This is a genomic window from Cellulomonas marina (genome assembly GCF_900111925.1).
GTDB lineage: Bacteria > Actinomycetota > Actinomycetes > Actinomycetales > Cellulomonadaceae > Cellulomonas > Cellulomonas marina.
Genome location: NZ_FOKA01000002.1, coordinates 285559 through 337876 on the forward strand (window position 1 = coordinate 285559; position 52318 = coordinate 337876).

Below are 52318 nucleotides of genomic sequence, written 5' to 3' on the forward strand. Positions count from 1 at the left end.
CACGGCGGCCGCCGACGCCCTCACCCGCGACGTCCTCGCGCGCGCCAAGCGGCACGGCCTGTCCGACGCGCAGATCGCCCAGCTCCGCGGCACCACGGAGGACTCCGTGCGGGCCGCGCGGCACGGCGTCGGGCTCCTGCCGGTGTACAAGACGGTCGACACGTGCGCGGCGGAGTTCGCCGCCCGCACGCCGTACCACTACTCCACGTACGACGAGGAGACGGAGGTCGTCCCGCGCGAGCGGCCGGCGGTCCTCATCCTCGGGTCCGGCCCGAACCGCATCGGCCAGGGCATCGAGTTCGACTACTCCTGCGTCCACGCGGCGCTGGCGCTCAAGGGCGAGTACGAGACCGTGATGGTCAACTGCAACCCCGAGACGGTGTCCACCGACTACGACACGGCCGACCGGCTCTACTTCGAGCCGCTCACCTTCGAGGACGTCCTCGAGGTCTACACGGCCGAGCTCGCCGCCGGACCGGTGGCCGGGCTCATCGTCACGCTCGGCGGGCAGACGCCGCTGTCCCTGGCGCACCGCCTGGCCGACGCGGGGCTGCCGATCCTCGGCACCCCACCCGCCGCGATCGACGCCGCCGAGGACCGCGGCGCCTTCGGCCGGGTCCTGGCCGCGGCGGGCCTGCCCGCGCCGGCCTTCGGGACGGCGACGACCCTGGCCGGGGCGCGGGAGACCGCGCGCGGCATCGGCTACCCCGTGCTCGTGCGGCCCAGCTACGTGCTGGGCGGCCGCGGCATGGAGATCGTCTACGACGAGCAGCAGCTGTCGGAGTACGTGCAGCGCGCGCTGGACGAGCTGGCCGACGGCGGCCGCGCCGGGACGCTCCCGCCGCTGCTCATCGACCGGTTCCTCGACGACGCCATCGAGATCGACGTCGACGCCCTGTTCGACGGGGAGGAGCTCTTCCTCGGCGGCGTCATGGAGCACATCGAGGAGGCCGGCATCCACTCCGGCGACTCCGCGTGCACGCTGCCGCCCGTCACGATCTCGGCGGGGGAGATCGAGCGCATCCGCCTGTCGACGGAGGCCATCGCCCGCGGCGTGGGCGTGCGGGGCCTGCTCAACATCCAGTTCGCGCTGGTCTCGGACGTGCTCTACGTGCTCGAGGCGAACCCGCGCGCCTCAAGGACCGTGCCCTTCGTCGCCAAGGCGACGGGGGTGCCGCTCGCCCGGGCCGCCGCGCTCGTCATGGCCGGCCACACGATCGCCGACCTGCGGGCCGCGGGCGTGCTGCCGGCGACCGACGCGCGCGTGCTCGACCTCGGTGCGCCGATCGCGGTGAAGGAGGCCGTGCTGCCCTTCAAGCGGTTCCGCACCGCGGACGGCACGGTGGTCGACACCGTGCTCGGCCCCGAGATGCGCTCGACGGGCGAGGTCATGGGCTTCGACGTCGACTTCCCGACGGCCTTCGCCAAGTCGCAGGAGGCCGCCTTCGGGGGGCTGCCCCGCGGCGGGCGGGCCTTCATCTCCGTCGCCGACCGGGACAAGCGCTCCATCGTCTTCCCGGCGGCGAAGCTGGCGGAGCTCGGGTTCGAGATCCTCGCGACCGAGGGCACGGCGACCGTGCTGTCCCGCAGCGGCATCCGGTCCACCGTGGTGCGCAAGCACTCGTCGGGCCGTGGGCCGGCGGGGGAGCCGACCATCGTCGACCTCGTCGTGTCCGGCGAGGTGGACCTCGTCGTCAACACGCCCTCCGGCCAGGGCGCGCGCGCCGACGGCTACGAGATCCGCGCCGCGACGACCGCTGCCGACACCTGCATCATCACGACCGTGCAGCAGCTCGGCGCCGCGGTGCAGGCCATCTCGGCGCGGCGCTCCGGGCCGCCCGCGGTGCGCAGCCTCCAGGAGCACGCCGCCGACGCCCGCGCACGCCGCGAGGGCCGTGCCGACGCCGGCCAGGCGGGTGCCGGTCGGCACCACGACGGCACCGGTCCGGCGGCGGAGCTGGCGGAGGTGAGCCGCTCGTGACCCCGACGCGCCCGCGCTTCGGCGCCCGCCTCGCGGCGGCGATGTCGGCGCACGGGCCGCTGTGCGTCGGCATCGACCCGCACCCCGCGCTGCTGGCGGCGTGGGGGCTGCCCGACGACGCCGACGGCCTGCGGCGGTTCGCGCTGACGACGCTCGAGGCCGTCGCGGGCCGGGTCGCGGCGGTCAAGCCGCAGTCGGCGCTGTTCGAGCGGCACGGCTCGCGGGGCGTGGCGGTGCTCGAGGAGGTCGTCGCGGCCGGCCGCGGCACGGGCACGCTCGTCGTCGTGGACGCCAAGCGCGGGGACATCGGCTCCACGATGGCGGCGTACGCGGACGCGTACCTGCGGGACGGGTCGCCGCTGGCCGGCGACGCGCTCACCGTCTCCCCGTTCCTCGGCGTCGGGTCGCTGGCGCCGGCGGTGGAGGCGGCGGCCGCGACGGGGCGGGGGCTGTTCGTCCTCGCCCTCACGTCGAACCCGGAGGGCGCCTCCGTGCAGCACGCCGTCGCACCCGACGGGCGCAGCGTCGCTGCGGGGGTGGCGGCGTACGCGGCCACCCGGAACGCCGCCGAGCTCGCCGCGGCGACGGCCGACGACGGGCGCGCCGGCGCGCCGCGGGTGGACGGTCGGGACGGCGTCGTCGCGCTCGGGTCCGTGGGGCTCGTCGTGGGCGCGACGGTCGGCGACGCGGCGGCCCGGACCGGCGTCGACCTCGCCGCGGTGCGGGGGCCGCTCCTCGCCCCGGGCGTCGGGGCGCAGGGCGCCGGTCCGGCCGAGCTGGCGGCGGTGTTCGCGGGTGCCCGCGGGGCCGTGCTGGCCTCGTCGTCGCGGGGGGTGCTGGCCGCGGGCCCGGCGGTGCCGGCGCTGCGGGAGGCCGCCGCGCGGGCCGCGGGGGAGGCGGCAGCCGCGCTGGCCTAGGCGGCACGCGGTGGGCCCGTCGGGGGACGGGCACCCACCGTCCGGGTGGTGCATGCGCCATGACCTGCGGTTGCGTTGTGCTGGGCAGTCCGGATCGCTACGTTCGTCCCACACGACCCGCAGCACCCCCGCGGATCGCCGGCCCGACGACGAGAAGGTGACGCGAGTGGCTCTCCCTCCGCTGACTCCCGAGCAGCGCGCCGATGCGCTGAAGAAGGCTGCCGCCGCCCGGCAGCAGCGAGCCGAGGTCAAGAACCGGCTGAAGTACTCCCAGGGCGCCCTCTCCGAGGTCATCGCCCAGGGGCAGCAGGACGAGACGATCGGCAAGATCAAGGTCCTCGCGCTCCTCGAGTCCCTGCCGGGTGTCGGCAAGGTCAAGGCGCGTGCGATCATCTCCGAGATCGGCATCTCCGAGACCCGGCGCGTCCGCGGCCTCGGCCCGCACCAGGTGAAGGCGCTCGTCGACCGCTTCGGCTGACGGAGGGCCGGCGCCCCGGCGCCACCCGACCGGGCACGCGGCGGGGCGGTCGGCACCGGTGCCGACCGCCCCGCCGGTCCGTCCGGCCACGACCCCGAGAGGCAGCACAGCGTGCACAGCGACACCCCGGCCCCGACGACGACGGCCGGGGAGACGGGCGCCGGCGGTCCCGCCCGCCTCACCGTGCTGGCCGGCCCGACCGCCGTCGGCAAGGGCACGGTCTCGGCCGACGTGCGCGAGCGCTACCCCGACGTGTGGCTCTCGGTCTCCGCGACGACGCGGCAGCCGCGTCCGGGTGAGGTCGACGGCGTGCACTACCACTTCGTCGGGCCCGAGCGGTTCGACGACATGGTCGCCGCGGGGGAGCTCCTCGAGTGGGCGGTCGTGCACGGGCGCAACCGGTACGGCACGCCCCGCCGGGCCGTCGAGGAGCAGCTCGCGGCCGGGCGGCCCGCGCTCCTCGAGATCGACCTGCAGGGCGCGCGCCAGGTCCGGGCGACGATGCCGGGCGCGCGCTTCGTGTTCCTCGCCCCGCCGTCGTGGGAGGAGCTCGAGCGACGCCTCGTCGGACGCGGGACGGAGGGTCCCGAGGAGCGCGAGCGCCGGCTGGCGACGGCCCGGGTGGAGCTCGCCGCGGAGCCCGAGTTCGACGTCGTCATCGTCAACGACGACGTGCACCGCGCGACCGACGAGCTCGTGCGGGTCATGGGCATCGAGCCGGCGCCGGCCGACCGGTAGGATCAGCGGGAACCCCTCCGTCGATCACCGGGAGACCACCGTGTCCGGAACCGTCGCCGCCCCCACGGGCATCACCGACCCCCCCATCGACCGCCTGCTCGAGCGTGCGGACTCCAAGTACGCCCTCGTCCTGTACGCGGCCCAGCGCGCGCGGCAGATCAACGCCTACTACGCCCAGCTCAACGAGGGCCTGCTGGAGTACGTCGGCCCGCTCGTCGACGTGCGTCCCCAGGAGAAGCCGCTGTCCATCGCCATGCGCGAGATCGACGGCGGCCTGCTGAGCATCGAGCCCACCGAGGGCACCCCCGTGGAGCCGGCCCCGGAGCAGGACCGGTTCTGACGCGACGCCGACGCAGGTCGAGGAGCAGGGAGAGGGGTCCGGGGCGCCCGTGCACGTCGTCCTCGGCGTCGGCGGCGGCATCGCCGCCTACAAGGCCGTCCTGCTGCTGCGCCTCCTGAAGGAGGCGGGCCACGACGTCCGCGTCGTGCCCACCCGCACGGCGCTGGAGTTCGTCGGGCGGCCGACGTGGGAGGCGTTGTCCGGCCGGCCCGTGACGGCCGACCTCCTCGACGACGTCGACCAGGTGGCGCACGTGGCGGTCGGCCGCGACGCGGAGCTCGTCGTCGTGGCGCCGGCGACGGCCGACCTGCTCTCCCGCGCCGCCACCGGCCGCGCGGACGACCTGCTCACCGCGACGCTGCTCGTCGCGCGGTGCCCGGTGCTCCTCGCCCCGGCCATGCACACGGAGATGTGGGAGCACCCCTCGGTCGTCGCCAACGTGGCCACCCTGCGGGCCCGCGGCGTGCACGTCCTCGATCCCGCCTCCGGGCGGCTGACGGGCGCCGACACCGGTCCGGGCCGTCTGCCGGAGCCCGCTGACATCGCGGCGGCTGCCCTGGCACTCGTCGCGCCGCCGGACCTCGCCGGCCGGCACGTCGTCGTGTCCGCGGGCGGCACGCGGGAGCCCGTCGACCCCGTGCGCTTCCTCGGCAACCGGTCGTCGGGCAAGCAGGGCGTCGCCCTGGCGCGCCGGGCGGCCGCCCGCGGCGCGCGCGTCACGCTCGTGGCGGCGCACCTGCAGGTCGCGCCGCCGACGGGCGTGGAGGTCGTGCCCGTCGGGACGGCGGAGGAGCTGCGCGCGGCCGTGCGTTCCGCCGCGGCGGACGCGGACGCCGTCGTCATGGCGGCCGCGGTCGCCGACTTCCGGCCCGTCGCGCCCGCCGCGGCGAAGATCAAGAAGGACCCGGCGGCGACCGCGGCCCCGGTCATCCCCCTCGAGCAGACCGTCGACGTCCTCGCCGAGCTCGTCACCGACCCGCCGCGGCCGGGGCAGCGCGTGGTCGGCTTCGCGGCGGAGACCGGCGACGAGCGCGGGTCCGTCCTCGAGCACGGCCGGGCGAAGGCCCGCCGCAAGGGGGCCGACCTCCTGGTGCTCAACGCCGTCGGCGCCGGCGTCGGGTTCGGCACCGACGACAACGCCGTCACGCTCCTGGACCGGGCGGGCGAGGTGGTGGGCACGGCCGCGGGCAGCAAGGACGCCGTGGCCGACGCCGTGTGGGACGCGGTCGTCCCGCTGCTGCGCGAGGGGCCCGCCGCCCGCGGCTAGGGTGGCCCCCATGCCCGCCGTCACGCGCCTGTTCACCTCGGAGTCCGTCACCGAGGGGCACCCCGACAAGATCTGCGACCAGATCTCGGACGCGATCCTCGACGCGATGCTCGAGCAGGACCCGGCGGCCCGCGTCGCCGTCGAGACGATGGTGACGACCGGCCTCGTGCACGTCGCCGGCGAGGTCACCACGAGCGCCTACGTCGAGATCCCGCAGGTGGTCCGCGAGGTCGTCACCGGCATCGGCTACACGTCCTCGGACATCGGCTTCGACGGCAAGAGCTGCGGGGTCTCGGTCTCCATCGGCCAGCAGTCGCCGGACATCGCGGCGGGCGTGGACAAGGCGATCGAGCTGCGCGAGGACGCCTCCGACGACGACCCGCTCGACCAGCAGGGCGCCGGCGACCAGGGCCTCATGTTCGGGTTCGCCTGCGACGACACGCCCTCCCTCATGCCCCTGCCGGTCTGGCTCGCGCACCGGCTGTCGGAGCGGCTGGCGGCGGTGCGCAAGGAGGGCGTCGTGCCCGGCCTGCGCCCCGACGGCAAGACCCAGGTGACCATCGGCTACGAGGGCGACCGTGCGGTCAGCCTCGACACGGTCGTCGTGTCGACCCAGCACGAGCCCGGCGTCCGCCTCGACGACGAGCTGCGGCCGGCGGTGCGGGACCTCGTCCTCGCCCCGGTCCTCGAGGCGGCCGGCCTGGACCTCGACACCGCCGGGCTGCGGCTGCTCGTCAACCCGACCGGGCAGTTCGTCGTCGGCGGGCCGCAGGGCGACGCCGGCCTGACCGGGCGCAAGATCATCGTCGACACCTACGGCGGGTACGCGCGCCACGGCGGTGGCGCCTTCTCGGGCAAGGACCCCTCGAAGGTGGACCGGTCCGCCGCGTACGCCATGCGCTGGGTCGCCAAGAACGTCGTCGCCGCGGGGCTGGCTCGGCGTTGCGAGGTGCAGGTCGCGTACGCCATCGGCAAGGCGCACCCGGTGGGGCTGTACGTGGAGACCTTCGGCACGGGCACGGTCCCCGACGAGGTCCTCACCGGCGCCATCCGCGAGGTCTTCGACCTGCGCCCGGCCGCGATCGTCCGGGACCTGGACCTGCTGCGCCCCGTCTACCGCCGCACGGCCGCCTACGGCCACTTCGGTCGGGAGCACGCCGACTTCACGTGGGAGCGCACGGACCGGGTCGACGACCTGCGCGCCGCGGTCGGCTGACCGTCCGCGCCGGCGTGTCGGCGCCGCGTGGTGGGATCACGCGGTGAACCAGCCGGTCCCGGAGCCCGCCACGGCCGAGCGGCGCACCCCGGCCGGGCAGCCGGCCGTGGTCGAGCAGCCGGCCCTGCCCGGCCTGCCCGCCGCGCGCCGCCGGCGGCGCCCCTCGGCCGGTCCCGTGCCCGTCGCCGAGGTCCTGCCGGTGGCGCGCGTGGTCGTGGACCTCGCTCCGGCGCACCTCGACCGCGCGTTCGAGTACGCGGTGCCGGCCGCGCTCGACGACGTCGCCGGCCCTGGCGTGCGCGTGCGCGTGCGGTTCGGCGGGCAGGACGTCGACGGGTTCCTGCTCGAGCGTGTCGGCGAGGCCGAGCACGCGGGGGAGCTGGCTCCGCTGCGGCGCGTCGTGTCCGCCGAGCCCGTGCTGACGCCGGAGGTGCTGCGCCTGGCCCGGGCGGTCGCCGACCGGTACGCCGGCACGCTCCCGGACGTTCTCCGGCTGGCCGTCCCGGCGCGGCACGCGCGCACCGAGGGGGAGGTGCCCGACGAGGACGGCCCGACGGCAGACGGACCCGGCGACCCCGCGCCGACCGCCGGGCCCCTGCCGCCCCTGCCGCCCCTGCCGGCCTGGGAGGCGTACCGCGGCGGGCCCGCGTTCTGCCGTCACGTGCACGCCGGGGGCGCGCCGCGCGCCGTGTGGACAGCGCTGCCCGGCGGCCCGGGCGAGGACTGGCCCTCGGCCGTCGCGCAGGCCGTCGCCGCGTGCCGGGCGGGTGGCCGCACGGCCCTCGTCGTCGTCCCCGACGCCCGCGACGTCGACCGCGTGCTGGCCGCGCTCGACCATGAGCGCCCCGACGCCGCGGGCGACGTCGTCCGGCTGGTCGCCGACGACGGTCCGGCCGCCCGCTACCGGGCGTTCCTCGCCGCCCGGCGCGGTCGGGCCGGCGTCGTCGTGGGGACGCGGGCGTCGGCGTTCGCGCCGCTGCCCGACCTGGGCCTCGCCGTCGTGTGGGACGACGGCGACGGCCTGCACGCCGAACCCCGCGCGCCCTACCCGCACGTCCGCGAGGTGCTCGCCCTGCGCAGCGAGCTCGAGGGCGCCGCCCTGCTCGTCGGGTCGATGGGCCGCAGCGTCGAGGCGCAGGCCCTCGTCGCCGCGGGCTGGGCCCACGAGGTCGCGGCCGACCGGCCGACCGTCCGCCGCCGCACGCCACGGGTGCAGGCGCTGACGTCCGCCGAGCTGGCCCGGGAAGGGCCTGCCGCCGCCGCTCGCCTGCCGACGCCGGCCTGGCGCACGCTGCGCGACGCCCTCGCGCGCGGTCCGGTGCTGGTGGGCGTGCCGCGCGCCGGCTACGTCCCGGCCGTCGCGTGCGCCCGCTGCCGCGCGCTGGCCCGGTGCACGGCCTGCCACGGCCCGCTCGGGCTCGACGGCCCCGACGGCACCCCCGCGTGCCGGTGGTGCGGCCGCCTGGCCACGGACTGGCGCTGCGGCACGTGCGGGCACGACGTCCTGCGCTCGGTCCGCGTGGGCTCGGAGCGCACCGCGGAGGAGCTCGGCCGGGCGTTCCCCGGCGTGCCCGTGCGCGTCTCCGGGGCGCGGTCCGCGGGCGGGGTGCTCGCCCGCGTGCCCGACCGGCCGGCCCTCGTCGTCAGCACCCCCGGCGCGGAGCCCGTCGCCGACGGCGGGTACGCGGCGGCGGTGCTCCTCGACGCGGCCGTGCTCACCTCGTGGCCCGGGCTGCGGTCCGCGGAGGAGGCGGTCCGCCGCTGGCTCTCGGCGGCCGCGCTGGTCCGGCCGGCGTCGGCCGGCGGGGTCGTGCAGCTCGTGGGCGACGCCGCCGAGCGCCCGACGCAGGCGCTCGTGCGCTGGGACCCGGCCGGTCTGGCGGCGCGTGAGCTCGACGAGCGCAGCGCCCTCGCGCTGCCCCCGGCCGTGCGGACCGCGCTCGTGGAGGGCTCGCGCGACGCCGTCGCGGCGGTGCTCGCGCGGCTGGCGCTCCCCGCCTCGGCGGAGGTGCTGGGCCCGGTGCCGGTGACGCCCGCGGAGGACCGGCACCCCGACGTGCGCGCGGGCGGCGCGTCCGCCACGGCCGCGGGCGGGCTCCTGGACGACTGGGTCGACGGGTCCGTCCGCGCGCTCGTGCGCGTCCCGCGCGGTGACGGCCCCGCGCTGACGCGGACCGTGGCCGCGTCGCTCGCCGTGCGCAGCGCCCGGCGCGAGAGCGGCACGGTCCGCGTGCAGGTGGACGCAGCGGAGGTGCTCTGAGGCCGGCCGCGCGCACGCACGGCGCCGCCCGGACCACGCCCCCGCCCGCGGACGCTCCGGCCGCGGCACCTAGGATCGGGTCCCATGCGCCTGCTCTTCGCCGGGACCCCGGAGCCCGCGGTCCCGTCCCTGCGGGCGCTGCTCGCCTCGCACCACGAGGTGGTGGCGGTGCTCACCCGGCCCGACGCCCCGGCCGGCCGCGGCCGCACCCTGCGGCCCAGCCCGGTCCGCGAGGTCGCGGACGAGGCGGGCGTGCCCGTGCTGACCCCGCGCCGCCTGCGCGACCCGGGGGTGGCGGAGGAGCTCGCGGCGCTGGCCGTCGACGCGGCGCCCGTCGTCGCGTACGGCGCCCTCGTCCCGCCGGACCTGCTGGACGTGCCCCGCTACGGCTGGGTCAACCTGCACTTCTCCGTCCTGCCCGCCTGGCGCGGCGCCGCCCCCGTGCAGCGCGCGGTGCTGGCGGGCGACGAGGTCACCGGCGCGACCACCTTCCGCCTCGACGAGGGGCTCGACACCGGCCCCGTGCTCGGGACCCTGACGGAGACGGTGCGGCCGCGGGACACCAGTGGCGACCTGCTGGAGCGCCTCGCCGTGGCGGGGGCCGACCTCCTGGTCCGCACCCTCGACGCCCTCGAGGCCGGCGTGCTCGTCCCGCAGCCCCAGCCGGGCGAGGGCGTCAGCCACGCGCCCAAGCTCGAGGTGGCCGACGCCGCGGTGCGGTGGGACCGACCCGCCCTCGCGGTGGACCGCCAGGTGCGGGCGTGCACCCCGGCACCCGGCGCGTGGACGGTGCTGCCCGACGGCACCCGGCTCCGTCTCGGCCCGGTGCGGCCGCGGCCGGAGGTGACCGACCTGGCGCCGGGCGAGCTGCGCTCGGGGCGGCGCGAGGTCCTCGTCGGGACCGCCGCCGGCGCCGTGGAGCTGGGCACGGTCGCCCCGGCCGGACGTAGGCCCATGGCCGCCGCGGACTGGGCCCGCGGGGCGCGCCTCGGCGCGGACGGCCCCGTCCGGCTCGGTGCCGGTACGGCCGTCGGGGCCGACGCGTGAGCCCCGCCGACGACCGCCGGCGCCCTCCGCGCCGCGAGCCGGGTGGCGGCCACGGCGACGCCCGTCGCGACGACGGACGACGCGACGACACTCGTCGCGACGCCCCGCGACGCGACGACGCACGCCGCGACGCGGCCGGACGTCAGCGCGGCGCCGCCCGCGCCGAGGGCCGGGGCCACCGCTCCGCCGCCGCCCCCGGTGAGCGCCGCCGCACCACCGACCCCGCCCGCGACGCGGCGTTCGACGTCCTGCGCGCGGTGGACGGCTCGGACTCCTACGCCAACCTCGTGCTCCCGCCGCTGCTCGCCGAGCGCGGCCTGCACGGGCGGGACGCCGCGTTCGCCACCGAGCTCGCCTACGGCACCCTGCGCCTGCGCGGGCGGTACGACGCGGTGCTGGCGCTGGCGTCGGGGCGCGACCCCGGCGCCCTGGACGCGCCGCTGCTCGACGTCCTGCGGCTGGGCGCCCACCAGGTGCTCGGGATGCGGGTGCCCCCGCACGCCGCGGTGTCCGAGACCGTCGGCCTCGCCCGCGCACGGGTCGGGGCCGGTCCCGCGCAGCTCGTGAACGCGGTGCTGCGGCGCGTGACCGAGGCCGGGCCCGAGGAGTGGACCACGCGCGTCGCGCAGGCCGCCGACCCCACCGGTGACGACACCGTCGCCCGGCTCGCCGTCACCGAGAGCCACCCCGCGTGGGTCGTGCGGGCGCTGCGCGAGGCGCTCGTCGGGCACGGCCGCCGTGCGGAGGAGCTGCCCGACCTGCTGGCGGCGGACAACGTCGCGCCGCGCGTGACCCTCGTCGCGCGGCCCGGCCTCGTCGCACGTCAGGAGCTGCTCGACGAGCTGCCGCACGCACGCGCCGCCGCCCTCACCCCGTCGGCCGTCGTGCTCGACGGCGGGGACCCCGCGGACGTCCGGGCCGTGGCCGACGGCCGCGCCGGGGTGCAGGACGAGGGCAGCCAGCTCGTCGCGCTGGCCCTCCTCGCGGCAGGTGTCGAGGGGACCGACGCGCGCTGGCTCGACCTGTGCGCGGGACCCGGCGGCAAGGCGGCGCTGCTGGCCGCCGCGGCGGCCGGACGCGGCGCGCGGCTCGTCGCCACCGAGGTCCAGCCCCACCGCACCCGGCTGGTGGAGCGGGCGCTGCGGGCCGTGCCGCGTCGGGCCGTCGAGGCGGTGCGGACCGGTGACGGCCGCGCGGTCGGGGCCGACGAGCCGGGCGCGTTCGACCGCGTCCTGGTCGACGCCCCGTGCACGGGCCTCGGGGCGCTGCGGCGGCGGCCGGAGTCGCGCTGGCGCCGCACGCCCGCCGACGTCGCGGGCCTCGGCACGCTGCAGCGCGAGCTCCTGTCGTCCGCGCTGGACGCCGTGCGACCCGGCGGCGTCGTGGCCTACGTGACGTGCTCGCCGCACCTGGCCGAGACATCCCTCGTCGTGCGCGACGTCGTCCGCGCCCGGGCGCGCGCCGGGGTGGTCGTCACCCCGCTCGACGCGCGCGCCGTGGTCCGCGGCCTGGCGCCGGACGTGGACCTCGGCGACGACCGGACGCCCGGCGGGGAGCCGCGGCTCGACGTCCAGCTCTGGCCGCACGTGCACGGCACGGACGCGATGTACCTGGCGCTGCTGCGCCGGGACTAACGCCCTAGCCTGGTCGGGTGCCCGCCCCGCAGATCCACCCCAGCATCCTGTCCGCCGACTTCGCGAACCTCGAGCGCGACCTGCAGGCGATCGCGACCGCCGACGCCGCGCACGTCGACGTCATGGACCTGCACTTCGTGCCCAACCTGACGCTCGGGCTGCCCGTCGTGCAGCGCCTCGCCGAGGTCTCGCCGGTGCCGCTGGACGTGCACCTCATGATCGAGGACGCCGACCGGTGGGCGCCGACGTACGCCGAGGCCGGGGCGGCGTCGGTGACGTTCCACGCGGAGGCGACGCAGGCGCCCGTGCGGCTGGCGCGCGAGCTGCGCTCCGGCGGCACGCGGGCGTGCGTGGCGCTGCGGCCGGCGAGCCCGGTCGAGCCGTTCCTCGACCTCCTCGGCGAGGTGGACATGGTCCTCGTCATGACCGTCGAGCCCGGGTTCGGGGGCCAGTCCTTCATCGAGGGCACGCTGCCGAAGATCCGACGGCTGCGCGCGGCCGTCGACGCGGCGGGCACGGGCACGCGGATCCAGGTCGACGGCGGGGTGTCCCGCACGACGATCGCGCGGATCGCCGAGGCCGGGGCGGACGTCTTCGTCGCCGGGTCCGCCGTCTACGGCGCCGACGACGTGGCCGCGGAGATCGCCGAGCTGCGCCGGCTCGCCGCCGGCTGAGGGCTCGCCGGGCGGCGGGTCGACCGAGGGGCCCCACACGGCCGCTGTGGCATGATGCCGGTCAAGCACACGTGCTCCGGGGTCGGTGCAAGTCCGAGCCGGCGGTGACAGTCCGCGACCCGCACGGTCCTCGTGACCGGGCGGTTGACCTGGTGGAACTCCAGGACCGACGGTGAGAGTCCGGATGGGAGGAGCCGTGGCGGTGCGCGGGACCCCTGGGTCCCGGGTGCCGTGGCTGCGTGCACCCTGCCCGCGGCCGTCCCCGGAGCCCACTCGAGGCGAGGGGAGCGGGACGCATGACCGCCAGTGAGGCCGGGTCCGGCACGACCGGCGCCGGCGCGCCGCGCACGGGCGCCCTGCCCGTGGTGCCCGCACCCGAGCGGCTCGTGCAGCCCGCCGAGCTGGTCGCGATGCGCCGCGCCTTCGCCCTGGCGCGCGGCGGCCCCGCCGGCGGGCCGAACCCGCAGGTCGGATGCGTGCTGCTGGCCCCCGACGGCAGGACGCTGGGGGAGGGGCGGCACGAGGGCGCCGGGACCGCGCACGCCGAGGTCGCCGCGCTGGCCGACGCCGCCGCGCGCGGGGCCGACGTCCGCGGCGCCACCGCCGTCGTCTCCCTCGAGCCCTGCGACCACACCGGGCGCACGGGCCCCTGCTCCCTCGCCCTGCTGACCGCCGGGATCGGCCGGGTCGTCTTCGCGGTGAGCGACCCGAACCCCGTCGCGGCCGGCGGCGCGGCGCGCCTGCGCGCGGCCGGCGTGGACGTCGTCGGGGACGTGCTGCACGACGAGGGCGTCGCCGTGCTGGGCGACTGGTGGCCGGGCACGGCGCGCCAGCGGCCCGTCGTCACCCTCAAGCTCGCCACCACGCTCGACGGCCGCGTCGCGGCGGCCGACGGCACGAGCCGCTGGATCACCTCCGACGTCGCGCGGGCCCACGCCCACGAGCTGCGCGGACGCGTCGGCGCGGTGGTCGTCGGGACGGGCACGGCGCTCACCGACGACCCGTCGCTGACCGCCCGCAGCGCCGACGGGACCCTGCACCGCGCCCAGCCGCTGCGCGTGGTCGTCGGGCACCGGGAGGTACCGGCCGACGCGCGCCTGCGCGGCCCGGGCGGCGAGCTCGTGCACCTGCGCACCCACGACCCGCACGCGGTCCTCGACGCGCTGGCGGCCCGCGGCGTCACGCACGTCCTCGTCGAGGGGGGACCGACGCTCGCCGCCGCGTTCCTCGTCGCGGGCGTCGTCGACGAGGTGCAGGCCTACGTCGCCCCCGTCCTGCTGGGCGCCGGTCGGCAGGCGCTCGCCGACGTGGGCATCACCACGATCGCCGACGCGTTACGCCTCGAGCCGGTGAGCGTGCGCCCGCTCGGGTCCGACGTCCTCGTCGTGGCCGTGCCGCGCGCAGCCGCACCGGCACCCGCACCCGCGCGAGCGCCGGACGCGTCCGGCGCCCCCTCGTCCCGCACCACCCAGGAGGTCTGATGTTCACCGGCATCATCGAGGAGGTCGGCCGCGTCGTCGCCCTCGAGCACCCGGGCGCCGACGCAGACGCACGCACGGCGGGCACGACGACGGGCACGACGACGGGCACCGCCGAGCCCGACGCCCGCCTGCGGGTGCACGGCCCGCTCGTCGTCTCCGACGCCCACCTCGGCGACTCCATCGCCGTGTCGGGGGTGTGCCTGACCGTCACGGAGCTGCCGGGCGACGGCACCTTCGTCGCCGACGTCATGCCCGAGACGCTGCGGCGCAGCGCGCTGGGCGGGCTCACGCCCGGCGCGCCCGTCAACCTCGAGCGGGCCCTGGCCGCCGGGGGCCGGTACGGCGGGCACGTCGTGCAGGGCCACGTCGACGGCGTGGGCCGCATCCTGTCGCGCACGCCCGGACCGCGCTGGGACGAGGTCGAGATCGGCCTGCCGGACGGCCTGTCCCGGTACGTCGCCGAGAAGGGCTCCATCGCCGTCTCGGGGGTCAGCCTCACCGTCACCCACGTGCGCGACGACGCCTTCGGCGTCTCGCTCATCCCGACGACGCTCGCCGGCACGACGCTGGGCGGGCTCGCGCCGGGGGACGCCGTCAACCTCGAGGTCGACGCCCTGGCCAAGTACGTGGAGCGGCTGCTGGCCGCGACGGGGGCGCTGCGGTGAGCGCCCGCACGGAGCACGTCGCCGTGCCGACCACCGAGCCGGCCACCGAGCTCGACGGGCAGCTCGGCACGGTCGAGGAGGCCCTGGAGGCGCTGCGGGCGGGGCGGCCGGTGCTCGTCGCCGACTCCCACGACCGCGAGGACGAGGTCGACGTCGTCCTGGCGGCGCAGTCCGCCGCGACGGACTGGGTCGCGTGGACGATCCGGCACTCGTCGGGCTACCTGTGCGCGCCCATGACCGCCGGACGGGCGGACGCCCTGGACCTGCCGCTCATGGTCCCGCACAGCCAGGACCCGCGCCGCACCGCCTACACGGTCACGGTGGACGCGGCGACGGGCGTCGGCACCGGCATCTCCGCCGCGGACCGGGCCCGCACGCTGCACGTCCTCGCCGACCGGGCCTCGGGCCCCGCCGACCTCATCCGCCCCGGGCACGTCCTGCCGCTGCGTGCGGTGCCCGGCGGTGTCCTGCACCGCCCCGGCCACACCGAGGCCGCCGTCGACCTCTGCCGCCTCGCGGGCCTGGAGCCCGTCGGCGCCATCGCCGAGCTCGTCAACGACGACGGGTCGATGATGCGCCTGGGCGACGCGACCGGGCTGGCCGCGCACGAGGGCCTCGTCGTCGTGACGATCGAGGCGCTCGTGCGGTGGCGCCGGGAGCAGGGCGACGAACCGACGGCCGACCTCGGGGGCCCGAGCCCGCTGCAGCCGCGCGTGCACGCCACGCACACCGCCTGGCTGCCCACCCGGCACGGCGAGTTCCGCATCCACGGCTACCGCGACCTGCGCACGGGCGACGAGCACGTCGCCCTCGTGCCCGTCACCGGGCTGGCCGACGAGCCGGTCGTGCGCGTGCACTCGGAGTGCCTCACCGGCGACGCGTTCGGCTCGGCCCGGTGCGACTGCGGCCCCCAGCTGCAGGCGGCGCTGGAGCTGGCCGCCCGCGACGGCGGGGCGGTCGTCTACCTGCGCGGTCACGAGGGCCGCGGCATCGGCCTGCTGGCCAAGGTCGCGGCGTACGCCCTCCAGGACGCGGGCCGCGACACCGTCGAGGCGAACCTCGACCTCGGCTTCCCGGCCGACCGGCGCGAGTACGGCGCGGCGGCCGCGATCCTGGCGGACCTCGGCGTCTCCCGGCTCACGCTGCTGACCAACAACCCCGCCAAGGTGGCGGGGCTGCGCGCCCACGGGCTGGACGTCGCGCAGGTGCGTGGCCTCGAGGTCGGCCGCACCCCCCAGAACGCGGCCTACCTGGCGACGAAGGCCCACCAGATGGGCCACCTCCTGCACCTCGACGACCTGGCGCCCGACGGCGGGGCCCTGCACGTCGAGCCCGTGCGCGCCGCCGCCACCCACCCCGGTGCCGACACCACCGACCACCCGATCGACCCCCTGGAGGAGCTGGCATGAGCGGCGCGGGAGCACCGGACCTGACCGTCGACGGGAGCGGGCTGCGCGTCGCCGTGCTCGCCTCGAGCTGGCACACCGTCGTCATGGACGGCCTCGTCGGGGGAGCGCAGCGCGCGCTCGACGAGGCGGGCGTGACGGACGTGACCCTCGTGCGCGTGCCCGGCTCGTTCGAGCTGTCCGTGGCCGCGTCGCACGCGGCGGATCAGGGCTTCGACGCGATCGTCGCGCTCGGCGTCATCATCCGCGGCGGGACGCCGCACTTCGACTACGTCTGCCAGGCCGCGACCGTCGGGCTCACCGACGTCGCCGTGCGGACGCGGGTGCCCGTCGGGTTCGGCGTGCTGACCTGCGACATCGAGGCACAGGCGCTCGCCCGCGCGGGCCTGCCGGGCTCGCACGAGGACAAGGGGCACGAGGCCGCCACGGCGGCGGTGGCGACGGCGGTCGCGCTGCGGCAGCTCACGCCCCGTCCCGCCTGAGGCCGCCGGCCCGACCGGGCGCGAGGAGGGCGCGGGCAGGGCGCGCGTGGGCGTCCACGCCCAGCACCCCGCGTCAGGGCGCGTCGCCCGCCCGTCTAGAGTCGCCGCGTGAAGACGTTCGAGGAGCTGTTCGCGGAGCTGGCCGAGAAGGCCGCGACCCGGCCGGAGGGGTCCGGCACGGTCGCCGAGCTGGACCGCGGCGTGCACGCCATCGGCAAGAAGATCGTCGAGGAGGCGGCCGAGGTCTGGATGGCCGCCGAGCACGAGTCGGGGGAGCGCACGGCCGAGGAGGTCTCGCAGCTGCTCTACCACCTGCAGGTCCTGCTGCTGGCGCGCGGGCTGACGCTCGACGACGTCTACGCCCACCTCTGACCCACCCTCCGGCGCCGGGTCGACCGCTCGCCGCCGGGACCACCCGCCGCACCACCCCACGACCAGGAAGTCCCGTGCTGAGGATCGCCGTCCCGAACAAGGGCTCGCTCTCCGAGCCCGCCGTCGAGCTGCTCCGCGAGGCGGGCTACCGCCAGCGCCGCGACAGCCGCGAGCTCGTCCTGCCCGACCCCGACAACGACGTGGAGTTCTTCTTCCTGCGCCCGCGCGACATCGCGGTGTACGTGGGGTCGGGCACCGTCGACGCCGGCATCACCGGTCGCGACCTCCTGCTGGACTCCGGCTCGCCCGCGGTCGAGCACCTGCCGCTGGGGTTCGCACGCTCCACCTTCCGGTTCGCGACGACGGCCGGGCAGGCGACGTCCGTGCAGGACGTCGAGGGCCGGCGCGTGGCCACGTCCTACCCCGTCCTCGTCGCCGCGCACCTGCGCGAGCAGGGCGTGACCCCGGCGGGCGTGGTCCGCCTGGACGGTGCGGTGGAGACCGCCATCCGGCTCGGCGTCGCGGACGTCATCGCGGACGTCGTCGAGACGGGGTCCACGTTGCGTGCCGCCGGCCTCGAGGTGTTCGCCGACCCGATCCTGCGCTCGGAGGCCGTCCTCGTCCGCCGCGGCGACGAGGGCGCCGGCGTCCCGGCCGGGCTCGACGTCCTCACGCGCCGCATCCAGGGCGTCCTGACCGCGCGCGAGTACGTCCTCATGGACTACGACGTGCCGCAGGACCTGGTGGACGCGGCCGTCGCCGTGACGCCCGGGTTCGAGTCGCCGACGGTCTCGCCCCTGCACGACGGGGGCTGGGCCGCGGTGCGCGTGATGGTCCCGCGCCGCGAGACGAACCGGATCATGGACGCCCTGTACGACATCGGCGCCCGCGCCATCCTCGTCACGTCCATCCACGCCTGCCGGGTCTGAGGACCGGTGCGCGAGCCGGGGGAGCGGGCGGGTGACGGCACAGGCCGGGCGCCCGACGCGCTGCACGCCCCGTTCCGCCCGTGGCTCGCGCGGTACGTGGCGACGGGTCTGGCGGTGCTCGTGCTCGTCGCGACGGCCGCGCTGACGTTCCTCACGCCGGGCGACGGGACGCTGGAGATCTCGCTCGCCGACCGCGTCGGGTTCGCCCTCGTCGGGCTGGCGATCGTCTGGTTCTGCTGGCGGCAGGCCTCCGTGCGCGCCGTGCCCGACGACGAGGGCGTGACCGTGCGCAACCTCGTCATCACCACACGGGTGCCGTGGGCGCAGGTCGTCTCGGTGCGCTTCGGCCAGGGCCGGCCGTGGGTGCAGCTCGACCTCGCCGACGGCGACACCCTGGCCGTCATGGGGATCCAGCGCGCCGACGGCGAGCGGGCCACCGCGGAGGCGCGCCGGCTGGCGACCCTCGTCGCCCGGCACACCGCCACCGCGCGGGACGACTGACCGGGGCCTCAGCGCAGGAGCGAGGCCGCGTGCAGCCCGGCCGCGGCCGAGGCGAGGAACGCCGCCGGGTCCGCGTCCAGCCCGCGGCCCATGGTCGACAGGCCGACCGGCACCTCGCGCAGCACCGCGAGCTCGGCGTCCCCGACCGGCACCTCCACCGCGCGGTGCCGGCCCGCCGGCGCCACGAGGCGGCCCGCCTGCTCGCGGACCCGTGCCCCGAGCGCGGCCAGGGCGTGCTCGGCCCCGTCGTCGAGCACGGGTACGACGACGTCGCACGGGACGAGCGCGACCCGGCCGTAGGCGGTCAGCGAGTGGTGCGAGACGCCGAGGTGGCGCTCGCGCGCGTCGGCACCGGACACGCGCAGCGCGGCGACGGGACGCCCGCCCAGGACCCCGGCGGCGTTGAGCGCCTCCCCGGCCGCGACGCCGGAGAACCCCCATCGCGTACCGGTCCCGAGGTTGCCGGGTCCCTGCGCGACGACGACGACGTCCGCCCCGACCACCTCCTGCGCCGCGAGCAGGGCCGTGTGCACGGTGACCGCCTCGAGGTCGCCGCCGAAGGACTGCCCGGCGGTCACGCTGGCCGCCACCCACCCCGCCTCCCGCAGGCCCGCGACCGTGCGGGAGAACCACGCCGGCAACGCGCCGCCGTCGGTCATCACGTAGGCCACGCGCGGCTCGTGCCGCCCGGCCCGCCGAGCTCCCAGTCGCAGCCCGGCGACGACCGCCGGCAGCGCCGAGTGCAGGTCCGCGACGACCACCGGCATCCCGGCGAGGTCGTCGGCGTCCGCGAGCGCGGCGTGGTGCTCCGACTCCTGGTCGTCGACCCCGAGCACGGTGGCCTGCAGCGGCGTGTAGCGCGCCTTGACCAGGTGCCCGGGCCCGGCGGCCGGGTCCGGCACGGCGTCGTCCGTCCGGGCGACGACGAGCGCGTACCCGCCGGTCCCCAGTCCCTTGGCGAGCGCCGTGACGTTGAGCAGGACCCGCGCCCCGACGGGCGTCGGCCCGACGAGCGCCGGGTAGGCCAGGGCCCGGACGGTGCCCTCGGGCCCGGCCACGCCGTCCGACTCGCCGAGCGCCACCGCGAGCTCCTGCGCCCCGGGCCAGCCGCGCCCGGTCCCCACCACCGTCCCGGCCCGCCACGTGATCACGCCCGTCACGGTACCGGCGCGGATCCCGGTCTACTGTCGACGGGCCGCGGCGGGCCCTCGCCGCGCCGACTTGAGGAGATGCCCGTGCGCGCAGCGCGCTACCACCGCTACGGCGAGCCCGACGTGCTCGTCGTCGAGGAGGCGCCCGAGCCCCACGCCGGGCCGGGCGCGGTCCGCATCGCGGTGCACGCCGTCAGCGTCAACCCCATCGACGTGCTGCTGCGGGCCGGCCGCCTGGCGCAGGTGCTGCCCCTGCCGCTGCCGGCGGTCCCCGGCCGGGACGCCGTCGGCGTGGTCGACGAGGTCGGCCACGGCGTCGAGGGCGTCGGCGTCGGGGACCGGGTGTTCGGCCTGGGCGGGATCAGCGACACCACAGCCGACCGCGCGGTGCTGACCGCCTGGGCGGCGGTCCCCTCCGTCTGGACGACGGAGCAGGCGGCCGCCGCCGGGCTGGCCTCCGCGACCGCGGCCCGCGCGGTCGCCGCCCTCGGCGAGCTGGAGGGCCGGACGCTGCTCGTCGAGGGCGCCTCGGGTGCGGTCGGCGGCGCCGTCGCCGCCCTCGCCCTCGCCGCGGGTGCGCGGGTCATCGGCACCGCGCGACCGGCGAACCACGCGCACCTCGTCGCGTCGGGGGTCGACGCCACGACCTACGGCGACGGGTTGGCCGAACGGGTCGCCGCGCTGGCCCCGGGAGGCGTCGACGCCGCCGTCCACGCGGCGCCCTCGCCGTCGCTGGCGGAGCTGGTCGCGATCGTCGGCGACCCGGACCGCGTCGTCACGGTCATCGACACCGCGGGGGCTGCACGGCTGGGCGCACGCAAGGTGGACGCGGCCAACGACTCGGCCCTGCTCCGACGGGCCGCTGACCTCGGCGAACGGGGGCTGTATGTCCCCCGCGTCGAGCACGTCCTGCCGCTCGACGCGATCGTGGAGGCGCACGCCCGCGCCGAGAGGGAGAGCGGCAAGGTCGTCGTCACCCTCTCCTGAGCCCGGGCCCGGTGTCGGGCGCCGGAGCGGGGCAGGACGTGAAGGCGGGTGCTCGATGGGGGACAGTGGCGCCATGGCGACGGGGTGCGTGTGATCGGGCGGCTGGTGGTGCTGGGGGCGACGGGGGACCTCGCGGGGCGGTTCCTGCTGCCCGCACTGGCCCGGCTGCTCGCGGCCAGCGGGGTCCCGGCGGACCTGCGGGTCGTGGGGGGCGGGCACCAGGGCTGGACCGAGGCCGAGTTCCAGGCGCACGTGGACGCGCGCCTGCGTGCCCACGCGGGGGACCTGGCCGACGCGGCGCGCGAGGACCTCGTCGCCCGGCTCGGGTACGGGCAGGTGGACGTGTCCGACGAGGACGGGGTGGCCCGGCTCGTCGACCGCGTCCGTGGCGAGGACACGCCGATCGACCCCGCCGTGGCGGTCTACCTCGCGCTGCCGGCCGTCGCGTTCCCGCCGGCGCTGAGGTCGTTGGTCGCGGTGGGGCTGCCGGCCGGCAGCCGGGTCGCCGTGGAGAAGCCGTTCGGCGACGACCGCGCCGGTGCCGTCGCCCTCGACCGCCTGCTCGCGGCGGCTGCGGGTGACGGCGAGGCGTCGCGGTTCCGCGTGGACCACATCCTCGCGATGCCGCAGGTGGAGGAGCTCGTGCGGCTGCGCGCCCCCGGCGGCCCGCTCGCGCCGATCTGGGACGCGGAGCACGTCGCGCGCATCGAGGTCGTGTGGGAGGAGACGCTCGGCCTGGAGACGCGCGGCGCGTTCTACGACGGGACCGGCGCCGTGCGCGACGTCATGCAGAACCACCTGCTGCAGGTCCTCGTGCTCGCGCTGATGGAGCCGCCGCAGGGGGACGGCGACGAGGCCCTGCACGCCGCGAAGCTCGCGTTGCTGCGGGCGGTGCGCGAGCCGGATGCCCCGCAGATGGCCGACCGCACGCGTCGGGCACGGTACGGCGCCGGCGTGCTCGTCGACGCGGCCGAGCCGCAGGGCCGGCCGGTCCCGGGGTACGCCGCGGTGAGCGGGGTCGACCCCGCGCGGGGGACGGAGACCTGGGCGGAGGTCACGCTCGAGGTCGCGACCCCGCGATGGACGGGCGTGCCGGTCGTGCTACGGACGGGCAAGGGGATGGGGGCGCCGCGCAAGGGCGTGCTGGTGCACCTGCGGCACGACGTCGACGTCCCGCTGCCCGCCGAGGTCCGCACGCCCACGCCGCGCACGCTGTGGGTGGAGCTCGACAGCCCCGGCGGCGCGGTGCACGCGCCGGGCGAGCTGGTCGCGTACGCGGCGGTGCTCACCGACGTGCTGGGCGGCGGGAGCCGGACCTCGGTGACCGGCGCCGAGGCCGTCGAGGCATGGCGGGTGTTCGAGCCCGTGCTCCGGGCGTGGGCCGACGGGGTCGTGCCTCTGGAGGAGTACGCGGCCGGGTCGACCGGGCCGTCGGCCGACTACGGGCGTCGGCCCGGCGCGGAGGGAGGCCGCGTGGGGGAGCAGCCGGACGTCCGCACCACGCGTGCGCGCCCGACTGATGGCCGCGCGGTCGGCGGCCTCCCTGGGCACCCGTGACGTGGCTGCGGGACGATGGACGCGTGCGGGCGTCGATGGTGCCCGCCCCGCCGAGGGACCAGATCGCGAGGAGGACCGTGGCCCGTACCCCGCTCGCACTGTTCAGCGGTGTCGCGATCGCCGAGGCGGTGTCGTGGACGCTGCTGCTCGCCGGGCTCGTGCTGCGCGGGACACTCGAACTCGCCATCGCCGTGACCATCGGCGGCGCGGTGCACGGACTCGTGTTCCTCGCCTTCGTCACCAGCACGATCGTCGTCGCCTTGAACCAACGCTGGGGCGCCGGCACGACCGCCGTCGCGGTCACGAGCGCTGTGATCCCGTACGCGACCATCCCGGTCGAGCTGTGGCTGCGCCGCAACGGGCGGTTGCACGGGAGCTGGCGGCGCGAGGAGAGCCGCCACCCGCGGGATCGCACGTGGCACGACCGGGCGCTGAGGGCGCTCCTGCGCCACCCGGTGGCCTCAACCGCCGTGCTCGCGGTCGTCGTGGTCGGGATGTTCGTGGTCCTGATCGCCGTCGGCCCGTCCGGCGGTCGTGGGTGACAGCTCCACGTGGTGGCCATCCTGAGGATGCGTCGTGAGAGCCGACAGCAGCACGACCGCGCGTCCGACGGACGCGCGGTCAGCGCACCAGACGCACGATCGGTGCTGGACCCCACGGCTGGTGCACGCGGCGGGCACCGTCGGGGGCGAAGCCGTTGCGGGCGTAGAAGGCGTGAGCTCGCGGGTTGTCCTGCCACACCCACAAGGAGGCCGGGGCGTCGTGAAGAGCAGCGTCCAGGAGAGCCTGGCCAGCACCGGTGCCGTGCGCGGCGGCCAGGACGTAGATCGCCCACAGCTCGACCTCCCTCACCGGAGGCTGGTCCTGGCTGGGGCGGGCGACGGCGAAGCCGACGAGCTCGCCGGCGCTCTCGGCGACCACCGCCGCGGTGGGTGTGATCGCGGAGGTGCCACCGAGCATGGCCACGAAGCCAGCCGCGGCGCGCTCGACGTCCATGGCGGCGAGCACCTCAGGGCGCACGACGTGGCTGTAGCTCTCGTGCCAGGAGGCGACGTTGACCCGCGCGACGCCTGTGGCGTCGTCGACGGTCATGGGACGGACAACCACGTCTCCAGCGTGGCACCTGGCACACCCGAGTGCTCACGTCCCGCCGCGCGCCTCCGCCGGGTCGGCCACCACGGCCGTCGCGCGAGCACGAGTGCGTAGGCCGGCACGCCGACGCCCGACCTGCGGCATGAGCGTGCATTGCAACTGGCCCCTCAGCGAGACGATGCTCACCTGCGAGGGCGTCAGCGAGTTCGCCCATGGCTCGGCTCGTCTGCTCTCCGGACTCGGTGGACGTGATGACCGCTGACCGGTCGGACCGAGGCTCTCCCTGCTACCCGGCCCCGGCTGTCCGCCGCGCCCGCCGAGCACGTCTCAAGTGAAGTAGAGCAGCCGCGCCGTCGGGAGCCGGCGCTCGAGTTCACGCTCGAACCAGGCGCGCACCTCGGCCATGACGGGCGGGGTGTACACGTGCTTGATGCTCGCGTACTTCCCGCGCTTCGTGGCGCGCTGAGCGGGGTCCATCTCGAGCTGCGTCCGTGGGTACCAGCCCAGCAGCACCTCCCGGCTCTTCGGCGTGAACCGGTGCGTGATGACCTCGGCGGTCAGGTCCGGGTCGGGGACGTCGCGCAAGGCGGACGCCACGTCGTCGAGCAGCGCACCGTAGGCGTCCTGCCAGCCCGGTCCGGGGATGACCGGGGCGATCGTCAGGCCGACCGGGTAGCCCGCGAGCGCGAGCCGCCGCAGCGCGCCGAGCCGCTCGCGCACGCGGGCCGTGCCGCCCTCGAACCGCTCCGCGCCGGCGGGCCCGGCGGAGTTCACGCTGAATCGCACCCGGGTGCGCCCGGCGTGCGGCAGGTCCAGCAGCGGGGCGACGTCGTCGAACTTGGTCGTGAAGCGCAGGCCCACGGGGCTCGGCCAGTCGCGCGTGCCGACGTGCGCGATCGTCGCCGCGAGGGACCCCGTGAGGTGCTCGATCCCGAGCGGGTCGGTGTAGCACGACACCTCGAAGGTCGTGCCCTCGCCGGCACGGTGGCGCGAGGTGGAGGTGACGCCACCGCGGCCGACGTGCGTGTCCATGGCCGAGAGCACGTCGGGCAGGTCGGCGAAGACCCGCGTCACGGGCGGCCCGGCCAGCGAGCCCGCCAGGTAGCAGTACTGGCAGTGCGCGGGGCAGCCGACGGCCAGGTCCAGGCGCCAGTCGGCGCTCGGCGGGATGGGCGCGAGCCTCCGGGCCGAGGGGGCGGAGGTCACGACGGCCAACGTGGCCTTCGCCAGCGCGTACGTCGCGCGCTCGTCGCCCCCGCGCAGCGGGGGCAGCCGGTCGGCCCGCAGCAGCTCGATGCGGTCGATGCCGGCGGCCTCGCACCGCGCCACGATCGCCCGCCCGTGCGGGGTGTCGGCGGCGGAGGCCGTCACGAGCACCTGCTTCGGCTGCCACCGCCGTGGTGAGCGCAGCGAGTCCTCGATCGCCTCGACCGCACCGGCGGCCGGCGCCGATGCGGGGAGGCCGGGGGCGGACGGGCCGTCCAGGAGGGGGGCGAAGGGGGCGAGCGACCCGGCGGCCGACGCGGCGGGGAGCGTGGGAGTCATCAGGAACATCAACACCGCTCGACGGCCCTGCCGTCCCGCGGATGGCCGTCGACAGGACGCGTGCACTCAGCCGCTCCTCAAGCGACGGCGGTCGGGCATGGCACGCACGTCCGAGAGGCGTCGCGGCGGACCTCGCGGGAGCCGCCCGGGTCGACGTCGACGAGCGCTGGATCTCGTAGCAGCCCTGCTGGCGTGAGGACCTCGCTCCTCGTCGTGCGTCCCTCACCTCTCCGGCACGACGAGCCTCGTCACCCGACCGCCGCCGGTGACGAGGACGGAGCCGTCCGCCAGGACGGACGTGGTCAGGGGCGCGGCCGGCGCATCGGACGGGGGAGGGGCGGCCGTCCACACGACCGTGCCGTCGCGGACGTCGCGGGCGACGAGCAGCGGGCGGCCGCCCGGGTCCGGCTCGACCTGCAGCACGCGACGGCCGTCGGTGGCCATCCCGTCGACCTGCCCGGGGCCGGCCGTCGTCGGGAGCGCCCACGCCGTCGCACCGGTCGCCGCGTCGAGGGCGACGACACCGCGCAGCGTCGGGACGAGCACGCGGCCGTCCAGCACCGCCGGTGGCGACGGCGTCATCGCCGGCGGGGCGGCGGTCCACCGCACGTCACCGGTGCCGGCGTCGACCGTGGTGAGGACGAGGCCGTCGGAGTCCGGGGACCGGCGGACGGTGTGCAGCACATGGCCGCCCGTGCCGTCGTCGACGGTGACCGCCAGCACCGTGCCCGGGACGGTGAACCTCGGGTCGCCCTCGTCGTCGAGCACCGTCGTCGTCATCGCGGCGCCGTCCTGGTCGGGCCGGGCGAGACCGCCGGCGGGCAGCGGCCGCGCGCCGCGCAGGCCCGGGACCGGGCGCCCCGTCCGGACGTCCAGGGACACCGTGCCCGTCGGCGTCAGGAGCGGGATCGTGGACCCCGCGGCGGGCCCGACCCCCGCCGACCCCGGCGTCGTGGTGCCGGCCAGCACGAAGGACCACCGGGGCTCACCCGTGCGGACCGAGGAGGCCGTCACCGTGGTCTGGCCCGCGGGCTCGGGGAGCACGGCGACGAGCAGGCCGGCGGTGGCCACGACGGGGGAGCGGGCGTCCCAGGCGACGTCCCTGACGAGCGCGCCCGTGCGGGCCTCCCGGACGGTGACGGTCGTCCCTCCGACCCGTGACGTCGGGCCCTGCACGCAGACGACGAGCGCAGGCCCGCCTGCCGCGTCGTCCTCCACGGCTGCAGCCTCCTCGCCGTCGGGGAACCGGCAGCGCGCCCTCTCGGTGAACAGCACCTCACCGGTGCGGAGGTCGACGGCCGTCGTCGCGCCGTCGGTCCGGGCTGCGAGCAGCACCACCCCGTCGCCCGACCCCGCCACCACGTCGCCCGGCACCTGCCACGCCGGGACCAGCGGCGCCGCCAGCGTCACCGACAACCCGTCGACGGCCGCCAGCCGCGCAGCCTCCCGGCGCTCCTCGACGCGGTCGACGACGGCCCAGGTGCCCACCGCCAGCACCGTCGCGACGACCAGAAGCCGACGTCCCCACGTGCCGGGCCACCGCCGGCGGGCCCCGCGGGCCGCCGTCCCCGTCGCCGCCTCGTCGTCCGGCCCGAGGTCCTCGTCCTCCCACACCACCTCGTGGTGGACCCGTCGGTCGCGCGCGCTCACCCGGGCCGGTCCCCGTCGGGCGTCGACGCCCGCCGCAGCCCGACGAGCGCCGCCCGCGCGCCGAGCGGGGCCGCGGCGGTGGCGCCGACGAGCCCGGCCGTCCCGCCTCCGACCACGAGCAGGTCCCAGGGGCGGTGCCGCGTGCTCATCGGTCCTCCGTCGTCGTGTCGTCGTCCCGGTGTCGTCGACCGCGCCCGAGCGGTCGACCGTCGGGTGCGACCCTCGCACGGGACGGCTGTGGGCACCGCGCGACGAGCGCGACGGACCGTCCCCGTCGGCCCCGCACCGCCCCGGACCTGCCCGCCCGCTACGGTGAGCGCGATGGCCGACCCCACCCCCGCCGCGGAGCGCCTGCTCAACCTCGTCATCGCCCTGGTCAACACCTCGCGGCGGATGACGAAGGAGCAGGTGCGTCGCAGTGTCGCCGGGTACGCGGACGCGGCCTCCGACGAGGCCTTCGAGCGGATGTTCGAGCGCGACAAGGACACGCTGCGCGAGCTCGGCGTCCCCCTGGTCACCGTCACGGGCCAGGCGCACGGCGACGACGTCGGCTACCGGGTCGACACCGACGCCTGGTCGCTGCCCCCGGTGGAGCTGACGTCGGCCGAGCTCGGCGTGCTCGGCCTGGCCGCGGGGCTGTGGCAGGACCGCGCGCTGCGGGCCGACACGGACCGCGCCCTCACGAAGCTGCGCGCAGTGGGGGAGGGACCGGGGTCCGCCGACCTCCTCCAGGGGCTGGCCCCGCGGGTCCGTGCTGGTGGAGCCGCCCTCGCCCCGCTCGTCGACGCGGTGCAGGAGCGCCAGGCCGTCCAGTTCGCCTACCGCGCGGCCAGCACCGGCGAGCGCCGGACGCGCACCGTCGAGCCGTGGCAGCTGCTCACCCGCACGGGCGGTTGGGTGCTCATCGGCCACGACCGCGATCGCGGGGCCACCCGCTCGTTCCGGCTCAGCCGCGTGGAGGGCGGGGTGCGCCGGGTGGGGGAGCCGGGCGCGTTCCCGCCGCCCTCCCGCGCCGCGCTCGACGAGGCGCTGGCCGCATGGGGCGAGGGGGAGGAGCGGCGCGCCCGCCTGGCCGTGCTGCCCGAGCGCGCCGCCGTGCTGCGCGCTCGCGCGGTCCCGGAAGCGGCCGCGGGCCAGGTCGAGGGCCAGGTCGAGGGCCACGTCGAGGGCCGGGTCGCAGGCCAGGGGACGGGCCGGCCCACCGCCGCCCCCGACGGCCGCGACGTCGTCGTCGTCCCCTACCGCAGCCCCTGGGAGCTCGCGGAGGAGGTCGTCGGGCAGGGGGACGCCGTCCTGGTGCTGGACCCGCCGGAGCTGCGGCGCGCCGTCCTGCGTCTCCTCGGCGCCGCCGCGCGCCTCGACGAGCTCCCGGCGTCGGTGCCGGCCGGGCCCGCGACGAGCACCGACGCGTCGGCCGGGGAAGACCGTGGCTGAGCGCGCGAGCGACCGGCTGCTGCGGCTACTCGGGCTCGTCGCCTACCTCGAGGGGCGCGGCGCCGTCCCGGTCGAGGACGTGGCGCGCCAGTTCGACGTGAGCACCCGGCAGGTGCTCGCCGACATCGACACCCTGTGGGTGACGGGCACGCCCGGCTACTTCCCGTACGACCTCATCGACTTCGACGCCGACTCCTACGAGCACGGGCTGGTGCGGCTGACGGAGGGCCGCAGCATCACGCGGCCGCTGCGCCTCGGTCCTCGGGAGGCGTCCGTGCTGCTCACGGCCCTGCGGGCGCTGCGGGACGCGCTGGGCCCCGGCCTCGACGACGAGCGCGCCGCCGTCCTGGCGTCGGCCACGGAGAAGCTCGCCGCCGCCACGGGCGGCGCGCAGCAGGACGCCCTCGACGTCCGCCTCGCGGTCCCCGGCCGCCCCGAGGTCCTCGCGACGGTGGAGCGGGCGCTCCGGGAGCGACGCCGCCTGCACCTGCGCTACGTCGACGCGGCGGACGTCGTCACCGAGCGCGACGTCGACCCGCTGCGGCTCGAGGCGGGCGAGGCGCGCAGCTACCTGCTGGCGTGGTGCCGGCTGGTCGAGGGGGAGCGGCTGTTCCGGCTCGACCGCGTGCTGGCGGTGACGCCGCTCGACGAGCCCGCGGAGGACCACGCCGTCGCCGACCGCACCGACTTCCGCCCGTCGGAGGGGGACGTCGTCACGCTGCACCTGCGCAGCCGGGGACGGTGGGTGGCCGAGAGCAGCCCGACCGAGGACGTCCGCACGCTGCCCGACGGGACGCTCGAGCTCGACGTGCGCGTCCAGCACCCCGCGTGGCTCACCCGGGTGCTCCTCGCCGCGGCCGCCGACGTCCTCGCCGTCCGGCCCGCGGGCGCCGCGCGCGAGGCCGCCGCCGCCGCCCGTGCCGCCCTCGCGGCGTACGCGGCTGCGGGCCTCGTCGACGACGACGAGGGGCGCACAAACGCGGCGCCCACCAGCGGGGCGCCCACCGACGGGCAGCCGGCCGACGGACGTGCCGACGCCGGGCGCGACTAGGGTGTCCGGCGTGCTGTGGGCCGTGGTGTGGACCGTCCTGGTGCTGGCGGCCGTCTCCGGCGCCGTCGTCCTGGGGCGGCGCCTGTGGCGCTCGGTGCGCGCGCTGCTCGACGAGCTGCGCCGCGCGTCGGAGGTCGCGGCCCGGCTCGGGGAGCAGGCCGAGCGGCTCGAGGCCGCGGCGCGGGCGTCCGCCGCGCCGACCCGCCCGACGCTGTTCGACGACCCCGCCGAGGTGCACGGCCGCTGGCAGGCGGTGCGTGCCGCGGCAGCGACCCGGCGCGAGGCCCGGGCGGAGCGTCACCGCCGCACCTACGCCGCCTGGCAGCGCGACTGGACCTGAGGACCACCGCGCCGACGGGGCGAGTGGACACCTGTCGTTTCCCTCCCGGTCGCCCGGGTGCGCCGTACCATGGACGCGTCCACCGACGACGTCCCACGGCGACCCGCCCGCGGTCCGGCAGCCCTGCCGGCGCCGTCCGGAAGACCAAGGAGCCCCGCATGCGCCCCACGGCAACCCACCTGATCATCCTGCTGCTGGTGGTCGTGCTCCTGTTCGGGGCCAACCGGCTGCCGGGCCTGGCCCGCAGCGTCGGCCAGAGCCTCAAGATCTTCAAGAGCGAGGTCAAGGACCTGCGCACCGACGACGAGGCCACCCCGCCCGCGCAGCACGGCGCGACGTCGACGACCGCGGCCCCCGCACCCACCGCCTACACCGGCCCGGTGAACCCCGGCCCGACGGCCGGCACGTCCCCGGTCCCGCCGCAGGGCACCACCACCGCCCCCGCGCCGGGCGGCCACGCGCCCCAGGCCTGACCCGTGGCCCTGCGTCGGGCGCGCGCCTCGGTCCCCGCGTCCGACGACGGGCGCATGCCGCTGCGCGCCCACCTGCGCGAGCTGCGGCGCCGCGTCGTGCTGGCGGCGCTCGGCCTCGTCGTCGGGGCGGTCGTGGGCTGGTTCCTCTACGAGCCGGTCATCCAGCTGCTGTCGGCGCCGTTGAACCAGGCCGCCGAGGCGCGGGGCGGGCTCGTCATCCTCAACTACGCCGGCGTCGCGACGTCCGTCGACGTCGCGGTGAAGGTGTCCCTCTTCCTCGGCGTGCTGCTGTCCAGCCCCTGGTGGATCTACCAGCTCTGGGCGTTCGTCACGCCGGGCCTGACCCGGACCGAGAAGCGCTACGCCATCGGGTTCGTCGCCGCCGCCGTCCCGCTCTTCCTGGCCGGCGCGGCGACCGCGGCGTGGGCGCTGCCCAACGCGGTGCGGATCCTCACGGACTTCACGCCCGACGGTGCGGGCAACGTCATCGACGCGCAGCTGTACCTCAGCTTCGTCATGCGCCTCATCCTCGCGTTCGGGCTGGCCTTCCTGCTGCCCGTGGTGCTCACGGGGCTCAACCTCGCGAACCTCCTGCAGGGTCGCTCCATGCTCAAGGGCTGGCGGTGGGCGATCATGCTCGCCTTCACGTTCTCGGCGGTCATGACCCCGACGCCGGACGCCATCACGATGATCGTGCTGGCGCTGCCGATCTGCGGCCTGTACTTCGCGGCCGTGGGCCTGGCGCTGCTGCACGACCGCCGCGTCGACCGGCGCCGCCTCGCCGAGGGACTGCCCCGCCTGGACGGCACGGTGCCCGACGAGGTGCCGGCCGGCCGCTGAGCCCGCGCGCGCAGGCGGACCGATCCGCATGAGCCGTCTCGTGCTCGTCGTCAACGGCGCTGCCGGCAGCGGCCGCGCACGCCATGCCGGCCGGCACGTGGAGGACGCCCTCGTCGCCGCGGGGCACGAGGTCATCGACGCCTCGGGCGGCACCGCGCCCGACGGCACGCCCGACGAGACGCCCCACGACGCGCGCGGTCGCGCACGGGCCGCGCTCGACGACACGCGCGCCGACGCGCTCGTCGTGGTCGGCGGCGACGGCGCCGTCCACCTCGGCGTCGGGCTCGTCGCCGGCACGGACGTCGCGCTCGGGGTCGTCGCGCACGGGTCCGGCGACGACGTCGCGCGCGCGCTCGGCCTGCCGCGCCACGACACCGCGGCCGCCGTGGCACGCATCGACGCCGGCCTGCGCACCGGTGCCCGCCGCGTGGACGCGACCCTCCTCGACCGTGCCGACGGCGGCCACGAGTGGGCGGTCGGGGTCGTGTCCTGCGGCCTGGACGCCGCCGTCAACGCGCGGGCCAACGCGCAGCGCTGGCCACCGGGGCCGGCCCGCTGCCTGCGCGCCCTGGCCGGCGAGCTGCGGAGGTTCCGGCCCTACGGGTACCGCCTCACCGGGCTCGACGAGGCCGACCGTCCGACGGAAGTCCTCCACGAGGGACCCGCGACCCTCGTCGCCCTCGCCGGGACGCCGTGGTTCGGCGGCGGGCTGCACGTCGCGCCGGGCGCGGACCTCACCGACGGCCTCGTCGACGTCCTCGTGGCCGGGCCGCTGACACGGCGGCAGGTCGTCGCCGTCTTCCCACGCCTCTACCGCGGCAGCCACCTGGGGCACCCGGCCGTCCGGGTGCACCGGGTCGCCGGCGTCCTCGTCGAGCCCCTGCCCGGGCCGGGCACGCCGGCGCCGCCCCCGGCGTTCGCCGACGGGGAGCCGGTCGGGCCGCTGCCCCTGCGGGCGCGGGTCGTGCCGGGCGCCCTCCACGTCCTCGCGTGACCTCCGCCTGACGCCCCCGCGTCCCCGGCGGCGCGTCCGGGCCCCCGCCCACGCGCGGGTCGGGCGCACGCCTGCCTAGGGTGGGCGGGTGCCCTCCCAGAAGCGTCGGACGGCGGGTCGCACCGTCGTCACCACCGAACCCTCGCCCGCGGAGCGGTACGCCGCGGCACGCCGCCGCAGCGTGGGCACCCGCCTCGACGCGTTCCGCGCGGGCCTGGACTTCCCGCTCGACGACTTCCAGCTCGAGGCGTGCGCGGCCCTCGAGCGGGGCGCGGGCGTCCTCGTCGCCGCGCCGACCGGCGCCGGGAAGACGGTCGTCGGGGAGTTCGCCGTGCACCTGGCGGTCGAGGGCGGTTTCAAGGCGTTCTACACGACGCCCATCAAGGCGCTGTCGAACCAGAAGTACACCGACCTCGTGCGCCGCTACGGGCCCGAGAGGGTCGGCCTGCTCACGGGTGACACGACGGTCAACGGCGAGGCGCCGGTCGTCGTCATGACCACCGAGGTCCTGCGCAACATGCTCTACGCCGGCTCCGCGACGCTCGAGGGCCTGCGCTACGTCGTCATGGACGAGGTGCACTACCTGGCCGACCGCTTCCGGGGACCCGTGTGGGAGGAGGTGATCATCCACCTGCCCGACGACGTGCAGCTCGTCTCGCTGTCCGCGACGGTGTCCAACGCGGAGGAGTTCGGCGACTGGCTGGCCACCGTCCGCGGCGACACGGAGGTGGTGGTCAGCGAGCACCGCCCGGTCCCGCTCGGCCAGCACGTCCTCGTCCAGCGCCAGCTGCTCGACCTGTACGCCGGGCACGTCGACCCGACGGACCCCGGTGTCGACCCGCCCATCAACCCCGACCTCGTCCGGCTCCTGCGCGGGCGCCGCGACGACGGCTCCCGGCAGCGACCGGGCGGCGGCCCGGGACGTGGTCGCGGGCGGCGCGACGACGACAGCCCCCGCGGTGCCGGCGCGTTCCGCCGGCCGACCCCGCGCCCGGCGGTCGTCGAGCTGCTCGACGAGGAGGGCCTCCTGCCCGCCATCGTCTTCATCTTCTCGCGGGCCGGCTGCGAGGGAGCCGTCGCGCAGTGCCTCACCTCGGGCGTGCGGCTCACCCGCCCCGCGGAGCAGGCCGAGATCCGGCAGGTCGTCGAGCAGCGCTGCGCCGGCATCCCGCCGGAGGACCTCGACGTCCTGGGCTACTGGGCCTTCGTCGACGCCGCCAGCCGCGGCGTCGCCGCGCACCACGCCGGCATGCTGCCGCTGTTCAAGGAGACGGTCGAGCACCTGTTCGCCCGCGGGCTCATCAAGGTCGTCTTCGCCACGGAGACCCTCGCGCTCGGCATCAACATGCCGGCGCGGTCGGTCGTGCTGGAGAAGCTCGTCAAGTGGGACGGGTCGAGCCACGTCGACGTGACGCCGGGGGAGTACACGCAGCTCACCGGCCGGGCCGGCCGCCGCGGCATCGACACGGAGGGCCACGCGGTCGTCGTCGACCACCAGGGACTCGACCCCGTGGCGCTGGCCGGTCTCGCGTCCCGGCGGCTGTACCCGCTGCGCTCGAGCTTCCGTCCCACGTACAACATGGCGGTCAACCTCGTGGCGCAGGTCGGCCGCGAGCGGGCGCGCGAGGTGCTGGAGACGTCGTTCGCGCAGTTCCAGGCGGACCGCGGCGTCGTCGGGCTGGCGCGGCAGGCGCAGGGCCACGCGGAGGCGCTCGAGGGGTACGCGGAGGCGATGCGGTGCCACCTCGGCGACTTCGCGGAGTACCAGCGCCTGCGGGACGCGATCTCCTCCCGCGAGAAGGAGCTGGCCCGCGCCGAGGCCGGCGCCCGCCGTGCCGACGTGGCCCGGACCCTCGAGGGGCTGCGCGTCGGCGACGTGCTCGCCGTGCCGTCGGGGCGGCGGCGCACGCTGCACGCGGTCGTCGTCGACCCCGGCGGCGCACCCGGCTTCGACGGGCCGCAGCCCACCGTGCTGCTGCCCGACCGGCAGGTGCGGCGCCTGTCCGTCGCGGACGTCGGCAGCGGTGCCCGCACCGTGGGCCACCTGGCCGTCCCCCGGTCCTTCAGCGTCCGCGCCCCGGCCGCCCGTCGGGACCTCGCCGCCGCGCTGCGCCGGTTCGCCGACGCGGAGCCGCCCGCCGAGGCGGAGGCGCCGCGGGGCCGCGGTCGCCGGGGTCGCGGCGGCCCCGACGTGACGGCGGGCGACGAGGACCTGGCGGCCCTGCGCCGGCAGCTGCGCGCGCACCCGTGCCACGGCTGCCCCGACCGCGAGGAGCACGCGCGCTGGGCGCAGCGCTGGAGCCGGCTGCGCGCCGAGCACGCGGCGCTCGTGCAGCGCATCGCCGGCCGGACCGGGTCGATCGCCGCCGTGTTCGACCGGATCTGCGACGTCCTCGTCCGGCTCGGCTACCTCGCCGACCCCGCGGACCTCCCCGTGGACCTCCCGGCGGACGGCACGGAGGACGGCACGGAGGACGGCACCGGGTCGGACGAGAGGGCGCGCCACGACGACGCGGGCCGCCCCGCCGTCGGCGGCCGCCGCGACCTCGTCGTCACCGCCGACGGCCGGTGGCTGCGGCGGCTGTACGCCGAGAACGACCTGCTCCTCGCCGAGTGCCTGCGCCGCGGCCTGTGGGAGGACCTCGACGCCCCCGCGCTGGCCGCCGCGGTGTCCACGCTCGTGTACCGCTCGCGGCGCGACGACGCCGCCGAGCCGCACGTGCCGGGAGGGCCCACGGGCCGGCTCGGCACCGCGCTGGAGGAGACCGTGCGGGCGTGGTCGGAGCTCGAGGACCTCGAGGCCGCGCACCGGCTCGAGACGGTGCAGCCCCTCGACCTCGGCCTCGTCCAGGCCGTGCACCGCTGGGCCTCCGGGCGCAGCCTCGACGTGGTGCTGCGGGGGTCGGACCTGGCCGCCGGCGACTTCGTGCGCTGGTGCAAGCAGGTCGTCGACGTGCTGGACCAGCTCGCCCAGGCGGCGCCGGAGCCGACGACGCGCCGGACGGCGGTCAAGGCGATCGACGCGGTGCGACGCGGGGTCGTCGCCTACTCCTCGGTGTGAGCGCGTCCCCGCGGTCGGCTCCCGGCGGACCTCCTAGGGTGACCGCGTGAGCGCCACCCTGTACCGCAACGGCACCGTCCACTCCTCGGCCGACCCCTTCGCCGAGGCCCTGCTCGAGGTCGACGGCGTGGTGGCATGGCTGGGCGCCGACGACACGGCCGCCGGCATGGCGGCGTCCGCGGACAGCGTGGTCGACCTCGACGGCGCGCTGCTGACCGCGGCGTTCGTCGACGCGCACGTGCACGTCCTGGAGACGGCGCTGGCGGCCGAGGGCCTGGACCTGTCGGCCCGCGCCTGCCCGACGATGGCCGACGCGCTGGCCTCCGTCGCCGCGGCCCACGCCGCCCTGCCGCCGGACGCGGTGCTGCTGGGCAGCGGCTGGGACGAGCGCACCTGGCCCGAGGGCCGGCCGCCCACCGCCGCCGAGCTCGACGCCGCCGCCGGCGGACGTCCCGTGTACCTCGCGCGGGTGGACGTCCACTCGGCCGTCGTCTCGACGACGTTGGCGACGACGAGCGGGGCGGACCGGCTGCCGGGCTGGCACCCCGACGGCCGTGTCGAGCTGGGCGCGCACCTCGCCGCCCGCGCGGCGGCCCGGGCCGTCGACGCCGCGCGCCACGACCGGCTGTGCCGCGCCGCCCTCCGCGACGCCGCCGCCCACGGGATCGTCGCGGTGCACGAGCACAGCGCCCCCGGCGTCGACGCCCGCGAGGGCCTCGCCGCGCTGCTGGCCGCCACCGCGGACCCGGCCTCCGGGCTCCCGCTCGTCGTCGGGTACCGGGCCGAGCGCTGCCGCACGCAGGCGGAGGTGGCCGCCCTCGTCGAGGCCCTGCCCGGCCTGACCGGGGTCGGCGGGGACCTCAACGTCGACGGGTCGCTCGGCTCGCGCACCGCCGCCCTGCGCGAGCCCTACGCGGACCTGCCTCCGGACGCCCCGCACCCGCGCGGGACGCTCCAGCTCACGGCGGACGAGGTCGCCGAGCACCTCGTCGCCGCCACCCTGGCCGGCGTGCAGGCCGCCTTCCACGTCATCGGCGACGCCGGCGCCGACACGGTGCTCGCCGGCTTGCAGGCGGCCGCCGCGGAGGTCGGGGCGCCCGCCCTCGCGCGCCTGGGCCACCGGCTCGAGCACGCGGAGATGGTCGACGACGCGACCCTGGCCGCCCTGCTGCCGCTCGGCGTGCGGCTGAGCGTCCAGCCGGCGTTCGACGCCGTCTGGGGCGGCGACGCCGGCATGTACGCGGCCCGGCTCGGCGCGGGGCGCGCGGCGACGCTCAACCCGCTGGCTGCCTACGCCGCCGCCGGCGCACCGCTCGCGTTCGGGTCGGACAGCCCCGTCACGCCGTGGCGGCCCTGGGCCGGGGTGGCGGCGGCGCTGCACCACCACCGCCCGGAGCACCGGCTCTCGGCGCGCGCCGCGTTCCGCGCCCACACCCGCGGCGGGTGGCGGGCGGCCGGGGCCGACGCCGACGGGTCGGGGGAGCTGCGGGTGGGGTCGCCGGCGCACCTGGCCGTGTGGCAGGCCGAGGACCTGTCCGTGCAGACGGCCCCCGGGCGCTTCTCGTCGTGGGCGACGGACGCGCGCGCGGGGACCCCGCTCCTGCCCGCGCTCGAGCCCGGCGACGCCGGCCCGCGCTGCCTGCGCACCGTCCGCGCCGGGCACGTGCTGCACGACGAGCTGGTCTGAGACCGCGCCGGGGCGACACGCCACGCGGACACGCCGAGGCGGAAACCTGCTCGACACAGGACGCACCACACGCCGCTGACCAGCGCTTCTGCTCGTGAGCAGGACCTCCGGCCCCTTGACACCCCGGCTCACGCCGGTAGGTTCGGGGACGGCTCGGACGGCCGGCGCACGCGCCGGACGCACCGCGGGTCCACCGGCTCCGGCCTGGTCCGCGCACTCATCAGAGAACGGTCGTGGTCGACCGGTACGAAGGGTGCGCGGGCCGGCCGGTCGCCGGCCGGCTCCGACCGGCACCCGCCGACTCCGGCCGGCACCCGCCGACTCCGGCCAGCACCCGCCGACTCCGGTCAGGGACCGCCCATCTCGGTGACGTACCCTCTGCCGGTGCCCGCGCCGACCCCTTCCCGCCGGGTCACGGTCCTGCTGGCCCTCGTCGGGGGCGCCCTGACGCGGCTCGCGTTCCCCGACCCCGGCTGGTGGGGGCTGGCGCCCGTCGGCGTGGCGCTGCTGTGGTGGGCGCTGCGCCGTGACTCCGCGCGGTGGAACTGCCTCGTCGGGCTCCTGTGGGGCCTCACCTTCTTCCTGCCGCTCATCACCTGGGCCGACGACGCGGTCGGCCCCGTGCCCTGGGTCGCGCTCTCGGTGGCCGAGGCGGCGTTCGTCGGGCTGCTGGGTGCCGCGTGGGGCTGGGCCCGGCGCGGCGAGGCCGTGTGGCGCTCGGGCGGGCTCCAGGTGGTGGTGTTCGCGCTCCTGTGGGTCGCCGTGGAGGAGCTCCGGTCGGCGTGGCCCTTCGGCGGGTTCCCGTGGGGGAGGCTCGCGTTCTCGCAGGCGTCGTCGCCGCTCGTCGCCTACGCCTCCTGGGCGGGCACGCCGCTCGTCTCCGGGGTGGTCGCCGCCGGGGGCGTGCTCCTGGGGCTCGTGGCGCTGCGGCTGCGGCGGGGGCAGCTGCTCCGGGCGCCCGTGGGGCTCGCGGCGGCGGCGGCGCTGCTCGCGGTCGGGTGGCAGATCCCGCTCGACGCCCGGGCGCAGGACGGCGAGCTGCGCGTCGGCGCCGTGCAGGGCGACGTCCCCGGTACGGGGCTCGAGGCCTTCGGACGCGCTCGGCAGGTGCTCGACAACCACCTGGCCGGGACGCGAGAGCTGGCGGAGCACGCCGGCCGGGGCGCGCTCGACGTCGTCCTGTGGCCGGAGAACGGCTCGGACATCGACCCCCAGGTGGACCTCCAGGCCGCGGCCGGCATCGACGCGGCCGCCCGAGCCCTCGGCGCGCCGATCCTCGTCGGCGCGGTCGAGTACCCCGAGTCCGGCGGACGCTACAACGTCTCCCTCTTGTGGCAGCCTGGACAAGGCGTGACGGACCGCTACGCCAAGCAGCACCCCGCGCCGTTCGCGGAGTACATCCCGTTCCGCGAGCTCGTCCGCCCGTTCTCGTCGGCGGTCGACCTCGTCGTCAACGACATGCTGCCGGGCACGACGACCGGGGTCGTCGCCTTCGACTCACCTCGCCTGGGCCGGACCGTGCAGATGGCCGACGCCATCTGCTTCGAGGTGGCCTACGACGCCCTCGTGCGCGACGGCGTGCGAGCGGGCGGCGAGATCATCGTCGTCCCGACGAACAACGCGTCCTTCGGCTTCTCGGACGAGGCGGTGCAGCAGCTCGCCATGTCCCAGCTGCGTGCGGTGGAGCACGGCCGCGCGACCGTGCAGATCTCGACCGTAGGCGTCAGCGCCGTCATCCTGCCCGACGGCGTGATCACCCACCGCACCGGTCTGTTCACCACCGAGCAGCTCGTCGCGGACCTGCCGCTGCGCCAGTCGCTGACGTGGGCCACACGGCTGGGCCCCTGGCCGGCGTGGGTGGTCGACGCCCTGGCGGTGCTGACGGTGCTCGCCGGCGCCGCCGGCGCACGTCGGACGCGACGCGCCGACCGCGTCGACGGCCTCTGAGCGGACGCGGACGGGACCGGCACGCGGACACCTGGGAACGACGACGGGCGCCGGACCGGGAGGTCCGACGCCCGTGGCGGGGGAGCGGTGCTGCCGAGGGCCTCGTCAGGCCGAGCGGCGCAGCTTGCCCGACCGGAGCAGGTCGAGGCGCTCGTCGAGCAGCTCCTGCAGCTCACCGATGGTGCGGCGCTCGAGGAGCATGTCCCAGTGCGTGCGCGGCGGCTTGCCGGCCTTCGCCTCGGGCTTCACGCCGTCGCGCAGCAGCGCCTCGGCGCCGCAGCGGCACTCCCACACCACCGGGACGTCGGCCTCGACCGAGAACGGCAGGATGATGGTGTGGCCGTTGGGGCAGTCGTAGAACGCCTGCGCCCGGGGGGCCAGGTCGACCCCCTCGTCGCTCTCCATGCTGTTGGATCCGATGCGCATGCCGCGCAGCGAGCGATTCGCCATGGGGGACCTCCGTACCTCGACGCGTCTGTAAACGACTGTTCCAGATGACCCAACGGACGGCGACCGGACGGTGTTCCGGTGGCCCGTGAAGGTCGTGTGAAGCGCACAGGTGTGCCCGTGCGCGCAGAGCTGCTGTGACCGCCGGGGGTGCGGGCCGCGGTCCCGGCCCTCGTCACGCCTGCGCCCGACGCCGTCCCGTCAGGCTCCGGCGAGGTGCTCCCGCAGCGCGGCGACGACGAACGCGTGGTCCTCGGCCTGGGGGAGCCCGGAGACGGTCACGACGCCGACGATGCCTGCGCCCTCGACGTGCACGGGGAACGCCCCGCCGTGCGCCGCGTATTCCGCGGTCGCCAGCCCCTGCTGCTCCAGCGAGCCGCCGGACCGGGCCAGCCGCCGCCCGACGAGGTACGACGAGGCGCCGAAGCGCAGCACCGTGCGGACCTTGCGCTCCACCCACCGGTCGTTGTCGGGGACGGTGCCCGGACGCGCGGCGTGGAACTCCTGCTGCTCGCCGCGCCGGATGTCGATCGTCAGGGGCAGGTCCTGCTCCCGCGCCCGCTCGACGAGGAGCGACCCGAGCCGCCACGCGTCGTCGTGCGTGAAGGAGGTGAACCGCAGCTCCCGCTCCTGCGCCTCGACCTCCGCGATGGTGCGCGCGAGGTCGGCGTCGTCCGGGGTCGGCACCCGGGCATCCTGCCACGGACGGTGCCCGTGCCGCACCGCCGGCCCGCACCGTGGGGCCGCCGTCCGGGTGACCCGGCGGCGGCCCCGGGCGGCAGTCCCGGGCGATCGTGGGGACGGTCGTCGGGGGGCGGCAGGGACGGCGTGCGTCAGGAGGCGAGGGCCTCGGGGCGCAGCAGCACCTTCGTCCAGCCGTCCTCGCGCCGGTCGAAGCGGGCGTACCCCTCCGCGGCGTCGTCGAGGGGCAGCTCGTGGGACACGATGAAGCCGGGCGTCGCGCGGCCGGCGACGATGAGGTCGCGCAGCTGGCGGTTGTAGCGCATGACGGGCGCCTGGCCGGTGCCCATGCTCTGGCCCTTGGTGAAGAAGGTGCCGTAGTCGAAGCCGATGCGGCCCTGCTGGGCGGCCTCGGTCCGCGCGCCCGGGTCCTGCGGCATGTAGACCCCGACGACGCCGATGCCGCCGGTCGCGCGGACGACCGAGACGAGGTTGTCCAGGACGAGCTCGGGGTGCTCCTCGCCCGACGGGTCGTGCGCCTGGTACCCGACCGCCTCGACGCCGCGGTCGGTGCCGCGGCCCCGCGTGGCGTCCATGATCTGCTCGACGGGGTCGCCGGCCGAGAAGTCGACACCGATCGCGCCGATGCTCTCGGCCAGCCGCAGGCGGTCGGCCTGCTGGTCGACGACGAACACGCGTGCCGCGCCCTTGATCAGCGCGGAGTGCGCTGCCATGAGGCCGACGGGTCCGGCACCGAAGACGGCCACGTCGTCGCCCGGCACCACGCCCGCGAGCTCCGTGCCGTGCCAGCCGGTCGGGAAGATGTCGGACAGCATCGTGAAGTCGTTCTCGTGCTCGGTGCCCTCGGGCAGCGTCAGCAGGTTGACGTCCCCGAACGGGACGCGCAGGTACTCGGCCTGGCCGCCGTCGTACGGGCCCATGTTCGCGTAGCCGTAGGCGGCGCCGACCATGCCCTCGATCGGGTTGGTCCGCAGGCAGAAGGACGTCCAGCCGTGCAGGCAGTTGCGGCACGTGCCGCACGCGATGTTGAACGGCACGCTGACGCGGTCCCCGACCTTCACGCGCGAGACGGCGGGGCCGACCTCCACGACGACGCCCATGTTCTCGTGGCCGAGGACCTTGCCCTCCTCCACGGAGGTCCGCCCCTCGTACATGTGCAGGTCCGACCCGCAGATGTTCGTCGTCGTGATCTTCACGAGGACGTCCGTGGGGTCCTGGACGGTGGCGTCGGGGACGTCGGTGACCTCGACGTCGTTCGGTCCGCGGTAGACGACGGCTCGCATGGGTTCTCCTGGGGTGCTCAGGGCGAAGGGGGCACCCGCAGGGCACCCGGGTCGCGGCGTGTCGGTGCCTCCACTGTCACCCCGTCGGGCGACGGCCGCATCCCGGGCCGTTCACCCGTGCGAGGGATGGGGCTCCTGCTCGGGGCGCCGGCCGCCGGCGCCCGCCGAGCTCGTCCCGCCCGCCGGGCCCGTCCTGCCCGCCGCACGCGCCCGGTCGTCGAGCACCCGCTCGACGAGGAGCGCGTGCAGGTCCGGCACCGCGAGCCCGAGGGGCGGCAGCACGAGCGGCCTGGCGTCCCGGCGCTCGACGACCAGCCGCGTGCCGGCGGCCCGTCCGCCGGGTGCGTCGCCGTGCACGGCCGTGACGTCGCCCCACGGGCAGCGCCTCGTCCGCAGGGGGCCACGCAGCGCGAGGCCCTCGTCGTCCAGCACGAGGCGGCGACCCGGGCGCTGCCCCAGCGCCGCGACGGCCTGCAGCGCGGCCTGCACGAGGAGCCCGGCCTGCAGCACGCGCACGGCCCCGGGCACCGGCAACGCGAACAGCACGAGCGCGTACCCGCCCACGACCACGGCCGCGGTCCACCGGAACCAGCCCTCGACCTGACAGGTCTGACCGACCCCTCGGTGACCCTCTTCGCCGGGCGCGTGGGCGACGAGGTCGTCTGCGTCGGCGCCCTGCGCACCCTCGACGCCGACCACGTCGAGCTGAAGTCGATGCATACCGCCGCGGAGGCTCGCGGGCAGGGGTACGGCCGGGGCATGCTGACGCACCTGCTCGACGAGGCGGCGCGCCGCGGGGCACGGAGTTACGCCGATAATGTGCATTATGTCACCTGCTCGGTGGCTGGCCGTATAGCCGTGACGCCTTGGCACTTCCCCGGCGCCGGTGTCCGGCGGCTACCTGCAGGGTGTAGCAGGCAGCCGGCTCCTACGCGAGCGACTGACGGCGGAGCGGTCGACGCAGGCCGTGCGGGGGTGGAGTTCAGCAGATGTACGCAGACAACCGCACCCGCTTCGCGCCCGTCGAGGACGGCGCGACCTTCAGAGGGGACCCTGCGGCAGTGACGAACCCTCAGACGGTGACGGGACGACCACCGCTCACCCGGTAGGCGTACGGGTGGGCGCGCCTGCTCCGGATGGGCGGACCCGCCGTCGGACGGTCAAGACGTAGGACGAAAGGCCGTTGTGGCAGGGGTGAGCACCACCACCGCACCGCCGACCACCACATCGACCACCGCGCCGACGACCACGCCGGCCACCACGCCGACCCGGTCACCCGCGCCCTCGCGCCCCGACGACGAGGCGCGGCTCGCCGGCCTGGTACGGCTGGCCGCCCTCGTCGCCTGCGTGCCGACCGCGGTCGTCAACCTCTTCGTCGGCGAGTGGCAGTGCCCGGCGTTCGCGGCCGGGTTCACCCCGAGCGACACCGCGCTCGCGGAGTCGATGTGCTGGACGGCCACCGGGGAGGACGCGGGCCGCACGCTGCACCACGTGCCCGACGCCTCCCTCGACCCCCGGTTCGCGCGCAACCCCTGGGTGGACGGGCGCCGGGCCTCCGTGCGCTTCTACGCCTCGGTGCCGCTGCGCAGCGGCAACGGCCGGCTCGTCGGGACGCTCTGCGTGTTCGACGAGACGCCGGGCCACCTGGCGCCGCAGCAGCGCGCGGCGCTGCTCGACCTCGCGCTGAGCATCGGAGCGCTCGTCGAGCACCGGGAGTACGCGGCGCAGTGGGAGCGCCTCGGCGAGGAGGCGGACGCGGAGCGGGTCCTGGTGCCCCGCGGGTGAGGCGCATGCGGACCTCGGGCCGGACGGATGGGTCCGATCCGGCGGACGGGTGACATCCGGGCGATCCAGGCACCGGCGCGTCGGGCGGCGGCTAGCGTCCCGCCGTCGGCGACCGCCGGCCGTCCCTGCGCCGAGAGGTCCCGCCGTGCCCAGCTCCCTCGTCCGTCCGGTCGTGAGCCGCGCCCTGGTGGCGGGCACCGCCCTGACCGCCGTGACCCTGCTGGCCGGGTGCTCCGCGGTGCAGTCCCTCGTCGGCGGGGTGGAGCCGGAGCGCGACGAGGAGACCGGCGAGGTCATGGCGGCGGTCGAGGCGAACGCCTTCGCCCTGCGGGTGGGCGACTGCATCGACGCGGACGAGGAGTTCACCGAGGAGGTCCAGGACGTCGCCTCGGTGCCGACGGTGCCCTGCGACCAGGCGCACGACAGCGAGATCTACGCCGCCACCGAGATGACGGACGAGACGTACCCGGGTGACGAGACGGTCGCCAGCGCCGCCGACGAGTTCTGCTACGGCGAGTTCGAGTCCTTCGTCGGGCTGCCGTACGAGGACTCGGTCCTGTACTTCTCGGCGATGTACCCGAGCCCGGAGAGCTGGGAGCTCGGGGACGACCGGGAGATCCTGTGCGTCGTCGTCGACGAGGCCGGCGGTCGCACCGCCACCATGGCGGACGCCGGCGTCTGACCGGCCCCGGCGGCGCGGTGCCGCCACCGCTCGGGACCGGCTTTCCCTACACGCCGGCGAACAGCTCGTCGAGGACGTGCCGGGCGAGCTCGGCCTGCCCGGGCGGCGTGTTCGTCAGCATGACGAGCGCCTTCCACAGCGCCCAGCCGCGTCCCCGCGCCCACGTGCCCTCGTCGAGCGCCAGCCCCTCGCGGTACGCCCGGCGCGCCGCGCCCTGCAGCCGGGTCCAGACGAGCACCGTGTCGCACGCCGGGTCCCCGACGCCGGAGCAGCCGAAGTCGACCACCGCCGCCAGCCGCCCGTCCCGCACGAGCAGGTTGTGGAACGACACGTCGCCGTGGAACCAGCGGGGCCGGACCGTGGACGGCGCGGCGAGCGCGTCGCGCCACAGACCGGCCGCCCGGTCCCGCTCGCGTCCCTCGAGGCGGCCGAGGATGTCGCCCACCTCGTCGTCCCAGTGCGCCAGCGGGCCCCCGCGCCACGCGCTGTGCTCCCCGGGCGGGGGCGCGCCGTCCGTCGGTGCCTCCCCCAGGGCGACGAGGAGCGCGGCCAGCTCCGTGGCCAGCGCGACGGGGTCGTCGGGCGGCGCGGCCACGGCCTGCTCCCCCGGCAGCCAGCCGTAGACGGACCACGGCGCCCCGAACAGCGCGGACGGGCGTCCGACCCCGCGCACGGCCGGCACCGGCAGCGGCAGCAGCGGCCCCAGGACCGGCAGCCACGCCTGCTCCTTGGTCACCTGCGGCACGTACCCGGGCGCGCTCGGCAGCCGGACGCTCAGGTGCTCCCCCAGCCGGAAGGTGCGGTGGTCGTTGCCGCCGGGCACGACGGGTCGCACCGGCAGCGACGCCCACGCCGGGAACTGCTCGCGGAGCAGCGCCCCGACCAGGGCGGCATCGATGCGCCGTGCGTCCACGGTGTCGCTCGTCACCGTCCCGACGCTACAGCCGGCCGCGCGACGCCTCTGCGGCCGTCGCGCCTGAGAGCCGGTCACCGGCGGCCCCGGGGCGCCCCGCCTGCGCGTTAGACTCAGCAGCGCGCGGCCGGTGCCGTCCCGGCCGGCACAGCAGACGGAGGACCCGTGCAGCTCCTGGCCCGCCTCTCCCTCGGCCGTCGCGCCCTGACCGCGCTGGTGACGGTCGCGATCGCCGTCCTCGGGGTGGTGAGCCTGGGGTCGCTCAAGCAGGAGCTCATCCCGTCGGTGACGCTGCCCGCCGCGGCCGTCGTCGCCACGTACCCCGGCTCGTCGCCCGACGTCGTCGAGGACCAGGTCACGGCGGTGCTCGAGGGGGCGGCGCGCGGCATCAGCGGCGTGGAGCAGGTGACGTCCACGTCGTCGACGAACCTGTCGGTGACGACCGTCACCTTCGTCTACGGCACCGACATCGGCGCCGCCCGCCAGGAGCTGCAGACCGGCATCGACAACGTCAGCGGGTTCCTGCCCGAGGACGTCGAGGCGCAGGTGCTCACCGGCAGCATCGACGACCTGCCGGTGGTGCAGCTCGCCGCCGCGGGGGCCGGCGGCGGGCCGGCGCTCACCGACGCCGTGGACACGGTGCTGGTCCCGGAGCTCGAGCAGCTGCCCGGCGTGCGGACGGTCGCGGTGACGGGCCAGGCCGAGCGGCAGGTCGTCCTCGACGTCGACCTCGCCGCGGTCGTCGCCGCCGGGCTCACGCCGGACGCGGTGACGGGCGTGCTCGAGCAGAACGGCCTGCGCCTGCCCGCCGGCGCCCTCACCGAGGGCGACCAGACGCTGTCCGTGCAGGCGGGCTCGGTCGTCACCAGCCTCGACGAGCTGCGTGCGCTCCCCCTGCTCCCGGGGGCGGGCGGCGGCGCGGGTGGCGACGCGCCGGTGCCGCTGGGCGACGTCGCGACCGTCGTCGACGAGGAGGCCGCCGCCACCTCCATCGCCCGGCTCGACGGCGACCCCTCGCTCGGGGTGGCGATCACGAAGACCCCGGACGCCAACACCGTCGAGGTGTCCGACGCCGTCGCGGACGTGCTCGCCGACCTCGAGGAGGGGCTGGCCGCGCAGGACGTGCGCGTGGCCGTCGTCTTCGACCAGGCGCCGTTCATCACCGAGTCCATCGAGGGGCTGGCCACCGAGGGCCTGCTCGGGCTGGTGTTCGCGGTCGTCGTGATCCTGCTGTTCCTGGCCTCGCTGCGCTCGACGCTGGTGTCCGCGGTGTCGATCCCGCTGTCGCTGCTGGTGGCGTTCACGATCATGAACGTCACGGGGTACACGCTGAACCTGCTGACGCTGGCGGCACTGACGATCGCGATCGGCCGGGTCGTCGACGACGCCATCGTCGTCATCGAGAACATCAAGCGGCACCTGTCCTACGGCGAGGCGCGGCTGCCGGCGATCCTCACCGCCGTGCGCGAGGTGGGCGGCGCGATCACCGCCTCGACGCTGGCGACGGTCGCGGTGTTCCTGCCGATCGCGCTCGTCGGCGGGCTGGTCGGCGAGCTGTTCCGGCCCTTCGCCGTGACGGTGGCCATCGCCATGGGCGCCTCGCTCCTCGTCGCCCTCACCATCGTGCCGGTCCTGGCCTTCTGGTTCGTCCGGGCTCCCGAGAGCGTCGACCCCGAGGAGGCCGCGCGCGTCCGCGCGCAGGCCGAGGCCGCCGAGCGCCGCGGCGTCTGGCAGCGCGGCTACCTGCCCCTGCTCGCCGCGGCGCTGCGCCGGCCCGTCGTCACGCTGCTCGTGTCGGTGGGGGTCCTCGGCGGGACGGTCGCGCTCGTGCCGCTGCTCGAGACGAACCTGCTCGGCGACTCCGGGCAGGACACGCTCACGGTGACGCAGTCCTTCGAGCCCGGCACGTCGCTGGCCGCGCAGGACGCGGCCGCGCAGGAGGTGGAGGCGGCGCTGGCCGGCACGGAGGGCGTGACGACGATCCAGACGTCGATCGGCACCGACCCCACCACCGCCGCGTTCACCGGGGGCGGCGGCACGCAGGCCACGTTCGCCCTCACGCTCGACGAGGACGCCGACGGCGTGGCGGTGCAGGGCGCCGTCAGGGACGCCGTGGCCGACCTCGTCGAGGCGCCGGCGACGGCGATCGACGTGAGCGGCGGCGCCGCCGCGTTCGGGAGCTCGACCGTCGACCTCGTCGTGACCGCCGACGACCTCGAGGTGCTCACCGACGTCGCCGCCCAGGTCGAGGACGCCGTCGCCGGCACGGAGGGCGCCGCCGAGATCACGAACAACCTCAGCCAGGCGCAGCAGGTGCTGCAGGTGCAGGTCGACCGCGATGCGGCCGCCGCGCTCGGCCTGACGGAGACGGCGGTCGCCGGGACCGTGGCCGGCGTCATGTCGCCGCAGCAGGTCGGCACCGTCGACCTCGGCGAGGGCCCGGTCCCGGTGCTGGCGGCGCTGGGCACGGCCCCGGCCACCGCCGACGAGCTCGCTGCGCTGCCGGTGGGCAGCGGCCCCGGCGGCACGCCGGTGCTGCTCGGCCAGGTCGCGCAGGTCGCGGCCGTCGACACACCGGCGAGCATCACGCGCGTCGACGGCCGGCGCAGCGCCACCGTGGCGGTCACGCCCGCCGGCGACGACGTCGGGTCCCTGACCTCCGCCCTGACCGCCGCGGTCGAGGACCTGGATCTGCCGGCCGGTGCCGACGTCACGGTGGGCGGCGTCGCGGCCGACCAGTCCGACGCGTTCTCCGACCTCGGCCTCGCGCTGGTCCTGGCCGTGGCGATCGTCTACATCGTCATGGTGGCGACCTTCAACAGCCTGGCGCAGCCGCTCATCCTGCTCGTGTCGGTGCCGTTCGCCGCGACGGGCGCCCTCGTCGCGCTGCTCGTGACGGGGACGCCGCTGGGGGTTCCCGCGCTCATCGGGCTGCTCATGCTCGTCGGCGTCGTCGTGTCCAACGCGATCGTCCTCATCGACCTCGTCAACCAGTACCGCGACCGCGGCCGCCCGCTCGACGAGGCCGTCACCGAGGGCGCGCGCAAGCGCCTGCGGCCCATCGTCATGACGGCGGCGGCGACGATCTTCGCGCTGCTGCCGATGGCGCTGGGCATCACGGGCGGCGGCGCGTTCATCTCCCGGCCGCTGGCGCTCGTCGTCATCGGCGGGCTCGTCAGCTCCACGCTGCTGACGCTCGTCGTCGTGCCGGTGCTCTACACGCTGCAGCAGCGCGGGATCGAGCGTCGGGCGGAGCGACGGCGCGCCCGTCGCGCCGCCCGCGGGGACGACGGCGGCGCGGGAGACGGCTCCGCGGGGACCGAGGGCAGCGCCGACGCCGCGGGTGCGCCCGGGCCCGACGAGGACGCCGACCGCCGAGCACGCCGGGGACGGCACGCCGCACCGGGCAGCACGGAGGGCGCGCCGGCGCCGGCCTGACCGCCGCCTCCCAGAGCTGCCCCCTCGGAACTGACCCCTCAGAGCTGCCGGCGCACTCCGGCCTCGTGCGCGAGCGACCCCAGCTCCTCGTCGAGGGAGCCGGTCATGACGTCCGCGCCGGCGCCCCGCCGCAGCACGGGCAGCACGGTCCGGTGGTGGGCGTCCTCGAGCTCGAAGGCCACGGCCGCGTAGAGCGCGACGACGGCCAGCACGAGCCCGACGACGCCGGCCGCGGTCAGCCACCCGGGGTCGCCGGTGAGCTGCGCGACGCCCGTCACCGCGAACCGCACCGCCGCCAGGCCCATGACGGCCGCGGCGACGAGCTTCGTCGTCGCCGCCGCCACCGGCACGAGCATCGCGGCCGCCGCCGCGAGCAGCAGCACGCCCAGCCCCGGGCTCGTCGCCCCGGGCGGGGAGGTGAGCGTCGCCAGCGCCACCGCGCCCCAGGTGCCGGCGAGCACGCCCATGCCCGTCCCGGCGACCGGGTCGCGCGCGAGGAACCCCAGGACGCAGGCGACGAACTGCGTCGGCACGGTCGCCGCGAGGACGCCCAGCGCCACCGCGCGGCCCTGGTCCGCCGGGACCCAGCCGAGCTGCAGGGCGGCGAAGCCCGTCGTCGCCACGAGGAGACCGAGGAACCCGAGCGGGAGCGGCGTGCCCAGCGGGCGGACGACGACGCGGGCGGCGGGGGCTGGGCCAGGGCCGACGGGGCCGGTCACGAGACCAGGACCTGGGTCGCGGACTCCTTGAGCTTGGCGTTGGCCCACCGCGCCTGGCGCAGGTTCTCCGGGTGGCAGTGCTGAGTGAGGTCGAGCAGGTCGTGGTGGCGGATGCCCTGGGCGGCCTGCGCGAGCAGCTCCCAGTCGACGGAGACGCCCTGCGCCATGGTGTAGACCGTCCGCAGGTCGCGCAGGAGCGCCATGCCGGGCGGCGCGCTCCGGTCGAGCGCGTCGCTGACCCGCTCCCGCACGCGCTTGGCGGTGCCGCTCTCCCCCACCGCGTCCGGGTCGAGGTCCTCGCCGTAGCGGCCGGCGATCTCCGCGATGCGACGTACGTGGTCCGCAGACCACCCCGCCAGGTCGCGGGCCAGGTGGTACACCTCGTGGTCGACGGCGTGCCGCTCGGAGAGGTGGAGCAGCTCGTCGGCCAGCTCCGTCTCGTCGCGGTGCAGCTCGCGCAGCGCCAGACCGATCCTCATCGCGCACCTCCGTCGGACGGCAGGTCGTCGGTGGGCAGATCGTCGGACGGCAGCAGCTCGTCGGACATCGATGCCTCACCCCCGCGGGTGGGCGGGACGGACGCCGCGCCCGGGCCGACCGGGGCCGAACCCGTCGTCGTCGGCGCGGGCGAGGGCGTGCCGTCCGAGGCGGCCAGCCGCCGCAGGCGGGCGGCCGCGGTCTTGAACACCGGCTGCTTGGAGCACGGGTCCCAGTCGGTCAGCGTGAGCTCGTTGGCGGCGCGGGAGTGGCCGTCGGGCGCGTGCCCACCCGGCATGTCCCAGTAGCCGTAGTGGAAGGGCAGGAACAGGACGCCGGGGCGGATCCCGCTGATGCGCACCCGGCCCTCGACGCGCCCGCGCGGCGTCGTCACCTCCGCCAGGTCGCCCTCGGCGAGCCCGTGGGTCCCGGCGTCGTGCTGCGAGACCTCCACCCACACGTCGGGTGCCGCGTCGTGGAGCTGCCGCGCCCGGCCCGTCCGGGTGCGCGTGTGGAAGTGGTAGAGCGTGCGCCCGGTGACGAGCTGCAGCGGGAACCTCTCGCTCGGCAGCTCGTGGGGCGGGACGTAGCGCGCGGCCTTGAGCACCGCCCTGCCCTGCGGGTTCATCGCGCGGTACTCGGTCTCCTCCAGGGGCGCACCGGTGATGAGGTCGCGGCCGTAGCTCTCCGCGACGTCGGGCGCGGCGAAGAAGCGCCCGCCCTCGTACAGGCGCTCGGTGCCCTCCGGGTGCTCCTCGTCGCACGGCCACTGGATGCCGCTGCCGCCGCGGAGCTTGTCGTAGGTGAGCGCCGTGTAGTCGCAGGGGCGGCCGCGGCTGCACTCCTTCCACACCGCGAAGGCCGACTCCGGGTCGTGCCAGTGCACCAGCGGGCCGCCGTCCTTGTCGCGGAACCCCATGCGGCGGGCGAAGTCGAGGAAGATGTCGAGGTCGGGACGGGCCTGCCCCGGTGGCTCCACGGCCTTCTCGGACAGGTGCACCGTGCGGTCGACGTTCGTGAAGGTCCCCGTCTTCTCGCCCGTCGTCGCCGCCGGCAGCACGAGGTCCGCGACCTGCGCCGTCTCGGACAGGAAGATGTCCTGCACGACGAGGAACACGCGCTCCTGCGTGAGCACCGACCGGATGCGGTTCAGCTCCGGCAGGGACACCAGCGGGTTGGTGCCCTGCACCCAGAGCATGCGCATCGAGCCGTCCTCGAGGTAGCGCATCATCTGCATCGCGTGCGTCGGCGGGGACCAGTGCGGGATGGCGTCCGGCTCGACGTTCCACACGCGCGCGAGGTCGGCCACGTGCGCGGCGTTCGACCAGTTCCGGAAGCCGGCCAGGTCCCCGTCGGCGCCGCACTCCCGGGTGTTCTCGGCGCTGGGCTGGCCGTTCATCTGCAGCAGCCCGCGCCCGGGCGCCCCGAGCATGCCCCGCACGAGGTGCAGGTTGTTGACCTGGACGGCCGAGGCCGTGCCCTGGTGCGACTGGTAGAAGCCCTGCAGCACGGTCGACAGCAGCCGGTCGGCCGTCCCGACGAGCCGCGCCGCCGCCCGCAGGTCCTCCTCGGGCACGTCGCAGATGCGCGCGACCACCTCCGGCGTGTACTCGCGCACCTGGCGCTCGAGCTCGGAGAACCCGACGGTGTGCGCGGCGACGTAGTCCTCGTCGACCCAGCCGTGCGCGATCACCTCGTGCAGCAGCCCGTTCATCAGCGCGACGTTCGTGCCCGGGCGCGGGGCCAGGTGGACCGTCGCTGCGCGCGCCACCGGCGTGAGGCGCGGGTCGACGCACAGGACCTGGGGCGGACGGGGGCCGGCGAGCCGGTCGAGGATCCGCGTCCACAGGACCGTCTGCGTCTCCGCCATGTTGTGCCCGAACAGGGCGATGACGTCGGCGTGGTCGACGTCCGTGTAGGACCCGGGCTGGCCGTCGCAGCCGAAGGACTCCTTGAGCGCGGCCGCCGCCGTCGCGGTGCACAGACGCGTGTTGCCGTCGACGTGGTTGGTGCCGATGCCGGCGTGGGCCATGACGCCGAGCGTGTAGTACTCCTCGAGGAAGAGCTGGCCCGTGGTGTAGAAGCCGACCGCGCTGGCGCCGCGCTCGGCCAGCAGCTCCTGCATGCGCCCGACGAGGAGCTCCATCGCCTCGTCCCACGTCGTCTCCACGAGCCGGCCGTCACGGCCGACGAGGGGCTGCGTCAGCCGGTCGGAGGACCCGACGGACTGCCAGCCGAAGAGGTCCTTGGGCCCGAGCCGGCCGTGGTTGACGCGGTCCTGCGCGCGCCCCCGGACGCCGACGAGCCGCCCGTCCTTGACGGCCAGGTCGAGGCCGTCGCCGTTGCTGTGCAGGGTCGACGCGCTCTGCACCCAGCGGTCGACGTCCGCCTCGGTCAGCCCCTCCTCGAGGTGCTGGTCGACCCGGACGGGCCACCGCTCCCCCGGCCCGTACGGCGTCCGCGTCCCCCACGGCTCGGCGATGCGGTCGGTCCTGGCCATGCGGCTCCCCTCGGCGGCGTCGGCCCTCCGCGCCCGCATGGCGACAGGTGCCAGACAAGACCCGGAAGGTGAGGGCTGCAAGCGGAGGAGAGAGGCCCGTCGGACCGCGAGCCGAGGCGGAGCGCCCTGTCGCGTCGTCGGCCGGAGCGCCGTCGGCCGGAGCGACGTCAGCCGGACCGTCGTCGGCGGACGGACCGCACCGCCAGCACGACCCCAGTCAGGGCCACCAGCAGCCCCAGCCCGCCGAGCCCCGGCGAGTCGTCGGCCTGCCCGGCCACGAGCGCGGCGGCGCCGACGAGCGCGGCGAGCACGGCACCGACGACCGGTCCGACGAGGGAGCGGCCGCGAGGCTCTGCCGAGGGGCGGGTCATGGGGCCATCCTGCGTCATCCGCCCTCCCTCCGGCTGAGTCGACGTCACCGGCGCCGTGCCGCCTCAGAAGCACACGGGGGGCGGTCGGATCCGGATGGGACGCGCCGCAGGGGGTGGACGACCGGCGCCCCATCGAGCACGGTGCTGTGCCCACTTGCGTGCTGCCCTCCCGCCCGAAGCCGCGTGTCAGTGGTCGGTGGTGGGATGGGCCCATGGCCGACCGGGGTACGTCCGCGCAGGTGGGACGCTCGCAGCGAGCGGGCTCGTCGCACGGTGCGTCGAGGCCAGGGGCGCCGACGCCCGTTGCACCGACAGCGGCGGCACCACCAGCAGAGGTGCTGTCGTTCGCCGAGCGTCTCGTCGCCGCTGACGCCTCGCGGTCGGAAGGCCAGCCGTGGTGGACCTCGCCGCTGCATCCCGCGGTCCTGGAGCTGCCGGCCGGTCGGGCGTGGCCGGCGTTGCCCGACGAGGCACCCGGCGCCCGGGAGGTGTCCGTGCAGGACGTGCTCTCCCTCCTGCCCGGCCGCGCCCACACCATGGGCACGGGCGGGTCCCGGGCCGTCCTGGGGCCGGAGGTCCCGGCCGCGCTGCTGCAGCTGGGTGTGCCCGTAGAGGTGGTCAAGCGTGTGCCTGGTGCGCGGGCGCGCCTGGAGGCGCAGGCCGAGTCGGTGCTGACCGCGCTGGAGAACGTCGAGCGGATGTGGCGCTCGGTGTCCGCCGCCCGGGCCGAGCTGATCGCGCAGGCCTTCGCCTGGCAGATGCTGCAGGGCCGCCTGGTCGAGGGGTCCCTGGCCGACGACGGCA

At 76.8% G+C, this 52318-nt stretch carries 49 protein-coding genes and 1 riboswitch (1 of these 50 cut by a window edge); of the genes, 35 read left to right on the forward strand and 14 right to left on the reverse strand.

The genetic code is table 11. From position 1 onward, the window contains the following. From carB to BM048_RS03935, 18 genes are all read left to right on the forward strand, one after another. Positions 1-1981 carry the 3' portion of a carbamoyl-phosphate synthase large subunit gene (carB, locus tag BM048_RS03850; RefSeq protein ID WP_090030906.1) on the forward strand. Its footprint begins 1421 nt before the window's first position, so 1981 of the gene's 3402 nt are visible here — the last part of the coding sequence; its start codon lies beyond the left edge, outside the window; it ends in the stop codon at positions 1979-1981. A 41-nt stretch (positions 1982-2022) separates the two neighbouring features. After that, positions 2023-2898, forward strand: coding sequence for an orotidine-5'-phosphate decarboxylase (pyrF, locus tag BM048_RS03855; protein WP_090030995.1), 876 nt, complete (start codon positions 2023-2025; stop codon positions 2896-2898). 166 nt (positions 2899-3064) lie between these two features. Then, entirely contained in the window at positions 3065-3376 is a 312-nt protein-coding gene (gene mihF / locus BM048_RS03860; RefSeq protein ID WP_090030907.1) for an integration host factor, actinobacterial type, read from the forward strand. A 111-nt stretch (positions 3377-3487) separates the two neighbouring features. After that, complete coding sequence (gmk, locus tag BM048_RS03865; protein WP_175499249.1) at positions 3488-4114, forward strand: guanylate kinase; 627 nt, start codon at positions 3488-3490, stop codon at positions 4112-4114. A gap of 40 nt (positions 4115-4154) precedes the next feature. Further along, complete coding sequence (gene rpoZ / locus BM048_RS03870; protein WP_090030908.1) at positions 4155-4454, forward strand: DNA-directed RNA polymerase subunit omega; 300 nt, start codon at positions 4155-4157, stop codon at positions 4452-4454. 49 nt (positions 4455-4503) lie between these two features. Next, positions 4504-5721: a bifunctional phosphopantothenoylcysteine decarboxylase/phosphopantothenate--cysteine ligase CoaBC gene (gene coaBC / locus BM048_RS03875; protein ID WP_090030909.1), complete on the forward strand. Its 1218-nt coding sequence runs from the start codon at positions 4504-4506 to the stop codon at positions 5719-5721. Positions 5722-5731: 10 nt separating this feature from the next. Then, positions 5732-6937: a methionine adenosyltransferase gene (gene metK / locus BM048_RS03880; protein ID WP_090030997.1), complete on the forward strand. Its 1206-nt coding sequence runs from the start codon at positions 5732-5734 to the stop codon at positions 6935-6937. Between the two features lie 106 nt (positions 6938-7043). Next, on the forward strand, positions 7044-9197 hold the full coding sequence (locus tag BM048_RS03885) for a primosomal protein N' (protein WP_090030998.1): 2154 nt from the start codon (positions 7044-7046) through the stop codon (positions 9195-9197). Between the two features lie 84 nt (positions 9198-9281). Beyond that, positions 9282-10244: a methionyl-tRNA formyltransferase gene (gene fmt / locus BM048_RS03890; protein WP_090030910.1), complete on the forward strand. Its 963-nt coding sequence runs from the start codon at positions 9282-9284 to the stop codon at positions 10242-10244. After that, positions 10241-11878, forward strand: a complete 1638-nt coding sequence (locus BM048_RS03895; RefSeq protein ID WP_090030911.1) for an RsmB/NOP family class I SAM-dependent RNA methyltransferase — start codon at positions 10241-10243, stop codon at positions 11876-11878. The genes fmt and BM048_RS03895 overlap by 4 nt, the downstream gene beginning before the upstream one ends. A gap of 17 nt (positions 11879-11895) precedes the next feature. Beyond that, positions 11896-12552 (forward strand): ribulose-phosphate 3-epimerase, encoded by a 657-nt coding sequence (gene rpe, locus BM048_RS03900; RefSeq protein WP_090030912.1) that lies wholly within the window; start codon positions 11896-11898, stop codon positions 12550-12552. 67 nt (positions 12553-12619) lie between these two features. Next, positions 12620-12752: riboswitch (FMN riboswitch) on the forward strand. 210 nt (positions 12753-12962) lie between these two features. Then, positions 12963-14033 (forward strand): bifunctional diaminohydroxyphosphoribosylaminopyrimidine deaminase/5-amino-6-(5-phosphoribosylamino)uracil reductase RibD, encoded by a 1071-nt coding sequence (gene ribD / locus BM048_RS03905; protein ID WP_090030999.1) that lies wholly within the window; start codon positions 12963-12965, stop codon positions 14031-14033. Beyond that, entirely contained in the window at positions 14033-14698 is a 666-nt protein-coding gene (locus BM048_RS03910; protein WP_090030913.1) for a riboflavin synthase, read from the forward strand. The genes ribD and BM048_RS03910 overlap by 1 nt, the downstream gene beginning before the upstream one ends. Before the next feature lie 23 nt (positions 14699-14721). Beyond that, a complete protein-coding gene (ribA, locus tag BM048_RS03915) occupies positions 14722-16107 on the forward strand; it encodes a GTP cyclohydrolase II (RefSeq protein WP_090031000.1) in 1386 nt (461 codons plus the stop codon). Then, entirely contained in the window at positions 16104-16586 is a 483-nt protein-coding gene (ribH, locus tag BM048_RS03920) for a 6,7-dimethyl-8-ribityllumazine synthase (protein WP_090030914.1), read from the forward strand. Before ribA ends, ribH begins: the two co-directional genes overlap by 4 nt. Positions 16587-16694: 108 nt before the next feature. Then, positions 16695-16958, forward strand: coding sequence for a phosphoribosyl-ATP diphosphatase (locus BM048_RS03925; protein ID WP_090030915.1), 264 nt, complete (start codon positions 16695-16697; stop codon positions 16956-16958). Positions 16959-17032: 74 nt separating this feature from the next. After that, the gene (gene hisG / locus BM048_RS03930; protein WP_090030916.1) at positions 17033-17887 is read left to right on the forward strand and encodes an ATP phosphoribosyltransferase; all 855 of its coding nucleotides are present in this window, start codon (positions 17033-17035) and stop codon (positions 17885-17887) included. A gap of 6 nt (positions 17888-17893) precedes the next feature. Continuing rightward, complete coding sequence (locus BM048_RS03935) at positions 17894-18388, forward strand: PH domain-containing protein (protein ID WP_239078828.1); 495 nt, start codon at positions 17894-17896, stop codon at positions 18386-18388. A gap of 8 nt (positions 18389-18396) precedes the next feature. On the opposite strand, the gene BM048_RS03940 is transcribed toward BM048_RS03935, so the two are convergent. Next, positions 18397-19539 carry a DUF3866 family protein gene (locus tag BM048_RS03940; RefSeq protein WP_090031002.1) on the reverse strand — a complete coding sequence of 381 codons (1143 nt, stop codon included), beginning with the start codon at positions 19537-19539 and terminating at the stop codon, positions 18397-18399. Positions 19540-19623: 84 nt separating this feature from the next. On the opposite strand from BM048_RS03940, the gene BM048_RS03945 reads away from it, so the two are divergent. The 3 genes from BM048_RS03945 (at position 19624) to BM048_RS03955 (ending at position 22625) form a co-directional block, all read left to right on the forward strand. Beyond that, a complete protein-coding gene (locus BM048_RS03945; protein WP_090031003.1) occupies positions 19624-20526 on the forward strand; it encodes an alcohol dehydrogenase catalytic domain-containing protein in 903 nt (300 codons plus the stop codon). Between the two features lie 90 nt (positions 20527-20616). Beyond that, complete coding sequence (locus BM048_RS03950; protein WP_090030917.1) at positions 20617-22083, forward strand: hypothetical protein; 1467 nt, start codon at positions 20617-20619, stop codon at positions 22081-22083. 77 nt (positions 22084-22160) lie between these two features. Beyond that, positions 22161-22625, forward strand: a complete 465-nt coding sequence (locus BM048_RS03955) for a DUF3817 domain-containing protein (protein ID WP_090030918.1) — start codon at positions 22161-22163, stop codon at positions 22623-22625. Between the two features lie 79 nt (positions 22626-22704). Here BM048_RS03955 and BM048_RS03960 read toward each other — a convergent pair whose 3' ends face one another. From BM048_RS03960 to BM048_RS18045, 4 genes are all read right to left on the reverse strand, one after another. After that, complete coding sequence (locus BM048_RS03960; RefSeq protein WP_239078827.1) at positions 22705-23190, reverse strand: GNAT family N-acetyltransferase; 486 nt, start codon at positions 23188-23190, stop codon at positions 22705-22707. 312 nt (positions 23191-23502) lie between these two features. Next, a complete protein-coding gene (locus BM048_RS03965) occupies positions 23503-24720 on the reverse strand; it encodes an SPL family radical SAM protein (protein WP_203708838.1) in 1218 nt (405 codons plus the stop codon). A 222-nt stretch (positions 24721-24942) separates the two neighbouring features. Beyond that, on the reverse strand, positions 24943-26370 hold the full coding sequence (locus BM048_RS03970) for an outer membrane protein assembly factor BamB family protein (protein WP_090030920.1): 1428 nt from the start codon (positions 26368-26370) through the stop codon (positions 24943-24945). Continuing rightward, complete coding sequence (locus BM048_RS18045) at positions 26367-26519, reverse strand: hypothetical protein (protein ID WP_175499251.1); 153 nt, start codon at positions 26517-26519, stop codon at positions 26367-26369. The genes BM048_RS03970 and BM048_RS18045 overlap by 4 nt, the downstream gene beginning before the upstream one ends. 172 nt (positions 26520-26691) lie before the next feature. Here BM048_RS18045 and BM048_RS03975 point away from each other — a divergent pair, with 172 nt between their 5' ends. From BM048_RS03975 to lnt, 9 genes are all read left to right on the forward strand, one after another. Then, the gene (locus tag BM048_RS03975; protein WP_090030921.1) at positions 26692-27804 is read left to right on the forward strand and encodes a helix-turn-helix transcriptional regulator; all 1113 of its coding nucleotides are present in this window, start codon (positions 26692-26694) and stop codon (positions 27802-27804) included. Beyond that, positions 27797-28855: a helix-turn-helix transcriptional regulator gene (locus BM048_RS03980; protein ID WP_090030922.1), complete on the forward strand. Its 1059-nt coding sequence runs from the start codon at positions 27797-27799 to the stop codon at positions 28853-28855. Before BM048_RS03975 ends, BM048_RS03980 begins: the two co-directional genes overlap by 8 nt. Positions 28856-28865: 10 nt before the next feature. Continuing rightward, positions 28866-29195 (forward strand): hypothetical protein, encoded by a 330-nt coding sequence (locus BM048_RS03985; protein ID WP_090031005.1) that lies wholly within the window; start codon positions 28866-28868, stop codon positions 29193-29195. A gap of 158 nt (positions 29196-29353) precedes the next feature. Continuing rightward, positions 29354-29668: a Sec-independent protein translocase subunit TatA gene (gene tatA / locus BM048_RS03990; RefSeq protein ID WP_090030923.1), complete on the forward strand. Its 315-nt coding sequence runs from the start codon at positions 29354-29356 to the stop codon at positions 29666-29668. A gap of 54 nt (positions 29669-29722) precedes the next feature. Beyond that, positions 29723-30508 (forward strand): twin-arginine translocase subunit TatC, encoded by a 786-nt coding sequence (gene tatC / locus BM048_RS03995; RefSeq protein ID WP_090031006.1) that lies wholly within the window; start codon positions 29723-29725, stop codon positions 30506-30508. A 28-nt stretch (positions 30509-30536) separates the two neighbouring features. After that, a complete protein-coding gene (locus tag BM048_RS04000) occupies positions 30537-31502 on the forward strand; it encodes a diacylglycerol/lipid kinase family protein (protein WP_090030924.1) in 966 nt (321 codons plus the stop codon). Positions 31503-31590: 88 nt separating this feature from the next. Then, positions 31591-34563, forward strand: a complete 2973-nt coding sequence (locus BM048_RS04005) for a DEAD/DEAH box helicase (RefSeq protein ID WP_090030925.1) — start codon at positions 31591-31593, stop codon at positions 34561-34563. A gap of 46 nt (positions 34564-34609) precedes the next feature. Further along, positions 34610-36250 (forward strand): amidohydrolase, encoded by a 1641-nt coding sequence (locus tag BM048_RS04010; RefSeq protein ID WP_090030926.1) that lies wholly within the window; start codon positions 34610-34612, stop codon positions 36248-36250. Positions 36251-36634: 384 nt separating this feature from the next. After that, positions 36635-38197: an apolipoprotein N-acyltransferase gene (gene lnt / locus BM048_RS04015; RefSeq protein WP_090031007.1), complete on the forward strand. Its 1563-nt coding sequence runs from the start codon at positions 36635-36637 to the stop codon at positions 38195-38197. A gap of 105 nt (positions 38198-38302) precedes the next feature. On the opposite strand, the gene BM048_RS04020 is transcribed toward lnt, so the two are convergent. From BM048_RS04020 to BM048_RS04035, 4 genes are all read right to left on the reverse strand, one after another. Continuing rightward, positions 38303-38647, reverse strand: a complete 345-nt coding sequence (locus BM048_RS04020) for an RNA polymerase-binding protein RbpA (RefSeq protein WP_090030927.1) — start codon at positions 38645-38647, stop codon at positions 38303-38305. A gap of 198 nt (positions 38648-38845) precedes the next feature. Next, a complete protein-coding gene (locus BM048_RS04025) occupies positions 38846-39331 on the reverse strand; it encodes a heme-degrading domain-containing protein (protein ID WP_090030928.1) in 486 nt (161 codons plus the stop codon). 146 nt (positions 39332-39477) lie between these two features. Continuing rightward, the gene (locus BM048_RS04030) at positions 39478-40629 is read right to left on the reverse strand and encodes a glutathione-independent formaldehyde dehydrogenase (protein ID WP_090030929.1); all 1152 of its coding nucleotides are present in this window, start codon (positions 40627-40629) and stop codon (positions 39478-39480) included. Positions 40630-40740: 111 nt separating this feature from the next. After that, positions 40741-41349: a PH domain-containing protein gene (locus BM048_RS04035; protein WP_090030930.1), complete on the reverse strand. Its 609-nt coding sequence runs from the start codon at positions 41347-41349 to the stop codon at positions 40741-40743. Here BM048_RS04035 and BM048_RS19115 point away from each other — a divergent pair. The 3 genes from BM048_RS19115 to BM048_RS04050 all read left to right on the forward strand — a co-directional run bounded on the left by BM048_RS19115 (position 41275) and on the right by BM048_RS04050 (position 43096). After that, positions 41275-41694: a GNAT family N-acetyltransferase gene (locus BM048_RS19115; protein WP_425319168.1), complete on the forward strand. Its 420-nt coding sequence runs from the start codon at positions 41275-41277 to the stop codon at positions 41692-41694. The genes BM048_RS04035 and BM048_RS19115 overlap by 75 nt on opposite strands. Positions 41695-41823: 129 nt before the next feature. Next, positions 41824-42414, forward strand: coding sequence for a GAF domain-containing protein (locus BM048_RS18595; protein ID WP_090030931.1), 591 nt, complete (start codon positions 41824-41826; stop codon positions 42412-42414). Between the two features lie 145 nt (positions 42415-42559). Beyond that, positions 42560-43096: a septum formation family protein gene (locus tag BM048_RS04050; RefSeq protein WP_090030932.1), complete on the forward strand. Its 537-nt coding sequence runs from the start codon at positions 42560-42562 to the stop codon at positions 43094-43096. A gap of 46 nt (positions 43097-43142) precedes the next feature. Here the strand turns inward: BM048_RS04050 and BM048_RS04055 are convergent, their stop codons facing one another. Next, entirely contained in the window at positions 43143-44024 is an 882-nt protein-coding gene (locus BM048_RS04055; RefSeq protein WP_239078826.1) for a phosphotransferase, read from the reverse strand. Between the two features lie 150 nt (positions 44025-44174). Between BM048_RS04055 and BM048_RS04060 the strand changes: the two genes are divergently transcribed. After that, entirely contained in the window at positions 44175-47447 is a 3273-nt protein-coding gene (locus tag BM048_RS04060) for an efflux RND transporter permease subunit (RefSeq protein WP_090030934.1), read from the forward strand. A 38-nt stretch (positions 47448-47485) separates the two neighbouring features. Here the strand turns inward: BM048_RS04060 and BM048_RS04065 are convergent, their stop codons facing one another. From BM048_RS04065 to BM048_RS04080, 4 genes are all read right to left on the reverse strand, one after another. Next, the gene (locus tag BM048_RS04065; RefSeq protein WP_090030935.1) at positions 47486-48166 is read right to left on the reverse strand and encodes a hypothetical protein; all 681 of its coding nucleotides are present in this window, start codon (positions 48164-48166) and stop codon (positions 47486-47488) included. After that, positions 48163-48645, reverse strand: coding sequence for a hypothetical protein (locus tag BM048_RS04070; protein WP_090030936.1), 483 nt, complete (start codon positions 48643-48645; stop codon positions 48163-48165). The genes BM048_RS04065 and BM048_RS04070 overlap by 4 nt, the downstream gene beginning before the upstream one ends. Beyond that, complete coding sequence (locus tag BM048_RS04075) at positions 48642-51143, reverse strand: molybdopterin oxidoreductase family protein (protein WP_090030937.1); 2502 nt, start codon at positions 51141-51143, stop codon at positions 48642-48644. Before BM048_RS04075 ends, BM048_RS04070 begins: the two co-directional genes overlap by 4 nt. Positions 51144-51310: 167 nt before the next feature. Next, on the reverse strand, positions 51311-51514 hold the full coding sequence (locus tag BM048_RS04080) for a hypothetical protein (RefSeq protein WP_090030938.1): 204 nt from the start codon (positions 51512-51514) through the stop codon (positions 51311-51313). A gap of 335 nt (positions 51515-51849) precedes the next feature. On the opposite strand from BM048_RS04080, the gene BM048_RS04085 reads away from it, so the two are divergent. Then, on the forward strand, positions 51850-52318 hold a 469-nt coding region (locus tag BM048_RS04085; protein ID WP_139224285.1), incomplete at its 3' end, for a hypothetical protein.

What these genes read in the sequence shown, in the direction of transcription:
- metK (WP_090030997.1), top strand. Translation starts at nt 5,732, where the DNA reads ATGCCCGCCGTCACGCGCCTGTTCACCTCGGAGTCCGTCACCGAGGGG.
- tatA (WP_090030923.1), top strand. Translation starts at nt 29,354, where the DNA reads ATGCGCCCCACGGCAACCCACCTGATCATCCTGCTGCTGGTGGTCGTG.
- ribD (WP_090030999.1), top strand. Translation starts at nt 12,963, where the DNA reads ATGCGCCGCGCCTTCGCCCTGGCGCGCGGCGGCCCCGCCGGCGGGCCG.
- tatC (WP_090031006.1), top strand. Translation starts at nt 29,723, where the DNA reads ATGCCGCTGCGCGCCCACCTGCGCGAGCTGCGGCGCCGCGTCGTGCTG.
- BM048_RS04020 (WP_090030927.1), bottom strand. Translation starts at nt 38,647, where the DNA reads ATGGCGAATCGCTCGCTGCGCGGCATGCGCATCGGATCCAACAGCATG.
- BM048_RS04000 (WP_090030924.1), top strand. Translation starts at nt 30,537, where the DNA reads ATGAGCCGTCTCGTGCTCGTCGTCAACGGCGCTGCCGGCAGCGGCCGC.
- BM048_RS04075 (WP_090030937.1), bottom strand. Translation starts at nt 51,143, where the DNA reads ATGGCCAGGACCGACCGCATCGCCGAGCCGTGGGGGACGCGGACGCCG.
- BM048_RS04070 (WP_090030936.1), bottom strand. Translation starts at nt 48,645, where the DNA reads ATGAGGATCGGTCTGGCGCTGCGCGAGCTGCACCGCGACGAGACGGAG.
- fmt (WP_090030910.1), top strand. Translation starts at nt 9,282, where the DNA reads ATGCGCCTGCTCTTCGCCGGGACCCCGGAGCCCGCGGTCCCGTCCCTG.
- ribH (WP_090030914.1), top strand. Translation starts at nt 16,104, where the DNA reads ATGAGCGGCGCGGGAGCACCGGACCTGACCGTCGACGGGAGCGGGCTG.
- BM048_RS04035 (WP_090030930.1), bottom strand. Translation starts at nt 41,349, where the DNA reads ATGCATCGACTTCAGCTCGACGTGGTCGGCGTCGAGGGTGCGCAGGGC.
- BM048_RS04080 (WP_090030938.1), bottom strand. Translation starts at nt 51,514, where the DNA reads ATGACCCGCCCCTCGGCAGAGCCTCGCGGCCGCTCCCTCGTCGGACCG.
- BM048_RS18045 (WP_175499251.1), bottom strand. Translation starts at nt 26,519, where the DNA reads ATGAGCACGCGGCACCGCCCCTGGGACCTGCTCGTGGTCGGAGGCGGG.
- BM048_RS03910 (WP_090030913.1), top strand. Translation starts at nt 14,033, where the DNA reads ATGTTCACCGGCATCATCGAGGAGGTCGGCCGCGTCGTCGCCCTCGAG.
- pyrF (WP_090030995.1), top strand. Translation starts at nt 2,023, where the DNA reads ATGTCGGCGCACGGGCCGCTGTGCGTCGGCATCGACCCGCACCCCGCG.
- BM048_RS03965 (WP_203708838.1), bottom strand. Translation starts at nt 24,720, where the DNA reads ATGACTCCCACGCTCCCCGCCGCGTCGGCCGCCGGGTCGCTCGCCCCC.
- BM048_RS03975 (WP_090030921.1), top strand. Translation starts at nt 26,692, where the DNA reads ATGGCCGACCCCACCCCCGCCGCGGAGCGCCTGCTCAACCTCGTCATC.
- BM048_RS04030 (WP_090030929.1), bottom strand. Translation starts at nt 40,629, where the DNA reads ATGCGAGCCGTCGTCTACCGCGGACCGAACGACGTCGAGGTCACCGAC.